This is a genomic window from Limosilactobacillus sp., assembly GCF_051873075.1.
Classification (GTDB): domain Bacteria; phylum Bacillota; class Bacilli; order Lactobacillales; family Lactobacillaceae; genus Limosilactobacillus.
The window spans coordinates 1-49569 of sequence record NZ_JBJEEM010000038.1 but is presented as its reverse complement, the minus strand read 5'-3'; the positions used below and the strand labels follow the sequence as shown (position 1 = coordinate 49569).

Annotated in this window: 52 protein-coding genes; 15 read left to right on the top strand and 37 right to left on the bottom strand. The window is 49.6% G+C overall.

Features of this window, described 5'->3' with window-relative positions:
- Positions 1-76 precede the first annotated feature (76 nt).
- The 3 genes from ACI31J_RS05265 (at position 77) to ACI31J_RS05255 (ending at position 2467) form a co-directional block, all read left to right on the top strand.
- Positions 77-742 (top strand): LexA family protein, encoded by a 666-nt coding sequence (locus tag ACI31J_RS05265; protein ID WP_439773388.1) that lies wholly within the window; start codon positions 77-79, stop codon positions 740-742.
- Between the two features lie 58 nt (positions 743-800).
- Positions 801-1250, top strand: a complete 450-nt coding sequence (locus tag ACI31J_RS05260) for a hypothetical protein (protein ID WP_439773387.1) — start codon at positions 801-803, stop codon at positions 1248-1250.
- Positions 1251-1342: 92 nt separating this feature from the next.
- A complete protein-coding gene (locus ACI31J_RS05255; RefSeq protein WP_439773386.1) occupies positions 1343-2467 on the top strand; it encodes a hypothetical protein in 1125 nt (374 codons plus the stop codon).
- 357 nt (positions 2468-2824) lie between these two features.
- Here the strand turns inward: ACI31J_RS05255 and lepA are convergent, their stop codons facing one another.
- From lepA to hrcA, 7 genes are all read right to left on the bottom strand, one after another.
- Positions 2825-4660: a translation elongation factor 4 gene (gene lepA / locus ACI31J_RS05250; RefSeq protein WP_439773391.1), complete on the bottom strand. Its 1836-nt coding sequence runs from the start codon at positions 4658-4660 to the stop codon at positions 2825-2827.
- A 157-nt stretch (positions 4661-4817) separates the two neighbouring features.
- Positions 4818-5711 (bottom strand): Sir2 silent information regulator family NAD-dependent deacetylase, encoded by an 894-nt coding sequence (locus ACI31J_RS05245; RefSeq protein WP_439773385.1) that lies wholly within the window; start codon positions 5709-5711, stop codon positions 4818-4820.
- Positions 5665-6429, bottom strand: a complete 765-nt coding sequence (locus ACI31J_RS05240) for a protein-ADP-ribose hydrolase (RefSeq protein WP_439773384.1) — start codon at positions 6427-6429, stop codon at positions 5665-5667. The genes ACI31J_RS05245 and ACI31J_RS05240 overlap by 47 nt, the downstream gene beginning before the upstream one ends.
- Before the next feature lie 233 nt (positions 6430-6662).
- Positions 6663-7820: a molecular chaperone DnaJ gene (gene dnaJ / locus ACI31J_RS05235; RefSeq protein WP_439773383.1), complete on the bottom strand. Its 1158-nt coding sequence runs from the start codon at positions 7818-7820 to the stop codon at positions 6663-6665.
- Between the two features lie 119 nt (positions 7821-7939).
- Positions 7940-9817 (bottom strand): molecular chaperone DnaK, encoded by a 1878-nt coding sequence (gene dnaK, locus ACI31J_RS05230; protein WP_439773382.1) that lies wholly within the window; start codon positions 9815-9817, stop codon positions 7940-7942.
- Positions 9818-9848: 31 nt separating this feature from the next.
- Positions 9849-10424, bottom strand: a complete 576-nt coding sequence (grpE, locus tag ACI31J_RS05225; protein ID WP_439773381.1) for a nucleotide exchange factor GrpE — start codon at positions 10422-10424, stop codon at positions 9849-9851.
- 12 nt (positions 10425-10436) lie between these two features.
- Positions 10437-11486: a heat-inducible transcriptional repressor HrcA gene (hrcA, locus tag ACI31J_RS05220; protein ID WP_439773380.1), complete on the bottom strand. Its 1050-nt coding sequence runs from the start codon at positions 11484-11486 to the stop codon at positions 10437-10439.
- Between the two features lie 134 nt (positions 11487-11620).
- On the opposite strand from hrcA, the gene ACI31J_RS05215 reads away from it, so the two are divergent.
- Positions 11621-11992 (top strand): hypothetical protein, encoded by a 372-nt coding sequence (locus ACI31J_RS05215; protein ID WP_439773379.1) that lies wholly within the window; start codon positions 11621-11623, stop codon positions 11990-11992.
- A gap of 103 nt (positions 11993-12095) precedes the next feature.
- Here the strand turns inward: ACI31J_RS05215 and ACI31J_RS05210 are convergent, their stop codons facing one another.
- Positions 12096-12581, bottom strand: coding sequence for a MarR family transcriptional regulator (locus ACI31J_RS05210; protein WP_439773378.1), 486 nt, complete (start codon positions 12579-12581; stop codon positions 12096-12098).
- 35 nt (positions 12582-12616) lie between these two features.
- The gene (locus tag ACI31J_RS05205; RefSeq protein ID WP_439773377.1) at positions 12617-13303 is read right to left on the bottom strand and encodes an FMN-dependent NADH-azoreductase; all 687 of its coding nucleotides are present in this window, start codon (positions 13301-13303) and stop codon (positions 12617-12619) included.
- A gap of 219 nt (positions 13304-13522) precedes the next feature.
- Here ACI31J_RS05205 and ACI31J_RS05200 point away from each other — a divergent pair, with 219 nt between their 5' ends.
- The 3 genes from ACI31J_RS05200 to ACI31J_RS05190 all read left to right on the top strand — a co-directional run bounded on the left by ACI31J_RS05200 (position 13523) and on the right by ACI31J_RS05190 (position 15278).
- On the top strand, positions 13523-14200 hold the full coding sequence (locus tag ACI31J_RS05200) for a dihydrofolate reductase family protein (RefSeq protein ID WP_439773376.1): 678 nt from the start codon (positions 13523-13525) through the stop codon (positions 14198-14200).
- Positions 14201-14370: 170 nt separating this feature from the next.
- On the top strand, positions 14371-14934 hold the full coding sequence (locus ACI31J_RS05195; RefSeq protein WP_439773375.1) for a cadmium resistance transporter: 564 nt from the start codon (positions 14371-14373) through the stop codon (positions 14932-14934).
- A 14-nt stretch (positions 14935-14948) separates the two neighbouring features.
- On the top strand, positions 14949-15278 hold the full coding sequence (locus tag ACI31J_RS05190; RefSeq protein WP_439773374.1) for an ArsR/SmtB family transcription factor: 330 nt from the start codon (positions 14949-14951) through the stop codon (positions 15276-15278).
- Positions 15279-15380: 102 nt separating this feature from the next.
- On the opposite strand, the gene ACI31J_RS05185 is transcribed toward ACI31J_RS05190, so the two are convergent.
- The 3 genes from ACI31J_RS05185 to ACI31J_RS05175 all read right to left on the bottom strand — a co-directional run bounded on the left by ACI31J_RS05185 (position 15381) and on the right by ACI31J_RS05175 (position 16953).
- A complete protein-coding gene (locus ACI31J_RS05185) occupies positions 15381-15704 on the bottom strand; it encodes a DMT family transporter (protein WP_439773373.1) in 324 nt (107 codons plus the stop codon).
- A gap of 61 nt (positions 15705-15765) precedes the next feature.
- Complete coding sequence (locus ACI31J_RS05180) at positions 15766-16704, bottom strand: amidohydrolase family protein (RefSeq protein ID WP_439773372.1); 939 nt, start codon at positions 16702-16704, stop codon at positions 15766-15768.
- Positions 16705-16725: 21 nt separating this feature from the next.
- Positions 16726-16953 (bottom strand): hypothetical protein, encoded by a 228-nt coding sequence (locus ACI31J_RS05175; protein WP_439773371.1) that lies wholly within the window; start codon positions 16951-16953, stop codon positions 16726-16728.
- 114 nt (positions 16954-17067) lie between these two features.
- On the opposite strand from ACI31J_RS05175, the gene ACI31J_RS05170 reads away from it, so the two are divergent.
- From ACI31J_RS05170 to ACI31J_RS05145, 6 genes are all read left to right on the top strand, one after another.
- On the top strand, positions 17068-17808 hold the full coding sequence (locus ACI31J_RS05170; RefSeq protein WP_439773370.1) for an SDR family NAD(P)-dependent oxidoreductase: 741 nt from the start codon (positions 17068-17070) through the stop codon (positions 17806-17808).
- Between the two features lie 39 nt (positions 17809-17847).
- A complete protein-coding gene (locus tag ACI31J_RS05165; protein WP_439773369.1) occupies positions 17848-18474 on the top strand; it encodes a GyrI-like domain-containing protein in 627 nt (208 codons plus the stop codon).
- Between the two features lie 283 nt (positions 18475-18757).
- Positions 18758-19501 (top strand): ABC transporter ATP-binding protein, encoded by a 744-nt coding sequence (locus ACI31J_RS05160; protein ID WP_439773368.1) that lies wholly within the window; start codon positions 18758-18760, stop codon positions 19499-19501.
- On the top strand, positions 19479-20594 hold the full coding sequence (locus ACI31J_RS05155) for an ABC transporter permease (RefSeq protein WP_439773367.1): 1116 nt from the start codon (positions 19479-19481) through the stop codon (positions 20592-20594). The genes ACI31J_RS05160 and ACI31J_RS05155 overlap by 23 nt, the downstream gene beginning before the upstream one ends.
- A gap of 21 nt (positions 20595-20615) precedes the next feature.
- On the top strand, positions 20616-21242 hold the full coding sequence (locus ACI31J_RS05150; protein ID WP_439773366.1) for a TetR/AcrR family transcriptional regulator: 627 nt from the start codon (positions 20616-20618) through the stop codon (positions 21240-21242).
- 124 nt (positions 21243-21366) lie between these two features.
- Positions 21367-22578, top strand: a complete 1212-nt coding sequence (locus ACI31J_RS05145; RefSeq protein WP_439773365.1) for a chloride channel protein — start codon at positions 21367-21369, stop codon at positions 22576-22578.
- A gap of 33 nt (positions 22579-22611) precedes the next feature.
- Here ACI31J_RS05145 and ACI31J_RS05140 read toward each other — a convergent pair whose 3' ends face one another.
- The 8 genes from ACI31J_RS05140 to ACI31J_RS05105 all read right to left on the bottom strand — a co-directional run bounded on the left by ACI31J_RS05140 (position 22612) and on the right by ACI31J_RS05105 (position 28601).
- On the bottom strand, positions 22612-23199 hold the full coding sequence (locus ACI31J_RS05140) for a DUF7679 family protein (protein ID WP_439773364.1): 588 nt from the start codon (positions 23197-23199) through the stop codon (positions 22612-22614).
- A gap of 92 nt (positions 23200-23291) precedes the next feature.
- Positions 23292-24143, bottom strand: a complete 852-nt coding sequence (locus ACI31J_RS05135; RefSeq protein ID WP_439773363.1) for an alpha/beta hydrolase — start codon at positions 24141-24143, stop codon at positions 23292-23294.
- Positions 24127-25428 (bottom strand): PTS transporter subunit EIIC, encoded by a 1302-nt coding sequence (locus ACI31J_RS05130; RefSeq protein WP_439773362.1) that lies wholly within the window; start codon positions 25426-25428, stop codon positions 24127-24129. Before ACI31J_RS05130 ends, ACI31J_RS05135 begins: the two co-directional genes overlap by 17 nt.
- Positions 25429-25490: 62 nt before the next feature.
- A complete protein-coding gene (locus tag ACI31J_RS05125; RefSeq protein WP_439773361.1) occupies positions 25491-26528 on the bottom strand; it encodes a zinc-dependent alcohol dehydrogenase family protein in 1038 nt (345 codons plus the stop codon).
- Positions 26529-26706: 178 nt separating this feature from the next.
- On the bottom strand, positions 26707-27132 hold the full coding sequence (locus ACI31J_RS05120; protein WP_439773360.1) for a MerR family transcriptional regulator: 426 nt from the start codon (positions 27130-27132) through the stop codon (positions 26707-26709).
- A 37-nt stretch (positions 27133-27169) separates the two neighbouring features.
- Complete coding sequence (locus tag ACI31J_RS05115; RefSeq protein WP_439773359.1) at positions 27170-27517, bottom strand: MerR family transcriptional regulator; 348 nt, start codon at positions 27515-27517, stop codon at positions 27170-27172.
- A gap of 13 nt (positions 27518-27530) precedes the next feature.
- Positions 27531-27983, bottom strand: a complete 453-nt coding sequence (locus ACI31J_RS05110; protein ID WP_439773358.1) for a flavodoxin — start codon at positions 27981-27983, stop codon at positions 27531-27533.
- A gap of 66 nt (positions 27984-28049) precedes the next feature.
- The gene (locus ACI31J_RS05105) at positions 28050-28601 is read right to left on the bottom strand and encodes a flavodoxin (RefSeq protein ID WP_439773357.1); all 552 of its coding nucleotides are present in this window, start codon (positions 28599-28601) and stop codon (positions 28050-28052) included.
- A gap of 784 nt (positions 28602-29385) precedes the next feature.
- Between ACI31J_RS05105 and ACI31J_RS05100 the strand changes: the two genes are divergently transcribed.
- Positions 29386-31749, top strand: coding sequence for a glycoside hydrolase family 68 protein (locus tag ACI31J_RS05100; RefSeq protein ID WP_439773390.1), 2364 nt, complete (start codon positions 29386-29388; stop codon positions 31747-31749).
- A gap of 185 nt (positions 31750-31934) precedes the next feature.
- On the opposite strand, the gene ACI31J_RS05095 is transcribed toward ACI31J_RS05100, so the two are convergent.
- Positions 31935-33260: a dihydrolipoyl dehydrogenase family protein gene (locus tag ACI31J_RS05095; protein WP_439773356.1), complete on the bottom strand. Its 1326-nt coding sequence runs from the start codon at positions 33258-33260 to the stop codon at positions 31935-31937.
- Between the two features lie 152 nt (positions 33261-33412).
- Here ACI31J_RS05095 and ACI31J_RS05090 point away from each other — a divergent pair, with 152 nt between their 5' ends.
- Positions 33413-33955, top strand: coding sequence for a hydrophobic protein (locus ACI31J_RS05090; RefSeq protein WP_439773355.1), 543 nt, complete (start codon positions 33413-33415; stop codon positions 33953-33955).
- Positions 33956-34047: 92 nt separating this feature from the next.
- Here ACI31J_RS05090 and ACI31J_RS05085 read toward each other — a convergent pair whose 3' ends face one another.
- The 16 genes from ACI31J_RS05085 to rimP form a co-directional block, all read right to left on the bottom strand.
- Positions 34048-35037 (bottom strand): aldo/keto reductase, encoded by a 990-nt coding sequence (locus tag ACI31J_RS05085; protein ID WP_439773354.1) that lies wholly within the window; start codon positions 35035-35037, stop codon positions 34048-34050.
- Positions 35038-35491: 454 nt separating this feature from the next.
- Complete coding sequence (locus ACI31J_RS05080; RefSeq protein ID WP_439773353.1) at positions 35492-36160, bottom strand: NAD(P)H-binding protein; 669 nt, start codon at positions 36158-36160, stop codon at positions 35492-35494.
- A gap of 24 nt (positions 36161-36184) precedes the next feature.
- Positions 36185-36976: an aldo/keto reductase gene (locus tag ACI31J_RS05075; protein WP_439773352.1), complete on the bottom strand. Its 792-nt coding sequence runs from the start codon at positions 36974-36976 to the stop codon at positions 36185-36187.
- 848 nt (positions 36977-37824) lie between these two features.
- Positions 37825-38010, bottom strand: coding sequence for a hypothetical protein (locus ACI31J_RS05070; protein ID WP_439773351.1), 186 nt, complete (start codon positions 38008-38010; stop codon positions 37825-37827).
- A gap of 17 nt (positions 38011-38027) precedes the next feature.
- Complete coding sequence (locus tag ACI31J_RS05065) at positions 38028-38678, bottom strand: nitronate monooxygenase (RefSeq protein ID WP_439773350.1); 651 nt, start codon at positions 38676-38678, stop codon at positions 38028-38030.
- 208 nt (positions 38679-38886) lie between these two features.
- Positions 38887-39186 carry a TetR-like C-terminal domain-containing protein gene (locus ACI31J_RS05060; protein WP_439773349.1) on the bottom strand — a complete coding sequence of 100 codons (300 nt, stop codon included), beginning with the start codon at positions 39184-39186 and terminating at the stop codon, positions 38887-38889.
- Between the two features lie 358 nt (positions 39187-39544).
- A complete protein-coding gene (preA, locus tag ACI31J_RS05055) occupies positions 39545-40837 on the bottom strand; it encodes an NAD-dependent dihydropyrimidine dehydrogenase subunit PreA (RefSeq protein WP_439773348.1) in 1293 nt (430 codons plus the stop codon).
- Positions 40830-42071 carry an FAD-dependent oxidoreductase gene (locus ACI31J_RS05050; RefSeq protein WP_439773347.1) on the bottom strand — a complete coding sequence of 414 codons (1242 nt, stop codon included), beginning with the start codon at positions 42069-42071 and terminating at the stop codon, positions 40830-40832. The genes preA and ACI31J_RS05050 overlap by 8 nt, the downstream gene beginning before the upstream one ends.
- A 270-nt stretch (positions 42072-42341) precedes the next feature.
- A complete protein-coding gene (ribF, locus tag ACI31J_RS05045; protein ID WP_439773346.1) occupies positions 42342-43313 on the bottom strand; it encodes a riboflavin biosynthesis protein RibF in 972 nt (323 codons plus the stop codon).
- 12 nt (positions 43314-43325) lie between these two features.
- Complete coding sequence (gene truB / locus ACI31J_RS05040; RefSeq protein ID WP_439773345.1) at positions 43326-44231, bottom strand: tRNA pseudouridine(55) synthase TruB; 906 nt, start codon at positions 44229-44231, stop codon at positions 43326-43328.
- 44 nt (positions 44232-44275) lie between these two features.
- A complete protein-coding gene (gene rbfA / locus ACI31J_RS05035) occupies positions 44276-44635 on the bottom strand; it encodes a 30S ribosome-binding factor RbfA (protein WP_320610313.1) in 360 nt (119 codons plus the stop codon).
- A gap of 17 nt (positions 44636-44652) precedes the next feature.
- Positions 44653-46932, bottom strand: coding sequence for a translation initiation factor IF-2 (gene infB, locus ACI31J_RS05030; RefSeq protein WP_439773344.1), 2280 nt, complete (start codon positions 46930-46932; stop codon positions 44653-44655).
- A gap of 13 nt (positions 46933-46945) precedes the next feature.
- Complete coding sequence (locus ACI31J_RS05025) at positions 46946-47260, bottom strand: L7Ae/L30e/S12e/Gadd45 family ribosomal protein (protein WP_439773389.1); 315 nt, start codon at positions 47258-47260, stop codon at positions 46946-46948.
- Entirely contained in the window at positions 47247-47552 is a 306-nt protein-coding gene (gene rnpM / locus ACI31J_RS05020) for an RNase P modulator RnpM (protein ID WP_439773343.1), read from the bottom strand. The genes ACI31J_RS05025 and rnpM overlap by 14 nt, the downstream gene beginning before the upstream one ends.
- A gap of 22 nt (positions 47553-47574) precedes the next feature.
- Positions 47575-48807, bottom strand: coding sequence for a transcription termination factor NusA (gene nusA / locus ACI31J_RS05015; protein ID WP_439773342.1), 1233 nt, complete (start codon positions 48805-48807; stop codon positions 47575-47577).
- 17 nt (positions 48808-48824) lie between these two features.
- Positions 48825-49298 carry a ribosome maturation factor RimP gene (gene rimP, locus ACI31J_RS05010; protein ID WP_439773341.1) on the bottom strand — a complete coding sequence of 158 codons (474 nt, stop codon included), beginning with the start codon at positions 49296-49298 and terminating at the stop codon, positions 48825-48827.
- Between the last annotated feature and the right edge of the window lie 271 nt (positions 49299-49569).

Below are 49569 nucleotides of genomic sequence, written 5' to 3'. Positions count from 1 at the left end.
TTTTTATATTTTATTATAATGCTTCGTTTATTTGAATAACCTAAAGTTATATAATAGATTAAAGGGGTGAAGCTATATGGTTGAAAATACAATATCCTCTCAATTAAAAAGTCTTAGGAAAAATAAAGGTTGGACACAAGCACAATTAGCAGATAAATTATCTGTTTCTAAGCAAACTATCTCTAACTGGGAAACCGGTTTGAAGACCCCACGGATGGGGTCACTACAAAACTTAGCCGATCTCTTCCATGTAAAAATAGGAGAAATAACCAACGCTTCAATTGCTAAAAAAAAGACAGATAGTAAATTACCAACTAATATAATTTTCCCACTAATAAGCGATCAATTTGAGCATATCAGCATTCCACTCATAGGCAAGCTCAACCATAAGGACTCAATCACTGCTAAAGAAAATATTGAAGGCTATGTTGAGGAAATTTTTGAGAAACCTGTTCCCACAGGTACTCTTTTTGCTCTGTGCTGTAAAGGAAAGAGTATGGAGCCAACCATTCATGATGGCTCCATCGTAACTATTCGAGAACAATCGTCAGCGAAAGATAACGAAATTGCAGCAATTCTTATTGACGGTGAAAACAAGATAACTCTAAAGCGTATCAAACATCAGGGGAGCTTGATTATACTAATGTCTGATAATAACGAATTCGATCCGATCATTTTAGACAAAGACACCCCGGGTCAAATTGTTGGAAAAGCTGTTCACGTTTCATGGAATATTAAATAGTAATATTACGTCCAATAAGCTGATTGACGTTAAAAGCTGAATTTGGAGGAATTTATTTATGAATAAAGGTTTTAAGATTATGTTGGCAGTGGGCCTTGCTGGAGTTTCCCTCGCTACCACAACAGTTGTTACTAACACAAATAGCAGCAATACCACAGTAGTTCAAGCATCAAAACGTTCTAGAATCAGAGCTGCAGTAGCGGATATGCAAGATCACTTTGGCGATGAAGCTGATGTTTATTACGACAAAGAGAACGATGTCATTGCTATCAAACCTACTAGTCAAGAATTTGAAGATGAAACAATTGCTGTTCTTGATGGCGAGGAATCCGAGAGTGATTGGAATGATATGACCAGCGCACTCGATGACTTATCAGAATCTCTTCATGATAATCTTCGTATCAAGACACCCCTTGCAATTGTCAATCCCGAAAACACCGACAAAGTGTTGTACATGACTTACAATGGCGAAACGCTCTACGATGTAATGAATGATGATAATGACTAAATAAAAAACATCCCCTGCCGCCACAAGGGATGTAAAATCTTTGAATAAAATATATCGAATTAATTATATCAGATTTTAGGGAGTTCTAAATAATGAAAAAAATAGGTTTAATCTGTACTGCTCTGTTAGCGTGTGGGAGCCTAGCAGGATGCGCTAAGAAAATTAACAACGTTAAAGCATATAGTACTGAAGTCTCAAGCAAAGTAACCCCTGCTAATGGAAGTAAAGACTATCAACATGGCTTAATGAAAATCAAAGGCACCTCTTCGGCTCCTGATGGCTACCAGGTCATGGCCATTAACAGCGATAATAAAGATAATCTTGTCAGTGGAAATAATTCGATGGCCGGCCATGCCGTTGTTAAGAATGGCAAATTCACCGGATATATTGATCCCTTGAAGGCTAATAAGAATGCCAAAAAAGGTACCCAGTTAAAATATCATTTTATTGCTGTCAAAGATCCAGAAAACTTAGGTCAAAAGGACAAGACTGCTTTTAAGCAACAAGTAAATAAGAAGTTCAAACCTACCACCATTAAATTGTCTTTCGATCCAACGACTTCTTACGTTCAAACCAAGGTTCAAAGCACATTAGGTAAAGGAGCTTTAGTTGCTAAGAAGTCTAAGACTGTCTACACTATTACGCCGAAGAAGAACAGTGACTTTGAGGATGAGATATCACAGGCAATGTACGGTGATAAGGATCAGTGGCCAAATATTAGCAAACAGATCAATAAACTCTCGGCTAAGATCAAAACACCTTCCGGCAGAGTAGCGCTTGTGCTAATGAACCCTGAAAATCATAAGAAGTTCCTCTTCGTTTCAATCGGTGGCAAAACAAAGTTCGATGCAATCACTAGTGGAACAGTTAACAGTGATGCCACAAAGACTTCAAACATCAAATCAGCTAATACTTCTTCTAATGTTGCCACTAACAACGATAATGATGGTGGCGGTTCCGATAGCGATGGTGACGATTTTGAGCTTGGGGTGATTCTTGGCTGGCTGATCGCCTATGATGAAGAATATGGCTACGATGATGATGAAGACACAGACACTAATTCAGATTCAAGCAGTGCTGACTATAATGACAACGATAGTGGTGATTATAGTTACGATGATTCGGATGACGATGATAGCTCAAGTGAGGATCAAGACAGTCAAAGTATCCCCGCCGACCAGCCTGAAGATGATTTCGACGATAGTTTTGCATACTAAAATTGATATGAATAATAAACGCAGCTTGTTTAACAAAAGTATTGAAACCTTTCTAATAAGTTTAGCAGATCGCAATAAATAAAAAAGACGTAGGAATGTTCAGCTATTGGCCTACTCCATTTAGGTTAACTTGATATTAAATTAAAACAAAGCCGACTCAACCAGAACAGCCAAAAAAGCAGCCTGTAAAAAGGCTGCTTTTTGTATTGTACGATGCTAAATGACGACAAATTAGTTTCTATAGCAATTAGGTTTCTTATTAAATTTCTATTTACTAAGACTCACTAGAGGAAAGCAAGCATTAAACTGGTCTACTTTGTGAATTCTAGCAAGCACCAAACGCCGTCATCTCAACGATCACTTATCATCCAATTGCTCATCGGTCTTCAAAACGGCCATGAAGGCTTCCTGCGGAATATCAACCTTACCGACGGCCTTCATCCGCTTCTTACCACGCTTCTGCTTCTCCAGCAGCTTGGCACGACGGTCCGGGTCCCCAGTGTGGATCCGGGCGGTAACGTCCTTCCGGTAGGCCTTGATGTTGGTCCGGGCAATGATCTTGGAACCAATGGCGGCCTGGATTGGAATCTCGAAGTTCTGCCGGGGAATAATCTTCTTCAACTTGGAAGTGATGTCGCGACCACGTTCAGCGGCAAAGTCCTTGTGGGCAATGAAGCTGAGCGCATCGACCTTGTCCCCGTTCAACAGGATATCGATCTTAACCAGATTGCTTGGCTTGTAATCATCAATTTCATAATCAAGCGAAGCATATCCGCGGGTCGAACTCTTCAGTTTATCGAAGAAGTCGAAGATAATTTCCGACAATGGAATATGGTAAATCACGTTGACCCGGGTATCACTGAGGTACTCCATCGTATCGAAGATCCCCCGCTTCCGCTGGCAGAGCTCCATGACCGGGCCGACGTAATCATTTGGCACCATGATTGAAGCCCGGACATACGGTTCCTTAATGTCCTTGATCGAAGAGGCGTCCGGCATTTCAGCCGGGTTTTCGACCTCCTTCATCGACCCGTCCGCCAGGTCAACGTGGTAGGTAACGGATGGCGCCGTGGTGATCAAATCGAGGTTAAATTCCCGCTCCAGGCGTTCCTGAACCACGTCCATGTGCAAAAGGCCCAGGAAGCCACACCGGAATCCGAAGCCCAGGGCCTGGGATGATTCCGGCTCGAAGGTCAGCGCCGCATCATTCAACTGGAGCTTCTCCAAGGCGTCCCGCAGGTCATTGAATTTGGCATTGTCAGTCGGGTAAAGCCCCGCGTAGACCATCGGCGTCATCTGCCGGTAACCCTCCAGTGGCTTCTCCGTTGGCCGGTCGGCGTTGGTCACCGTATCCCCGACCCGGGTATCCTTAATGTCCTTGATAGCTGCGGTGATGTAACCAACATCCCCCGCCATCAAGACGTCCCGTGCCAGGGGCTTTGGCGAGTTGATCCCGACCTCGGCCACTTCGTACTCGGTCCCGCTGTTCATCAGGCGGATCTTATCCCCCTTCTTGACGGTCCCCTCAAAGACCCGCACACTGAGGACCACCCCGCGGTAGTCATCGTACTTGGAATCAAAGATCAAGGCCTTCAGCGGTGCCGTCAAGTCACCAGTCGGCGCCGGCACATCCTTGACGATCTTCTCTAAGACCTTGTCGACGCCCAGGCCCGTCTTGGCACTGACGTCAACGGCTTCGTCGGTATCCAGTCCGATTTCGTCTTCGATCTGCTTCTTGGTGCCCTCCGGATCGGCGGACGGCAGATCGATCTTGTTGATCACCGGCAGGATCTCCAGGTCGTTGTCCAGGGCTAGGTAAACATTGGCCAGCGTCTGGGCCTCAACTCCCTGCGTTGCGTCAACCACCAGGATGGCACCCTCACAGGCAGCCAGCGAACGTGAAACCTCGTAGGAGAAGTCGACGTGACCCGGGGTGTCAATCAAGTGAAAGATGTAGTCCTGGCCGTCCTTGGCATGGTAGGTCAGGGCCACGGCGTTCAGCTTGATGGTGATTCCCCGCTCCCGCTCTAGGGGCATATCATCCAGGATCTGGTTCTTCATCTCCCGCTTACTGATCGAGTCGGTCATCTCCAGAATCCGGTCAGCCAGCGTGGACTTCCCATGGTCGATATGGGCCACAATTGAAAAGTTCCGAATGCGCTTCTGGCGCGCCTTCATTTCATCTAGACTCATTGTCATTCTTACGTCACTCTTTCTGTGAAAATACTATTTCTAGTATAACAAACTCCCCGCGGTGATGAAAAGCCAAAAGGGGCGATGATGTTGGCCCCATCGATAAATGAAGGCGGCTGATTTTATTAGCCGCAGCTAGCTATTGAGGGCGTCTGCATTAATTTGCTGTCAAAGAATCGATAAACTGATTAATGTCCATTCTTAAACCGATGGCTTGCTGATCAAGCTCTGCCGGAAACGAAGCGTCCATTGCGTTAACGGTGACCAGCCTTGCCTGCGGGTTATTAAAGGTCCACTGCCAGAATGGATACTTGATGATCCCTGGGGTGTTGTGCCCCACACCTAATTCAAGAAAAACGATTTTGCTGTTGCCATAGTGCTCAACGAAATGGTTAAACCGACCAGCAGCGTTATGCCATCCCGAATCTTCAACAAAACTACCATCCACCCGCAAGTTAAGCTGGTACTGGTCCGCCTGTTCAATTAACGCCGGATCAATATCCATTGACAGCTGGGCTGGTTTTTGCAATTCCCCGTTATCGCCAATTTTAAAGCCCTGGGCGCGAATCATCTTCTCAATCAAGGGTCGATTATCAAAGGTCTGCTTGGTCGTGGCCTGCTGAAACAGGCCATAGTCCCCCTGGGTATAAAAGAGCCGGCGTTTATCGAACCCGGCCTGCTGAAACTGGTGATCGACATTGGTTGTCAGCACAAAGTAATTCTGCCCATGGATTAAACTATAAAGGCGCCGGTAGGTATCCCGCGGCGCTGGCTGATAACGGTTAAGCCAAATCACCCGGCTCCACCAACTCCAGTATGTTTGGCGATTAGGGAAGGAATAGAAGCCGCCGCTGTACATGTCGGTCAGGCCGAACTTCGTGATAAAGTCAGCGAAGTAATTTGTAAAACGGTCCCCGTTAAGGGTAAAACCAGCGGCTAGGGAAAGGCCCGCCCCGGCGCCGATAACAAGTGCCTCCGCATCATCAATAACTTGCCTGATCTGGCTAAAGCAGTTCCTGATAGATTGCCCGGTCGTAGTCTTTGAACACATTAAAAATCACCTTCTGAATAATAGAATTATGTTGTAAAAATCTTTGGACTTCCGTCACCGCAATCCGAGCGGCCAGTGAATTAGGAAAGTGAAAGACACCGGTGGAGATACACGGGAACGCAATGCTGGTCAAGCCATTTGCTGCCGCTAGCTGCAAAGCGTTGCGATACGAGGATTTGAGCTGTTGGATTTCACGATTAGTTGGCACCGCCGTCTTCACAATTGGCCCGACCGTATGGATGATATACTTACTCGGCAAATTATATGCGGGAGTTATCTTGGCACGGCCTGTTTCTTCGGGGTGCCCCTGTCCCTGCATTATTTCAGCACATTTATTTCGTAACTCAATTCCCGCAAAGGTATGGATTGCGTTATCGATACACGAATGATTGGGAACATAGCACCCGGTCATGCCGCTATTGGCAGCATTAACAATCGCATCGGTTCCAAGGCGGGTAATGTCGCCCTGCCAAACGCTAATTCCAGCGGGAAATTGTACCGCTGAGACACTCCCTTTTGCCAACGCGTCTTCTTTCAGGTAAGAATCTTGAACCCGTTGGAACTGCGCACTAATTGCCCTGGGCGCCCGAACGTTCATCAGCGCACGCAAAAGTAATTTTTGCTGGGCAGGGTCTGGCGGTATTTGAATCGTATCATATTCTGCCTTTTCGGCAATTAACGCCCGAATTAGGTATAAACGTTTTGCATTATGGTCCATTCGTTGCCTCCTAAAAAGCCTTTCAAGCTGGCAAACCAGCGGCCCGCTTCGTAACGGTCATGTTTTCGCATCTCCACGGCCGCCACTTAAGTGCAGTACCAGTCTTTGTCGACATGTAATTTTAACATTTACAAGTATTATATTAGCACCTGTGTTTTTATTGTCAACAAGAATTCAAAAAGAAAATCCATTCGAAAAATTTATCGAATGGATTTTTATTTCTTATTTACATCTTAACGGTCTTCAAAGGCGTCCCGAAGCTTATCCAAGACCGACTTCTTGACTCCCTTGACATCCTCGCCGCTAGCGGCGGCAAAGGCCAGCATGGCTTCCCGCTGCCGCTTGTTCATGCTCTTTGGCGTCCGAACGTGAACGGTAACGTGCTCGTCACCGTTGCCACTACCATTGAGGTGCGGAACTCCCTTGCCGCGCAGGCGGAAGTTAGTCTCCGATTGGGTACCAGCCGGGATCTTCAGGTCAACGTCACCATGAACGGTCTTGACCTTGACCTCGTCACCCAAAGCAGCTTGGGCAAAGGAAATATCGCGGTCCACGTAGATCGTCGAACCATCACGACGGAAGTCCCGACTAGGCGTTACCCGAAAGACGATGTAAAGGTCACCGGCAGGGCCGCCATTAGTCCCGGCATCCCCTTGACCCTGGAGCCGCATTTGCTGACCATCATCAACACCGGCAGGAACCTTAACTTCCAGCTCGTGCTTTTCGTGAACATGACCAGTACCGTGGCAGGTTTCACAACGATCTTCCGGCTTAATCACCTTACCAGTCCCGTGACATTCAGGACAAGTCGTCTGCGTCTGCATGTTCCCCAGCGGCGTCCGCTGAACGGAAACGATAAAGCCTTGACCACCACAGCGTTGACAGGTCGTGGCAGACTTACCCGGCTTGGCACCGGTACCGTGGCAGGTCTTGCACTGCTCATCACGGTCATACTTGATGGTCGTCGTCTTACCGAAAACCGCATCCATGAACTTCAGGGTCATCGCATACTGCAGGTCACGACCCGGTCGCGGCGCCGTTGGGTCCTGTCGAGACCGGCCGCCACCGCCGAAGAACTGGCTAAAGATGTCGTCAAAGCCGCCAGCGCCAAAGCCCTGGCTGTAACCGCCCTGGCCACCGCCAAAGCCGCCGAAACCACCAGCACCGGCCTGGGGACCAGCGGATCCATACTGGTCGTACTGAGCCCGCTTTTGCTGGTCACTCAAGACATCGTAGGCTTCGTTGATCTTCTTGAACTTCTCCTCAGCACCAGGCTCGTGGTTGACATCCGGGTGGTACTTCGCAGCCAAACGCCGATATGCGTGCTTGATATCCGCCTCAGACGCATCCTTAGAGACCCCTAAAATGTCGTAGTAATCTTTTTCTGCCATATATAATCCCTCACAAGTTGATTTGGTTTAGTTATACCACAATTGACAAATGAAAGTAAAAGCCAAAGTCCTCAAACGATGGCCTTTGGCTTTTACATTACTTTTGTCAACAGTTGAGATTACTTCTTGTCGTCAGGCGTTACATCCTTGAAGTCACCGTCAACGGTGTCACCATTGTTGCCATTTTGGTTGTTGTTACCGTTGTTGGCACCGCCATTGTTCGGGTTAGCACCGCCCTGAGCGCCGCCTTGTGCTCCTTGGGCCTGCTTGTAGAGCTTGACACTGAGGTCTTGGATAACCTTGTTCAAGGCATCCTTCTTGGCCTTCATGTCATCGAGGTTGCCGCTTTCCTTGGCCTTCTTCAGGTCATCACGGGCACTTTCGGCCTTCTTGATGTCTTCTTCAGGAACCTTGCCCTTGACTTCCTTCAAGGTCTTGTCGACTTGGAAGAGTTCTTGGTCGACTTCGTTCTTCAGGTCAACCTCTTCCTTCTTCTTCTTGTCGGCTTCGGCGTGTTCCTCGGCATCCTTCTTCATCCGTTCGATTTCTTCATCAGACAGACCGGAGTTGGACTTGATCACGATCTTTTGTTCCTTGCCAGTTCCCATGTCCTTGGCAGAAACGTTAACGATCCCGTTCTTGTCAATGTCGAAGGTAACCTTGATCTGTGGAACACCACGAGGGGCAGCCGGAATGTCCGTCAGTTGGAAGTTCCCTAAGGTCTTGTTGTCAGCTGCCATTGGCCGTTCACCCTGCAGAACGTGGATGTCAACGGCTGATTGGTTATCAGCGGCAGTTGAGAAGATTTGACTCTTGGAAGTTGGGATGGTCGTGTTCCGGTCAATCAACTTAGTGAAGACACCACCCATGGTTTCAATACCCAATGACAGTGGGGTAACATCAAGCAGAACAACGTCCTTAACATCACCGGTCAGAACCCCACCCTGGATAGCAGCACCGAGGGCAACGGCTTCATCAGGGTTGATGGAGTGGTTAGGTTCCTTGCCAGTCAATTCCTTAACCATTTCTTGAACGGCTGGGATCCGAGTTGAACCACCGTTTAAGATAACTTCGTCAATGTCATCGAATGACAGGTCGGCATCCTTCAAGGCGTTCAGCACTGGTTGCTTCGTCCGTTCAACCAGGTCATTAGTCAGTTGGTTGAATTGAGCCCGAGTTAAAGTCTTTTCCAAGTGCAGTGGGCCGTTTTCACCAGCGGAGATGAATGGCAGACTGATTTGGGCTTCTTGAACACCAGAAAGGTCCTTCTTGGCCTTTTCAGCAGCATCCTTCAACCGTTGCAGAGCCATCTTATCCTTGGAAAGGTCAACGCCATTTTCTTCCTTGAAGCCGTCGATCAACCAGTCCATGATCTTTTGGTCGAAGTCGTCACCACCAAGGTGGGTATCACCGTTCGTGGAGAGAACTTGGAAGACCCCGTCACCTAATTCCAGGATGGAAACATCGAAGGTCCCACCACCAAGGTCGTAAACCAGGATCTTTTCATCCTTGTCCTTCTTGTCCAGACCGTAAGCCAGGGAAGAAGCAGTTGGTTCGTTGATGATCCGCTTAACATCCAGACCCGCGATCTTACCGGCATCCTTAGTGGCTTGCCGTTGAGCATCGTTGAAGTAGGCTGGCACCGTGATAACGGCCTTGTCAACCGTGTCACCAATGTAATCTTCGGCGTACTTCTTCAGGTACTGAAGAATCATTGCGGAAATTTCTTGTGGAGTATACTTCTTGCCGTCCACTTCAACCGTGTAGCCGGCTTCACCCATGTGACTCTTAATAGAAGAAATCGTGTTAGGGTTCGTAATTGCTTGCCGCTTTGCGACTTCACCAACTTGAGTTTCACCGTTCTTGAATGAAACAACGGATGGCGTTGTCCGGCTCCCTTCTGGGTTAGTGATAATCTTTGGTTCGTTACCTTCCATAACGGCAACGGCGGAGTTAGTAGTACCTAAGTCAATACCAATAATCTTATTGCTTGCCATAGTTTATTTCCCTCTTTTTTATAAAATTAAATTACTGTGCCACAACAACCATTGCTGGCCGTAAGACACGGTCCTTAAGCTGGTAACCAGCCTGCAAAACCTGAACAACAGTGTCAGCCTCCTGGCCATCCTTAACCGGAACGGTTTGGACTGCCTGGTGCAGGGTAGGATCAAACGGCTTGCCCTCAGCCTCAATCTCGGTAATACCGTGATCGGTCAGAGCATTGATCAGGTGGTCGTGAACCATCTGAATACCCTTCTTCAGCTGCTTGCCATTCTCGTCGGTAACCTCAATGGTCAAGGCCCGCTTGAGATTGTCCAAGACTGGCAATACTGACTTGGCCAAGTCCTGACCGTCATACTTCAGGAGTTGGGCCTGTTCCTTCTTGAACCGGGTCGTCATGTTTTGAATCTCGGCCTCGGCCCGCAGGTACTTGTCATCCTTTTCATCCAGTTGCTGCTTAAGGTCCTTGATTTGCGCTTTTAATTCATCAACCTGACTGGTTGCTGATTCTTTTTTATTTTTATCATCTTTAGGTGCCTGCTTAGCAGTTGCCTTTGTTTCCTCAGACTGCTGAGCCTGCTGATCATTTTTCTTTTCTGCCAATTAACTCGCCTCCTATGAATCATAGTAATGCCGATAAAAGTCCAAGAGGCGCTTGGCCAGTTCCTGACGAAAGGCGTTTACCAGGCCAATCGTCCGGGAGTATGGCATCCTGGTTGGCCCGAGCACGGCAATGATTCCCTTGCCATACTGGTCAACATCATAGGTTGCCGTAATCAGACTATAATTATCAAGCACTTTGTCTTTTGAAATCTCAGATCCGATGCGAACGTTGACCCCATCACCGGACTTGCCAGTGTCGAGAAGGTGTGAAAGTTCATCATCATGATCCAACAGACGATACATGGTCTGCAACGCTTGCGGATCCCGTGTATTCGAGAAATCCAAAAGGTTTAATCGGCCGCCGATAAAGAACTGCTCACGGGCAGCCTTTGATACGACGTTGTCAAAGAGATCCAAGAAGCCATCCGCACTGTGCATATAATGCATGACCCGGATTGGAATATCATCATTCAATCGTCTCATCACATCGGTCAGCGGCAACCCCACTAACTGATCATTGATCATCCGGATAACGGCCTGCAGGGCATCCAGGTCGAGGTTGCGTGGCAGAGTAAATGCCTGACTCTCGACGTCCCCACTATCCGTCACCAAGATAGCAATAACTTTGTGGTTGCCAAGCGGCACGAGGCGAAAACCGCTGAGCCGAACATCAGCCTGCTCGGGCTTCAAGGTAAACGCCGTGTATGAGGTAAGATTTGACAAAATATCAGCCGAGTGCGAGATGATCTCATCAATCTTTTGAAAACTAGTGCCCAATGAGTTTTGAATAACCACAAGGTCGTTGTCCGTCACCGCCTGGGGGTCCAGGAGGTGGTCAACATAGTAACGATACCCCTTCTTGGAGGGAAGACGACCTGATGAGGAGTGCTCCTTCAAAATCAGGCCAGCCTTCTCCAAGACAGCCATCTCGTTACGCACCGTTGCAGAGCTCACCTTAAACGGTAAGGCCTCTGCCAGGTGCCGTGACCCCACCGGTTGACCAGTCGACGTGTATTGACGTACAATCGCTTGCAGGATCTTGTTTTGACGCTGTGTTAGCATTTTTATCACTTCCCCTTTTAGCACTCTTTAGGGTCAAGTGCTAAACACACTGTATAATATACCAATCAGGACCTTAAAAGTCAAGAAATGTCAAAATAATTATTAAAATAAATTTAGAAGGAGATCTATATCAAATGAGTAGCGACGATCACCGTTATGTTCAGCCCCACAACGCCAAGGAGGCCATGGAGCTGATCCAAAGCCTCTTCAATAAATACCGCAACGCTCCCCTGACCAGCGAGCTGCTTGCCTACCACAATAACTTGGTTTACCGGTTGCAGTCAGACATCAAAGAGGCAGCCCAGCAGGAGGGCGACCCCGACCGGCTTAAAGAGCTTGACCAGATGACCGACATCATGCGTTCCTGGACCAACCTCAGGCTCACGGGGCACCCATTCAAGGGTAAGATGCGCCACTTCAGGTTGGTAACGGATGACGGACCTAAGTTCAAACGCCGGGTCCACAAAATTCACCAAGGCGGCAGTCACCGCGCAAGCCGCCACTAATTGCTGCCGTGGTCCACGGCGTATCATTCTAATAAGTCAGTAAGAATAACGCCCGACGAAGCTCCATCAGCTCGCCGGGCGTTATTTTTACCCTGTGGACGTTTTAGAAATCCTGTTCTAGCCGGTATAAGTCATTGAGAAAGGCTGCCACCACCTGAAGCTGATCCGGTGAATATTTTACTGTCAGTTTGTTAACCAGCCGTTTCTTGATCAGCTCATGCAGCTGGTCGTGTACTTTCGCCACCGTCTGACCGTCCGCAGTCAGGGAATAATAAATTTTTTTCTTATCATCGGGATGCTTTTCCGCATTAATCAGGTTGTATTGAAGAAGTTTCTTGGCCGCCCGGGTAACCCCGCCCCGGGTAACGTTGATCTTATCGGCAATCTCGATCCCCGTTTGCGCCCCCGCTTCCAGGGTGGATAGGATGTGGAAGGCCACGATCGACAGCTTAAGGACAATTTCTCCCAGACGGTCATCAGTCAGGTGGGCCTGGATCCACTGCTGTTCCTTTGAGCCGTGGGCATTACCGTGCTGGGTCCGCAACCGTTCGATTGTTTGCCGGATATCGGTTATCGCATCTGTATTCATTTTTAACCTCGCCCCTAATTTTTAAGACTATTATATCAGAATGTCTTCGCCATGGTCTTGGCCGCCGTCAGCGCATTGTCAAGGATTGCCTGCCGCTGGTCACGATGGGCGTCGGCACCCTCAATGAACAGCTTCTCAACGTCGGTCACCCCGTAAAACTTCAGCATGTTGGTCAGGTACAAGTCACCGAGGTCCATCAGGGCCGAGCTTTGCTTGCTCTTGATACCAAAGGCCTTCTTAATCAGGAACTTGATGGTTCCCCACTTGCCACCCTTGTGGTACTCGCTGCCGGCAGCCTGAATGTGAATGGCCTTCTTGCCCGTTAGCAAACCTACGGAACCATTCGACGTGTACTTAAAGGTCTTGTGAGCAACCGCCGTCAGGTCAAGGTATTGTTTCATCTCGGCCGGGAGGAAATGGTTATACATTGGGTTAATGAAGACATACTTGTCGGCGGCAATGAATTCGTCTAGCCATTCCGCGTGTCGCTTCAGCAGTGCCTGCTCCTCCATGCTCAGCTCCTCACCGAACTTTTGCTTGCGCCAGGCCTCCATCGTCTGGTCGTTCAGCGGTGGTACGCCCCCTGCTGCATATAGGTCGCGGATGAGGACCTTATCGTCGGGATGAGTTGCCTGATACGTGTCGACAAACTGCTTTCCCACGGTCAACGAGAGGCTTTGGGCAGTATGTGGATGGGCTTGAATTACTAATAATGTAGTCATAAAATCATTTCCTTTTTTGTTGTCAAGCAACATTATTTATGAAACATTTTACTCCATTTATGTTGCTTGTCAACAATAATTAGAAAAATATTTTGTCTGCTCGCTGCCTTGTCGGCAATGCCATGTAATTATTGAATTATAGGCTAACAATAATAGGTATTTCAAATAGTCCTCCCCTTGCACTATCATTTAGTTAACGACAACAAGGAGGGATTAATAATGAATAAGCCATATATCATTTGCCACATGATGACTTCCGTCGATGGTCGCATCGACTGTGCAATGACTGCCCAGCTGGCGGGCGAGCCAGAATACTATTCCACCCTGGATGCACTGGACGCCCCAACCCGGATCAGCGGTCGGGTAACGGCAGCGACGGAACTGACCGGCGGCGGTAAATTTGTTCCGCAGAACACCACCCAACTCAACAAGACCGCCTTTGCTAAGAATACCGCTGCTACCAGCTATAACATCGTCGTCGATACCAAGGGAACCCTGCATTGGCACAAGGAAACAGGCAATCGTTTCCCCCACCTGATCATCACCAGCGAACAGGTAACCACAGAATATCTTGATTACCTCAATGAACAGGGTATCTCATGGATTGCAACGGGCGCCCAGCAAGTCGACCTCCCGCGCGCGATGGACATTCTGGCAACCGAATTTAACGTTGCGCGTCTGGCAATCGTCGGTGGCGGACGCATCAACGGCGGCTTTCTCGATGCCGGCCTAATCGACGAGATCAGCATCTTGATCGGGGCCGGTGCCGATGGTCGAATCAACCAGCCGAGCCTATTCGACGGCCGGCCGGAAAATCGACAGCCAATTGCCCTTAAGCTAAAGGACGTCAAGAGCTACGATGACGGCGCGATTTGGTTGCGCTACCTGGTTAAATAAAATTTAATGTCATCACACAAGAACCCGCAGTAACTATGAAAATTACCGTGGGCTTTTGTATTTTTGCCTAACTCCCTTAGTTCATCACCGAAAATTATTTCATTTCCCATTTACATATATCAAATTTGGTATATAATGCATATCGAATTTGATATATTGGAGGCACTCATATGAATTGGTGGATTATCTTGGCAACCTTTATCGCGGTTAACCTGGACTTTTTCTTCATCCTGTTGCTATTGCTAAGGAGGTTTAAGCTGCGCGATGTTATCCTCGGCTACCTGGCTGGCGTTCTGATCCTCGTGGCAGCTAGCTACTTTGCCGGACAAATCTTGGCAATGTTTCTCCCCGAATGGCTGCTGGGAATTCTTGGGATCTTGCCCATCTGGATGGCCCTGCACGATAACGACGAAGACCCCAGCAGTGAGGAACACCACAACCCGGTCATAACGGTCCTGGTAACATACCTGTCCGTGTGTGCCGGTTGCAACCTATCCATCTTTTTGCCGATCTTAACCGGCGTCAGCCTGGCCCATTTTCTGGAGGTATTGCTCTTTGTCGGCATTTTTACGATAATAATCGTATGCTTATTAAAGCTGATTGGTGAGATTCCAGTTGTCAGCCACTTCATGACAAAGTACAGCGAAATCCTGATGAAGGTCGTCTACATCGGCGTCGGCCTTTACGTGTTTTGGGACAGCGGCCTGATCACTCACCTAATCAAACTGATATAGGAGCGTGCGCATAATTGGAAATAAGTGATGACCTAATCAACGAAGCTGCCAAGATCTATAAGGTACTGAGCAACGGTACCCGGATCAAGATCTTATATTTTCTTCGCTACCAGGATAACAACGTTTCAGTCAACGAGATTGTTCAGGCGCTGGGGATTGCCCAACCCATCGTCTCCAAACAACTGGGAATTCTGCGACGCTACCAGCTGGTCCGTAACCACAAAGAAGGGACCAAGGTATTCTATGTCTTGGACGACCCGCACGTTGTCGAAATGGTCGACGACATGCTAAATCACGTCCGCCACGAAATTAAGGGACTACCGCATCCCAAAAACATGTATTAGTCTTTTTACCGTTGATGAGCAAGATTTATTTTCAAAAGAATTACACCCGTCCGAATGGAAAAAGGATCCAAACAGTAATCTGAATTACCGTCTGGATCCTTTTTAATGGGCGCCGGAAAAGAAGTTGCATAGTACCACCCCGGCGATGATCATGACAATTCCCAAGAGTTCCGGCAAAGAAATTGCTTCATGCCAAACCGTGACGGCCACAATCGCGGTCAGGATGATTCCCAACCCGCCCCAGGTCGCGTAGGCCACACTGAGGTTAACCGTCTTTAAAGACTGCGCGAAGCAATAGAAGCAGGCGATGTAGGCAACAATCGTTACCATGGTCGGTACTAACTTGGTGAAGCCCGCGGACGCCTTCATAAAGTTGGTACCAATCACCTCACCGATAATTGCCAACGCCAATTCTAAGTATCCCATCAATACAATCGCCTCCCCTTATATCAATAGAGATAATTATATCGGTGAGATCCGTCGATTTTTAGTCTTGAATTTCTGCTTTTTCTTGCGAGGTTGGGAAATGAAAAAGCCGAGCAAAGTTCTGGTAAAAAATCTTTTTCCGCGCCGCCGGTGACAATTCGGCCTGGTCAAGTGCGGCAATGATCTCCTTGGTCGCCCCCGCCGGTGCAATTCCCAACGGCGCATCGGTCCCAAACAAGACATGGTCAGCGCCAAAGTAATCGACCGTCAACTCCAGAGCCGCCGGGTTCCCCAGGATTGCCGTGTCGACATAGAAGCGGTGAAAGGCCGCCGCCTGTTCTTCCGGCAGGATGTGCTTGATTCGCCCAGCAAAGAATGGCACCATTCCCCCGGCATGGTGAACGATCACCTTCAAATCAGGGTAGTTGGTAAAGATCCCGGCCTGTACCAGCTGAAGCATCGCGTTGCTCAACTCGTATTCCCAGCTGAAGACAATGTTATTCTCCCGTTTTTGCGAATCAAAGACGGGATGCAGCAGGAGCAAAACATCATTAGCGGCCGCGGTGGCAAACACGGGCGCATACTCAGGAGCAGCAATGCTCTTGCCAAGGGCGCGGGTAAAGATCTGCGCGCCCAGCAAGGATGGAGCGTTCTTAATCTCTTCAATGATCTTGACGGCGGCGGGAATATTATTCATCGGCAGCATGGCAATGCCACCAATGAACTTGGGGTTATCCTCGACAATTTCTTCAATCTCCTGGTTGGCTGCTTGACATAGCGCCGCGGCTTGCCGCCCAGCCACGTAGTCCTCTGGATTGACGTTTACCGCCGAGACAACCTGAAAGCTATCCGACGGCAGGTAACTGTTCCGTAGGGCGGGGTTAGTCAGCATCGGATGCTTGATAAACGGGGCCCGCGTGGGAATCTGCGGATCAATGGCCAGCATCTTTTGATAGAAGGCCGGCGGTAAAACATGGGCAAAGACATCAATGGTTTTCACTTTAATTCCTCCTCACTTTGGTTATGACTGGGCATTCAGATAGTGGCGAATATTGCGGATACACTTGTTAAACTCGACCCACTCGTTGAAGTTCATGTCAACATTCTTAACCTGGTAGCGGTCCGGCGGCGTGATCACCGCGCGTTCCTGTCCTCGGTACTTAAGGAGCAGGCTTGCCCCCGCCTGCTCCAGGGTATAATTACGGCCGTGCAGCCAATCCTGCAGGGCTTTCATTGTTTCTGGCTTCATCTTGTTCACTTCCTTTGTATCTTCTTCATTATAAAGAATTCACCGACCAATAGCCAAGCACATCCAAAGGTGGCATAATCAATCATAGAAAGACTAGAAAGGGGCAGATTAAAAATGCAAACAGTTGTTATTACCGGCGGCACCTCCGGAATTGGACTGGCCACCGCTGAAATTTTCCTTAAGCATGATTGGAATGCCGTTCTGATCGGTCGTGATGCCAAGAAAGGGGCAGCCGTAGCGGACCAGCTCGGCCAAAAATATTCCCCATCCCGGGTTATCTTTGTTCAGGCCGACATCAGCCATCCCGCTGACGTTGAAAATGCCAAGCAAACGATCCTCAACCGGTTCACGGCCATCGACGCCCTCGTCAACAACGCCGGAATTGTGATCCATGGCAAACTTCACGAAACCAGCGAAGAAGATTGGGACCGAATCTTTGCCGTCGACGTCAAGGGAACCTACCTGGTCAGCAAGGCCTTCCTGCCGACAATGATCAACCAGCAACGCGGCAGCATCGTTAATATCTCCTCCGTTTCCGGCCTGGCTGGTGACCGGGCCATGGTCGCCTACAACGCCGCCAAGGGGGCCATCATCAACATGACCCGGGCCATGGCAATCGACTACGGGGAGAACCATATCCGGGTAAACGTGGTGGCGCCCGGGCCGACCAACACGCCACTCTTCCACCAGGACAAGCAAAAGTTTGCCAAGAACAGTCCATTAAACCGCATCGTCGAACCGGCAGAAGTGGCGGCCGCCATCTACTTTGTTGCCAGTCCGGCCGCGAGTGCGATTACGGGGGAAACCATTCCCGTGACCGCCGGCTTTGAAATTTCAACCGGCCAGCCAATGTAGGCTAATCCCCTACATGATTCTGATTAAGGAGGGACCAACGTGGCTTATGATTTCAAAAAAGAGCAGAAGAAACTATACGTACCGGGAAAGCGGCCGCAATTGATCGACGTTCCTTCGCTGAACTACCTCGCTGTCCGCGGCCACGGTGATCCCAACGATGCCCACGGGGAATATCAACAGGCAATCAGCCAGCTTTATGCGGTTGCTTACACGATCAAGATGAGCAAGAAGGGTCCCCACCACATTGATAATTACTTTGACTTTGTCGTTCCGCCGCTAGAGGGTTTGTGGTGGCAAGACGGCATTAAGGGGGTCGACTACACCCATAAAGAGCAGTTTCGCTTTATCGCGCTGATCCGCTTGCCAGACTTTGTTACCCGCGCCGTCTTCAACTGGGCAGTTCAGGAGGCGGCCACCAAGAAGGCGCGGGCCTTCGATAACGTTGAATTTCTCACCCTCCACGAAGGCCGGTGCGTCCAGGCCCTGCACGTCGGGCCATACGACGCGGAACCGGCCACCGTTGCCAAGCTGCACGAATTCATCGCCGCCAAGGGTCTCCAGGTCAACATCAACGACCACCGGCACCACCATGAGATCTACCTGTCTGACCCCCGCCGCACCAAAGCGGCCAACCTGAAGACGGTAATCCGGCTCCCCGTTAAATAAGGCAACTGTTCCCCCAGTCTGGACATTACAGTCCCAACCCGCTAGATTACTGACGCTAACTCCGCTAGTTTTAGCTGATCCCTGTTAACTTTTACCAACCATCTCCATAAACTAGGCCATCCCATCCCGTTCACCGCCAAGGCAATCATCAACCTATGTCAACATGCCATCACCTAACAACAATAGTGGTGGCATCATTTTTAACTTGCAAGGTGAGTAAATACTCACTATAATATGCTTTGCAAGGTAAGTGTTTACTCACCAATAGAAAAGAGGTATCAATATGGATAACCTAATCCAGCTCCACCACCTAGAAAAACAGTTTAATAACAGCACCGTTCTTCGCGATGTCAATTTAACGGTTCACCCTGGTGAGATCGTCGGCCTAATCGGCCCCTCCGGCTCGGGTAAAACAACGGCCATCAAAGCAATGCTCGGCATGGAAAAGCCCACCAGCGGCACCGCCCTCGTCTTGGGAGAGACTATGCCCAACCGGCTGGTTCTCAGTAAAATTGGCTACATGGCGCAATCGGATGCCCTGTATGAGAGCCTCTCCGCCAAAGAAAACCTCGTCTTCTTTGGTAAGATGAAGGGGGTCACGGGCCGGCAGCTTGCTCAAGAAATCAGTCACGTCAGTGCAGTGGTTGGCCTTACCGATTACCTCGACCAGCGCGTCAAGGACTACTCCGGGGGAATGAAGCGCCGCCTCTCCTTAGCCATTGCCCTCCTCGGCCAGCCAGAACTGCTGATTCTCGACGAACCAACCGTCGGGATCGACCCGGCCCTACGACGGCAAATCTGGCAAGAACTCCGGGGTCTGCGTGGTCGAGGACAGAGTGTCCTGATCACGACCCACGTCATGGACGAGGCCGAGCAAACCGACCGGGTCGCCCTCCTTTTGCACGGGGACGTGATCGCCTTTGCCGCCCCCAAGCAGCTTGAGCAGCAGTACCAGGTTACCACCATTGAAGAAGTTTTCCTAAAAGCAGAAAGGGAGGATCAAGATGCGAATACTAGCGATCACTAAACGGGTCTTAATGGAGCTCTTCCGCGATAAACGGACCCTGGCCCTGATGTTTTTGGCCCCGATCCTAATCATGTGGCTGATGAACGTCATGTTTTCGGCCAACTCCAACACGACGGCCACCATTGCGACAGTTAACGTCAGTCAGTCAATGCAGACCAACCTTAAAAAGGTCGACGGGGTAAGTGTAACCCCCACTTCCGCACGACAGGCCCAAAGGAAATTAAAGAATAATTCGACCGATGCCATCATCAAGTACGACCAAAAACAAAATCGGTACAATGTGACCTATGCCAACACGGATTCGAGCAAGACCGTCCTCACCAAGCAGGCCCTCAAGGCGGCCATTACTGCGTCGACAATCGGGACGCTTTCCCATGGGGTTCACCAGCTGCAAAGCGTCGTCAGGGTCACGAACCCGAATATCCCCCTGCCCAAGCAAAACGGTCACGCTCCCACAATCAGCAACCATTACCAATACGGTGATGGGGACACCGGCTTCTTCGCCAAGATTGTCCCCATTCTGATGGGTTTCTTCGTCTTCTTCTTTGTTTTTCTGATCTCCGGGATGGCCCTCCTGCGGGAACGAACCTCCGGAACCCTCGACCGCCTACTGGCCACCCCCGTCAAGCGGAGTGAGATCGTTTTTGGCTACATGCTAGGCTACGGTTTTATCTCAATCATCCAGTCCACCGTCATTGTCCTCGCCACCGTCTGGCTATTGAAGGTTGAGGTCGTCGGCAGTGTGATCAACATCATCCTGATCAGTTTCCTGCTCGCGCTGGTCGCCCTGGCCTTCGGGATCCTCATGTCAACGCTGGCTAACTCCGAGTTTCAGATGATGCAGTTCATCCCCCTGGTCATCGTCCCCCAGGTCTTCTTCTCCGGGATCATCCCCTTAGACTCGATGGCACCGTGGGTTCAATACATTGGTAAGATTCTGCCACTGACCTACACCGGGGATGCCATGACGCAAATTGTCATGTACGGGAAGGGGCTTACCAGCCTCGGCGGCGACATCTTAGCCCTGCTGATCTTCCTCGTCGTCCTGCTCTGGCTGAATATTGTTGGCCTCAAGCGTTACCGTAAAGTATAATTTGGGTAGGGGGTGAAACCAATGGCCCAAGTTTTAGCAAACTACGAAGCCCAGCTGGCCGCTGCCAAGATGCCGGCCGGCAAGAAAAAGGTCCTGACAACGGCACTGAAGCTCTTTGCCAGCAACGGCTTTCATGCGACCACAACCGCCAAGATTGCCAAGCAGGCGGGCGTCAGCGAAGGGACCATCTATAAATACTTTTCTTCAAAGGATGACCTGCTGGTTAAACTCCTGCAGCCGATCCTGATGGAGATCAAACAGAACTTCTTCAGTAACCTTGATGATCAAAAAGACTTGCCCACCCTTGTCGAATTCATCGTGACCGACCGGATCAAGTTCATTGAGGTCAACTTTGACTTTATCCGGGTGATCCTGCAAGAGATCCTGACGGGGCACCTCGTCGATGATCATTCCTACCGCGAATTCTTTCATGGTGACGATGGGATCCTTAAGAAACTGCAAAAGTTGCCGACGGATTTCCCAGAAATCAATCAAGAACTAACGCCGCCCCAGCTTGCCCGGATCTTCGTGGGTCCAATTCTCGTCTACGTCCTGCAGAACAAGTTGCTGGGCCTGGCTGGCAGCAAGGAGGACCTCGAACTAATTCAAAAGCAGATTTTAGTTAACCTAACTTTAAAAGGAGACTAGGAAAGACCTTCCTAATCTCCTTTTTTGCTTAACGTCCGTTACTCGCCAAATTCTCACTTCACTTGTTCTCATCAGGCAGCTTCGCTAGAATAAGGGACAGATTAATTAATGAGGAGCCATTTTCATGAAACGCTATCGCTTGCTTGCCACGCTATACCTGCTTGTCGCCGCCATCATCATCGGTGTGCTGACCGGGCTCTACCTGAATACAATCAACTTTGTTATTCACCTAATCTGGCATCCCCTTCCCGCCGAGCTCCACCTCCCCAGCCGGTGGCAGATTCCGGTCATCTGCCTGTCCTTCAGCCTGATCATCGGCTTGATTCAAAAGTACGTTGGACCCTACCCGTTGACCATTGCCAAGATCTTGGATGAGGTTAAGGTCAACGGGTACTTTTCCTATCGCAACTGGTGGAAGATCCTGCTCGCCGGCCTCCTGATCTTGGGAGCCGGGGCCAGCGTCGGGCCCGAAGCCAGCGCCAGCGGTCTGGTGGCGGGAATGGTCTACTGGTTTGGCTGCCGCTACAAGCTGATCCATGACCAGGCGATTGATTATCACACCAAGCCTCTGGGTTCCCAATTGCGGGCAATCACCCGCACCCGCTTTCACCCGGGGGATCATCCGCGTGCATTCAAGGACTACTTCCCCAGTAAACGACGCCGGCAAATCTTCACCTGGGGCTGGACCCTCGTCGGCCTGGTAGGTTTCTTTGGCTACTTTCACTTCTTCCCCCAGGAAGGCGTGATCGGTTTTCACCACCCCACCATTGACTGGCGATGGCAGGGAATCCTCGTGGTTATCCCGGCCCTGGTCGTCGGCTGGTGTTTCGGCTACTTCTTCGTCAGGGTCAGCCGGCTGAGTGAACACTGGCTGAGTTCCCCCCGCTGGCCGATCGTTAAAGCATTTGCGGGGGGAGCACTCCTGACAATTGCCGCCCGTTTCAGCCACGACGTCCTCTTTTCTGGCGAATTCAGCATTGTCCCCTTCGCCCACCGCTCACTGGCGTTGAGCCCCCTGTTCTTAATTCTGCTGGCCGTGATCAAGACGGTCGTTACCAACGCCGGGTTTGCCCTGGGCTGGCGCGGCGGAACCATCTTCCCCGCCATCTTCAGCAGCCTGGCTGTCGGTGCCGCCCTGGCCCAGGCTTTTCCCTGGATGCCGCGGCTGACGGCCAGCCTGGTCGTGGCCGCCGCGATCACCGTCATCCTGGAAAAGCCCCTGATTAGTGCAATCATCCTGATCCTTCTGCTGCCCATCCAGTTCAGCGGCTTTGTCCTGCTTGCCTGTCTGCTCACCAGTTACCTGTTAAAGCGTTATCCCAAAATCAAGCCTTAAAAGGGACGGAGAACCTTCTCCGTCCCTTATTAATTAAAGCCATAGTAGTAAACCGCCAACGGCTACAGCCACGACCGTCAGACCGGCACGGTGCCAGAACTGCTGGCGGACCCGGTGGACCCGGTGCTGCCGATATTGGTCGATGATTGCCTTAATCCGTTGCTGGTTTGCCGGGCTAAAATCGTGGGTCAAAAAATTCTTCTCCCGTTCCATTCGTGCCCGATTAAAGAGCCAGGCGCCCCAGGAATAGTCCGGCTTGACAAACTGGCTGCGGGTGATCCAGCGGGGATTGTGGGCACCAACCGGCAAAATCAAAATCTCCCGCACGATTGCTGGACAGATTTTGGCCCGCCCGTTTTGATACTTCGTCGTTGGGACATTGATCAATGCCCCCAGCAGAACGCTTTTCCAGTCGCGGTGCTCCTTACGATATTGGTCCAGCGGCCCCTGCAGGTCCTTAGGCAACTGATAATTAGCAATCCGGCCATTGGTAAACTGGACATGGACCCAGTAATATTCTCGCTGATGATGCGTTTTCTTCTTTTTGGGCTTTGATTGTGACTTCAGCTCGTACAGGGCCCGTTTGGTAAACGACCAGCCACGCGTATCCGTATTGGTCATGGTGATTATCCTCTCATTGCAATTCTTATTAAATTTTAAAAGATGATCCGAAAATGTCAAAAAGACTTTGCCATTCGGATCATCTTTTTTTATTAGTTATTCGGCTGTCCTCCTGCTGGGTGCTGGTTATCCAGGATATAGCGCTGAATTAGACTAAGAACCTCATTGTTCTGCGGTAATGCCGAGTGCTGAGCCAACTTCCCGGTAACGGTAATCTGAGTATAGTGTTTCACCGCCCCCTGGTAAATGTACTTGCCCGCGAGCACACTGCTGAGCGGCACCAGGCCGTCCTCAACGTAGTTCTCGGATCCCGCAATTGAATACATGGTCAGGTTGTCCGGCAATTTATTCCGGTTCTTGATGAAGTCACTAAGCATCTGGGTCCGCCGGCTGGTGGGCTCGGCAAAGTTGTATGGCGTCCCGATGGTCATCAGCCGCTTAAGCCGGATCTGGCGTTCATTAAAGTAGTGTTCCAAAAAGTAGGTATAGATCAGTCCCCCGTTGGAGTGGCCGATCCCCTTGAAGTTGTTGAAGTTATACTGTTCCTTCAGCTGATTGAAGGCCGTGTTAAACATCCGGGCCTGTTTTTTGATGTTGCCATAACCATCATGATTATTCTCAAAGCCAACCACGATGAAGGGCTCATCGTCCCCCTGCCTAACCTGGCCGGTATAGGTGATCTTGCCGCTGTTATAGACCTTCACCTTCAGCAGGCTGTGGTTTTGGTGATCCTGCCGATTGATTTTGGCCACCAGGGTATCAAAACGGTTAACCGAGGCACTGCTCCCCGGGATCATGATCACCGGCGACATCCGCGATTTCTGCCGCTTTTGGAGGGTTGCAATGCTTTGCCGTGACCAGCAATAGGAAGCTAGCGTCAGGATGGCCAGAATAATAACGGCCGAAATAACGATGATCTTGTGCCGCTTACTTAATGCTTTCATTTTGTTTATCCCCCTCTCCTGCCAGCTGTTCCTCGACCGCCAAGGCCAGTTTAATGAATGGAATATAGGCAATGATGTCAATGATCACCAATAAAATTGACAACAACAGCGCACGCCAATCCCCACCGGTGCCAATAAACGGCACCAGGATTCCCGGCGTCCCCGTCGGCACCGGATAGACAATCGGCGGCAAGGCGTGAATAAAGATGAACACACTCGCGATCAGCATGTTAATAATCGGCAAGAGCACGAACGGCACGAGGTAGATCGGGTTGAGGAAAACGCAGGAGCCAAACAAAATCGGCAGGCCGTTATTGAAGATCGCCGGGAAGACGCTCAGCTTGGCAACCGTCTGCTGATTTCGATTACGGCCAACCCACAGAATCCCGATCACTAAGGCCAGGGTGACCCCGGTGCCGCCAAAGTTGGCAAAGCCGTTATAGAGGGCCGAGGGTGTAAACGGGTACGGCACCGCAAACGAACTGTGGGTCAAAGCGTAGATCAGGTTGCTCCTGATTTCGTTGCCATAGGCACTGCTCGTCAGGTTGAGGGGTTCCGCAAAGCCGAGCCAGACGGCAAGGGTGTTGAATAAGGACAGGGTAATATTAAGGAGGTAGTTGCTGTGGCGGCCAATCGCGGAAGAAAGCGCTTGGGTCGTAATGGTGTCGAGGTTGAAGACCCGCCAAACCGCATATAGCATATGCAGGATGAAGGCCCCGCTCAATACCAGCGTAAAGGGCCTGAGGTTTTTCAAAATTCTCGCCAGCAGGCGTTGACTGCCGCCGTGCACATCACTCAGTGTAAACGGGTAACCCCATTTGACAAACAGCATCCCCACCAGGTAGCCAACCGAGATCCCGATGATCAGCCAGCCAACACTAAAATAGCGCAGCTCCACGGCCTGGCTGCCGCGGATCGTGTGATAGAAGATCAGCACATAACTAATCATGGCACAGACTCCCGCAATCAGGTTGCCACTGCGGTAACGCCGGGTGGTCATAATGGCACTGACGAAGGCCGCATAAGAAGCCAGCCAGCCAACAGTAATGGTAGTTGCGTCACCAAACAGCGCCCGAAAAAACTGCCGTTGCGGTAGCCACTGCCGAACCCGCAGGATGTTTGCCAAGAAACCATTGGGGGCCAGCAGATTATCACCAATAATCCAGACAATCGACCCCACCAGCGCAACCGGAAACAGCATGATTAACGTTTCCCGCAGGATTTGGACAAAGGCGTGCTGGTTGAAGCGCACCGCCCACGTTACCAGTCTTTGTTTTCTGCCCATCTAGCTCTCCCTCTCTCTAAACCACAAAAAGCCTGGGCCGCTTACGGTCCCAGGCTTGCTTATTATTCACTTACAATTACTAACGACTTGATGGCTTCACGCTTGTCCATTGCCTCATATGCCTTTTGAATATCATCAAGGTCAAAGCGCTTCGTGAAGACCTTTCCGGGGTGGATTTCACCCTTTAAGACGGCATCCAAGAGGACATTCCGGTCGTAGGTCGTCACGGAAGCAATGCCCCCACGGAGACCAATGTTCTTCCAGAAGAGGTTGTTGGATGATGGTTCCGTTTGTGGAACCCCAACCCGGCCAACGATTGCACCAGGACGAGCCAGCTTACCGGCTTGTTCAATTGCTGATACGGCCCCGACACATTCAAGAACGGCGTCAACACCATTACCATCGGTCAGTTCAAGCACCTTCTTAACGGCGTCATCGCCACGTTCGGCAACGATGTCGGTCGCCCCGAATTCCTTAGCAAGCTTGGCCCGGTCTTCGTGGTGGCTCAGTGAGATGATCCGCTTAGCACCACGCAGCTTGGCACCGATCACCCCACAAAGACCAACCGCTCCGTTACCGATAACGGCAACCGTGTCGCCTTCCTTGACCTCAGCACTAGCGGCGGCATGGTAACCAGTTGCCATCACATCGGCCAGGGTTAAGAGGTCGTTTAACTGCTCATCAGTGTAGTCTGCTGGTTGGCCAGGAATTTTGACCAGGGCCCAGTTAGCGTTGGTGAACCGCAGGTATTCCCCTTGGTAACCACCGTTGCCGCCAGCCTCCTGATTCATGCAGTTACCATCAAAGCCCGCCAGGCAGGCAGCACAGTGGCCGCAACCGTGGGTGAATGGGGCAATTACAAAGTCGCCGGGCTTGACGTCCTTAACATCGGCGCCGACTTCTTCAACAATTCCAATGGCCTCGTGACCAACCAATGAACCGTGTTCCCGCTTGGCAATGCCCCGGTACCACCAGAGGTCAGATCCACACACACAGGCCCGGACGATCTTCAAAATCGCGTCGGTCGGCTTTTGAATCTTCGGCTTCTCAACTTCATGAACTTCCATCTTGCCTGGTTCCATAAATACGGCTGCTTTCATCTATATCCGCTCCTTTTCTTATATATCATATCTATCAACATTATTTAATATAAACCTTAGAGTCGACTAGAAGGCAAGGCCTTTTTAACAGGAATTTTATAAAATCAGCTCTGCCATAATCAAAAATGGCTGACGAAGAGCTCATCTAACTTCATCAGCCATTTTACCTTGTAATCTTCTATTTGTCTTCCTCTTTTGGCTTAAGCATGTCTTTCTTCCTGAGTTCATAGTAATCTTCTTCTTCGATAAAGGGCATCACATGGTCCTCAAAGTGGTCCAGCTTGTAGGCCAAGTAGTTAAGGGTCTTGTCCAGTTCGTTTCTCTTTGCTAAAAGGATGTCATACTGCTCCTTGACGATTGACCGCTGGGCTTCTCGGCTATCCTTATGCGCATTATACAGGTCAACAAATTCGATTAATGATTCGACAGACATGCCTGCGTTACGCATTGCCTTGATGAAAAGAGCCCACTTGATTTCGTTTTCGGTATAATCACGGTAACCGCTGCTGTTACGCGGAACTTCTGGAATCAGGCCGTTATTTTCCCAGTAACGTAACGTCTCCTTCGGAATACCTAAGCGCTCACTTGCTTCTTTAATATTCATTTAATTCCCTCCTGTAATCTTCCCTTTATTTTAACACTCAAGCGAGCTCTTCTCGCTCAATCGTCTTTTCCATGTCGGTAAGCTGGTCCACTAGGCACCGGTGGTCGTCGTTGAGCTGGCCCAGCTGTTCATTGAGAAGGCTCTGGCGGGCTGGGGCAGCATTCTTACCCAGCATCGCTAATTTTACATATTCAATTTGGAAATCAGGAGAAATATTCATCATATTGAGCAGCTTGGCATATTTTACCCATCGAATATCAGCCTTGGTAAAGTTTCTTAAACCATCCTTATTTCGCGTAACCGGTGGAATCATTCCGAGACGTTCCCAGCGACGAATCATATCAGTAGAAATGGATAGCTTCTCCGCTACTTGTTGAATATTCATTAATTGTCTCCTTTTAGTTCAGTTCCTTAAGCCATTTTGCTAAGTCATTTGAACCCTCGTGGCCCGGCAATACGTTTAAGTTCCCGGCCCACTGTTTGAAGGTGTCCTCAAAGCCGTTGGCCGACCCGGCGTCAGTATAAAATGGGGCGACCTTGCCAGAGAATCCCTGAATCGATTCAAGGAAGGTGTGCACTGGAGTTGCCGGTGCGCCCCGCCAGACCGGGCTGCCGACTAAAATTAGGTCGTATTGACTCACCTCGGGAACCGGGGTCGTCAATGCCGGATAGCGGTTATTCTTGATCTGGTCGGTGGCAATGGCATCGGTTTTGAACATATCGCTGTCAAACGTGTCAGCGGCCACAGCGATCTCATACGTCTCCGCACCATCCAACAGCTGAGCGAGTTTTTTGGCGACCTTGGCCGTTTGTCCTGACCAGGAATAGGTTGCAATTAATATTTTTGACATTTTGATTGTCCCCCTTACATGAATTTATCATTACTATAAACCTTGCAGTTCACTTCAAGGCAAGCCTTAGCCTAAATTTTTAAGCCAGCGTTCGATCTGGTAATCAGCCCGGTCAACCTTATTGCCATCCACGACTAACGGACGCCGGTACAGGTCTGCCGAAACCCCCTGCTGGCGGAGAAGCTGGGCAATCTTCTGCACACTGCTTCCCTGACCATAGCCGCCCTCTGACATGAAAGGAACCAGCTGCTTATGACTCAGTGCTGCCCCGTACTCAAGCAAAAAGCTGCTCATCGGGTGAGCCAGCGTCATTGCCCAAATCGGGAATCCCAGGTAGACTCGCCGATATTGACTGAGGTCCGGTAGTGACATCCTCAGTTCTGGATAATCGGCATTTAGCCGCTCGTTATTTGCCCGTGACAGCGTCCGGTGGTAGTTTCCTGAATAAGGCTTATCGACCACAATTTCCAGGATATCAGCACCAGTCAGCTTAGCTAGTTTAGCAGCCAGCAATTCCGTACTGCCGGAACGGGAAAAGTAAATGATGATTTCTTTTGCATCCCTGGTCAGCTGACGGGTTGGTTTGTTTTGACTGTTGGTATCCTGACCATCAGACACTACACCATAACCATTGCGTCACTGCACCGCCGGCATCCCTAACTGTGGGGCCACAATTGGTTGCCCGGCAATCTTATCTTTAATTTCAGCCTTGCGTTTAAATCCCATTATTATTACCTCCTAACGACCTTTAGGGGTGGTCAGCGTTACCAAAAGCAGGAGCGTCAACACAATCAGACCAATTAATTGATTTACTAACATTTTCTTCTCCTCCTTCACTTCTACTGTTCCGATATGATGTATGTACTATAAACCTTATAGTCTGCTTTAAGGCAAGCAATTTCTTTCTAAAAGAAGAACCATCTGAAACTCTCAACGAAATTTCAAACGGTTCTTTTTTGGCCGGTTAATCCTTCCAAACATCCTTGGCAAGGTTAAAGGAGACCAGGCCACCCAACTACCGAATTTCAAATGGGGTATCGAGCTGGCTTCCTACTCAGGATGGACGCTCCGCTCGATTAATGACAGTATAATTAGAAATGAATAGGCCTAAAATTGCCAATTGAGTATATCGCTATACTAGAATTGAATAGTAGCTACCAATCGCCTGAGTTTTTGTTTTTATATTTCCCCACACAGTTATCTTCTTCTCAATTCTGTTAGAGACGTCACTTAGAATTTTTTATTAGCATGCTTTTACCGACATGCCAAAATTTCATCCTCAAGCTGCCTAAATTCAATCTTGACATTTTCTTAAAAAATGATATTTTATTTCATGAATATTTGATAAACGTTTATCAAAAAATTAGGAGGAGTAATTTTGGAATACAAAGAGCATAAAAAAATGTACAAGGCTGGTAAGAAGTGGGCAGTTGCCGCTTTGGTCTCTGCCTCTGTTCTGATGGGTGGAGTATTGAATGCTCATGCTGACCAGGTAGACAACAAGGCTGATAATCATGAGAACGTAACTGCCGTAAGCACTGAACAGCACCAAGTCGGTACCGTTACTAGTAATGAAGTTGCTAAGAATACCCCTGCTTTGGCCACCGAAAATTCGAGTTCCACTGCCCAAGCCACTGCAACAGTGACCCCTAGCAGCCAAGGTACGAGCAGCAATGCTAACAGCAGTTCTTCTGCCAACACACCAAGCCAATCTGCAACTTTAGATAACCAGGTCAAGCAAAATAATGACCAGACACAGATCAAGCAACCAACCAATGTAGATTCTGATGCTACGCAAGCCAATCTGAAGAAACTCAACCCTGCCGCTGCGCAAGCCGTCAAAAACGCTAAAATCGACGCTAGCAGTTTAACAGATGATCAGATTAATGAATTAAACAAGATCAACTTCTCCAAGTCGGCTGAAAAGGGTACCAAATTAACGTTTAAGGATCTGCAAGGAATTGGAAACGCACTAATCAACCAGGATCCACGTTATGCGATTCCATTCTTCAACGCGAAGGAAATTAAGAACATGCCAGCTGCCTACACAGTTGATGCCCAAACCGGTAAGCCAGCACAATTAGATGTTTGGGATTCATGGCCGGTTCAAGATCCGGTTACGGGTTATGTTTCAAACTATAAGGGGTATCAATTGGTCATCGCCATGATGGGTATTCCGAACACCCCCTATGGTGACAACCACATTTATCTTTTATACAACAAGTATGGCGACAATGACTTCTCCCACTGGCGAAATGCCGGTTCCATCTTCGGGACAAATGAAAATAACGTTTTCCAAGAATGGTCCGGTTCAGCTATTACAAATAACGATGGTTCAATTCAACTGTTCTACACTCTGAATGACACTTCTGATTACAAGCTGAACGATCAAAAGCTGGCCACTGCTACACTTCATCTAAACGTAGATGATAACGGTGTATCCATTCAAAGCGTGGATAACAATCACGTTATTTTTGAGGGTGATGGCTACCACTACCAAAACTACAATCAATTTGCGGATGGCCCAAACCGGGCGGACGATGACTACTGCCTGCGGGATCCACACGTTGTTCAGTTAGAAAATGGCGACCGGTACCTGGTTTTTGAAGCCAACACTGGTAACGAAGATTACCAAAGTGATGCTCAGATTTACAATTGGGCTAACTATGGTGGCGACGACAACTTCAACATTAATAGTTTCTTCAAGCTGCTAAACAACAAGCAGGACCGGGCACTGGCTGGTGTTGCCAACGGAGCACTTGGGATTTTGAAGCTGAATAACAACCAAACTAATCCTCAAGTTGAAGACGTATACTCACCATTAGTTTCTGCACTAATGTCTAGTGACGAAGTTGAACGGCCGAACGTTGTAAAACTTGGTGATAAGTACTACTTGTTCTCCGTAACGCGGATTCGCCGGGGATCTGATACAGAGTTAACCGAACATGCTAACAAGACCGTTGGTGATAACGTTGCAATGATTGGTTATGTATCAGACAGCCTTACCGGAACATACAAGCCATTGAATGATTCAGGAGTTGTCTTAACAGCTTCTGTTCCGGCCAACTGGCGGACAGCTACCTACTCGTACTATGCCGTTCCTGTTCAGGGACATCCTGACCAAGTCTTAATTACCTCTTACATGAGTAATAAGGACTTTGCCTCTGGTGAGGGTAATTACGCAACCTGGGCACCAAGCTTCCTGGTTCAAATCAATCCAGACGATACGACCACTGTTTTAGCACGGGCAACCAACCAGGGAGATTGGATTTGGGACGATTCTAGTCGGAATGACAATATGCTTGGGGTCCTTGACAAAGATGCTGCAAACAGTGCTGCCCTTCCTGGGGAATGGGGTAAGCCAATCAACTGGAACCAAATTATCGGTGGGTACAACTTGAAGCCACATACCCCTGCAGATCCAACGCCTAATACACCTAACACACCTAACACGCCTAATACACCTAACACACCTAACACGCCTAACACGCCTAATACACCTAACACACCTAACACACCTAACACGCCTAACACGCCTAACACACCTAACACACCTAACACGCCTAACACGCCTAACACGCCTAACACGCCTAACACGCCTAACACGCCTAACACACCTAACACACCGAATACACCAAATACGCCAGGCGAAAAGCAATTACCTCAAACCGGTAATGCGGATAACAAGCTGACCGCCCTTGCCGGAATTGCTCTTAGCAGTGCTGCAATGATGTTTGGCCTTGGTATCAAGCGGCGGCGTTATTAATAAACGAGCTGACTAAAAGTCTTAAACCATTGGACAGATCCAGGCAAAGGGCCTCACAATCGTTAGATCAAGTTCTAACAATTGTAAGGCCCTTTTTATATAATCAAATGTAATAATGCTGATTTAAAAATTAAATAGCGACTCACATTCATGCAATCAGAACGCTAGTCGCTATTTCAAATCAACTATTTAAGGAGACCGGCCACCTTATCGCCGAGGGTCGGATAAATGGCGATGAGGTGTTGCCTGTACTCGGCACCGTCAATTCCTAAGCCAATCACCGGCAGGAAGTTATTGATGTCATCCGCAGCGTGGTCACCGACCTCACTTGCCCCCACCAGGCGCCGGTCCTTAAAGACCAGAGTCAGGGTGCTGACCTGATCGTTTTGCCCGGCATAAAGGCTACCGTACTTGAGCGGGATCGTTTTGACCTGATACTGCGGGTCATCGGCAACCTCATCGGCGTTGACGCCAACCCGAGCCAGCTCGGGGAAGGTAAAGGCCGCCTGTCCGATCGTTGGGTAGCTAATCTCCTGGTCAGTCTTCCCCATCAGGTAGTCAAACAGATACTGCCCTTCGAATTCGGCAACCGGGGTTAACTTAGGCTGCTGACGGCTCACCACATCCCCGATGGCGTAGACCCCCGGGACTGTGGTCATCAGGTGTCCATCAACCTTGATGCCGTGCCGGTCGTGCTCAATGCTGGTGTTCCCCAACCCCAGCCGATCAATGTTGGGGCGGCGACCCGTTGCATCAAGAACATAATCAGCCAAAATAGTTCCTTGATCGGTGACCACGTTTAGACCTGTTTGATCCTTTACGATCTGCTGCGTATCAGCGTCAAAGATAAACTTGATCCCCCGTTGCTGCATTGCCGTTACCAGAGCCTTGTCTTCCGCCCTAGTGAACTCCCGGAGTACCCGGTCTGAATGCACAATCACGGTCACCTTCGCCCCAGCGGCCGCGACCAGAGTTGCCAGTTCGAGACCAACAAAGCCAGCCCCGATGACCGCAACCCGATTGGGAAGTTTCCTCAAGGATAACAGGTCATAGCTAGTGTGGAGGTATCCTTTCCCCGGAATATCAAGGAGGTTAGGCGTCTGCCCGGTAGCGATAATGATGTGGTCCGCCTGGTACTGATGACCGTTGACACTGACGGTGTAATCATCAACAAAGCGGGCATAGCCGTCTTCAATGTCATGAGTCTTCTTGATGATCGCCCGTGTCTCTGCCGGCCACGGGTCGAAGCGGGCACGCTTGGTCTGCATGAGAGCCGCCCAGTCTAGTCTGGCCGGTTCACTGATCCCGTGTCCAAGAAGCTGCTGGGACTGCAGGACCGTTCGTACGGCCCCTTCCAAAAAGATCTTTGGCTCACAGCCATAGTTGGGGCAGGTTCCACCATATTCAAAGCCCTCAATCACCAGCACCCGGTGATCGGTCTGAGCCAGGCGGTTGGACATCGCATAGGCGGCCGGACCAGAGCCAATTAAGATTTCATCATACTTCTTCATGCTGATCCCTCCATATTCTTATTAGGTCAAGTGTAGCCTAAATGGTTTGCCGAACACAACGTTTCTGCCTCGCTTTCACGTTTGCTTGACTAATTGCCCATTGCTACAATTTGTTGCTGCTAAGCGGTCCACAAAGTAAGGCTGGTTATATAATGGATATTTTCATCGTTTTGTTAGTCTATAAGTTTATCAAAGGGACGTTTACCTATGAAAAGGTGAACCGTTTTGAATTGGTGATCATCCCGATCTATTCCGCAATCATGATGCTTCTGGGGCTCAGAAACATCCGTTCATTAGGATCAGTCGGCCTGGCCTTAATTCTTGTCCTGATCGGGATCGCAATCGGTTTTCTTCAGGCAGGCCGAACCCAGCTGCGCGACACTAATAAATTTGACGCCCACCAGCGGCCAATCCTGGAGGTCAAAAGAAACTGGCCCTACCTGCTCGGCTGGCTGGTGTCGTTTGCAATCGGCATTGGTGTCGAAGTATTCTACGGAGCCCACCTCGACGTCGCCGCAGTTTCCCATGAACTGTTCACCGAAATCCTGAAAGATCTCTCCGTAATTGCCATGCTGCGGGGACATAGCAGCTGGTATGTTTGGCTCCTCAACGTCGCCACGAGTTTCACCTATGGGGCTTGCCTGCTGATCCGCTATCCCAAGATCCGGGCCGCGATCCACCGCAAGCACCATTAAGATTGAATAATTATTAAATAAAAATGATCCGCCTCCCATTGGGAACGGATCATTCTTTGTATTAATGAACAGTTGTCATAGTCTTGTTATTCTTACTTCTTTTCAATCTTGGTCCCGCCAAAGACGTCGGACATCGGTACGGCATCTAAGGCCTGGTCAATCCGGGCCACCTCTTCTGCAGACATCTTGATCTGGGCCGCTTTCAGGTTGTCTTCGATCCGGTTAAGGTGGCGGCTGCCCGGGATCGGCACGATGTATGGCTTCTTATTGATCATCCAGGCCAGGGAGATCTGGGCCGGCGTGGCATCGTGACGCGCAGCAATTTCATCGAGCAGGTCCAGAAGTTCCTGGTTCTTCTTCAGGGCTTCCGGCGTGAATTGCGGCATCTTGTTCCGCAGGTCCTTATCGGAGAAGGTGCTCTGCTTAATTTGTCCGGTCAGTAATCCGTTGGCCAGTGGTGAGAAAGCCACTAATCCGACGTTCAGTTCCTCCAGCACTGGGAAGAGGTCTTCGTATTCCCGGTACATCATTGAATAACGGTTCTGAACGGCGGTCACCTTGCAGACCGCATTGGCCCGCCGGAGGTAATCCTCATTGGCTTCGGAGATTCCCCAATGGGTGATCTTCCCTTCATCCATCAATTCCTGCATCACCTTGGCAACCGTCTCCGGTTCCACATTCGGATCAATCCGGTGTTGGTAGTAGAGGTCGATGTGGTCAGTATTGAGCCGCTTCAATGAGCCCTCAACCGACTTCCGGATTGTTGCCGGGCTGGAGTCCACCTTCAAGCCATTGCCTTCGTGAGCCGCAATCCCGAACTTGGTAGCAATCACCACCTGGTCACGGACGTCGTGCAGGGCTTTGCCAACCAGTTCCTCGTTGTAGTTCGTGGAGCCGTCCGGGTTGGTCCCCCGGTAGATCTCGGCAGTGTCGAAGAAACGGTAGCCCATGTCGTAGGCCGCCCGAATGTTCTTGATGGCTTCGTCAACATCGGTTGGTTTGCCATAGCCGTGGGAAAATCCCATGCAGCCCAGGCCAATGGCCGTTACTTTTAAGTCTTTACCTAGGATACGTGTTTCCATATAATCATTCCTCCATTTCTCAATAATGGTATTCTAAACCTTGAAGTCGACTACAAGGCAACAACTTTATTTATGTGAACCCCGTAAAATATTAAGACCGGCAACCAGCATGACCACTGCCAAGACGACCATCCAAGCCAGCTGACTTTACGATTGGCGATCTGATGGTCGATGGTCCGCGGCTTGCCCAAAAACGTGAATAACTTATTCATCAATTGTTCCTCCCTTTCTCCCAAATTCATCACTAACGAGTATAGGCCTTCAAGTCGACTCCAAAACAAGTATAAAAATAGCAATTAATTGCAGAAATTCATCCCCCCTCAATCTAAATAGAAACCCACAATTTTCCAACCAAAAAGATGCAACCTGAGAGCTTCAGCTTTCAAGTCGCACCTTAATGATGAATATGGGAAATTTACTATATTTAGTTTACTTTAGGGAGGTGTTATCGGTCTTAGTATACCGGACGGTTGCTGCCCTGGGTGTCCGGATCGGCAATCCCTAAACTGTCCTTGCTGCCGAAGGTCGGGTCAGCCACGATCTTCAGGACAACATCGGCAATGCTCTGCCGAGAACCGGAGACACCAACGAATTCATCGTCCTTGTGGGTAATGGTGTACTTCACTTCATCACGGTCGTTGAGCCATGGCAGACGAAGAGTCGTGTAGTCCAGGCCGGATTCTGCCGCCAACCGGTCAGATACCACGGCAGCGTTATCACTACGGACGGTCCCACCGAAGCAGGTGTTCCGGTTCCACTTGCCAAACTCGCCAGGAACCTCATCATAGATCCCGAGCAGGTTCGTCAGGATCAGCCGGTTAACGCCATCTTTCTTCATGGCGTTGATGATGTTATGGGTTGGCCGGTTATGACCGGCGTCATCGTGATCAATCACCGCGTTGAAGACCATGTCTTGGCCCTTAACCGCCTTTTCAACGTCTGCCGGGTTGTTCAAGTCCCCCTCAATGATGGTAACCCGAGGATTATCGGCCAGGTCGCTGAGCCGGCCGCTGTTCCGCAAGAACAGGGTCAAATCAACGTCTTTAAACTGGTCTTCATTCAGAATCCGCTTTTCAACGATCCGGGCAATCTGTCCATTTGCTGCTAAAATTGCTAACTTCATTTTCTATTCCTCCATTATGAATAATTAATAGTAACGCTTGTTCTTGTTGATTTTGGCAATCTCGGCCATTTCTTCATCGGTCAACTTGAAGTCAAAGATATCATGATTGTCATGAATGTGGGCCGGGGTGGTGGAACCTGGAATCACGACAAAGCCCATCTGGGTGTGCCAACGCAGGATGATCTGAACATTGGACTTGCCGTACTTCTTGGCCAACTTGGTAAAGATTGGTTCATTGATCAGGGAACGATCACCGGAGCCTAGCGGGTACCAAGCCATCAGCCGGGTACCGTATGGCTTCATGATCTCCCGCGCGGCGGTTTGCGGGAAGTACGGGTGGGCCTCCGCCTGGAGAACCTGGGGTTTGATCTCCGCAAAGTCCAGTGCACTCTTCAGTAGGAAATCTTGCCGATCAAAGTTGGAGATCCCGATGGCCTTAATCTTGCCATCCTTGTAGGCCCGCTCCAGTGTCTTGTAAGCGGTCTTCCAGTCACCGGTTGGTTGGTGGAGGAAGAGCAGGTCAATGTAGTCCAGGCCTAATCGATCCAGGGCCTTGTCAACGGCATCCGGGTCATTGTATGAGGTCGTCCACAATTTTGTGCTTACAAACAGATCTTCCCGGTTAATCCCGGAATTCTTGATCCCCTTGCCAACCCCGTCTTCGTTGTAGTAGCCTTCTGCGGTATCAATCAAATGGTAGCCATCGGCCAGGGCTGCTTCCACCGCGTTCTGAGCCGCAGCCGATGACATCCGAAAGGTTCCCAAACCAACTTTGGGCATCTTGACACCATTGTTTAACGTAAATTCTTCTTCCATTATTCTCACCTCATTATTTTGATATCTTTTCAACAGTTCTTATCCTAATCCTTGAAGTGGACTATAAGGCAATCCCTTTTTACAAAATATTTTGATTGAAGTTCGGCCCGCAGCATGTCGTAACGCCGTGGCAATTGACGACCCAATAACCATTTAGAGATCTACGGCACCTACCTCGAGAGTGAACGCCGCAATATCCAGCCCCTGCTTAAGGAACTCGTCAAGCAATAGCCAAAATGACGATCAAGTTTTAGTACTCGAGTCAGTTTATTTCTTCCTTATGTCAAAAATAAGCATTATTACTAAGGCTAGCCTTAATAGTAATGCTTATTTTTGATAGGAATAATATTTCATTATCGTTTGCACCGAAGGAGGTACCCCCCTTCTATTACCAACCATTCTTAAAAAGAACCGTATTTTCTCCTTAGGGTATTTTGAAAAAGTAAATCCTTCCGAAGTATGGTATTGCCGATCACCATCAATGAGCTTTGGAAGCGATTACACTTTTGTCCAGTCGCCAGGCGTAGTTAGTAGATTTCTGGAAAGTGCGCATTGATTGAACAGACTGATGTCGTAATTATTAACGTACATCCAGTTAATTTTAATGTTTTTACAACAGGTGCCAAGTCAGGAACAAGCGATAAGGAAATTGATTTATTCATCAGTAAACTAAGAGAAGTGCTAACTCGTAAAGATACTTTCTAACGCTCTTTAGTAAGAATATCCATCAACACCTCCCACGAAAATTTGGGAGGCTTTTTGCAAACAGATAATTAATTTTTAAAATGAACAGTCCCAAAACTGCCAATTTGTTCAACAATTTTAGAGCTATTTATAGGTTAATACTTTTATTGATCAATATAGTCAGCCATCAACGACCGGATCAATTCATTAACCGGTCGAACAGCATGGATTTCAGAAATGCCGTTTCCTAGGGAAATATAGCCATCCTGCTCGCCCTTATACATTCCGGTGCGCATCTTCCCCCACATCAAGCGATCAATAGCTTTACGTGGTACAGCATCATCACTCATCTTCTTGAGCTTTTTGTTCAGCTTGATTGGCAATGAACGGTAGTAGTACGGAAGGGTCCTAAAGAGTTCCAGATCATCAGCCGTGCCATTAACGATTGCTGCTTTGACGTTTCTGCCGCCCGACTTTCTTCAGTTGCCAAAAATGCACTGCCAACATACACACCTTCCGCGCCAAGGGCAAAAGCAGCCCGGACATGGCGAATATCGGTAATCCCGCCAGCCGCAACTACTGGAATCTGAACGGCATCACTGATTGTTGGCACAATGTTAAACGTTCCGATCACCTTCTCTGGGACGGTTCCCCCTTCATCAAAACCAGTGGCAATAATGATGTCGGCGCCTGCTTGCTCAGCTTCTTTGGCTTCGCTAACGGTTGGGTTAAGCGAACGATAAATGATTTTAATATCATGCTCTTTAAGGGGCTCGATCAGCTCTTTATTTAAGACCCCCGGCACGCCATTAATCAATACCGCAGCGACATGTTCGTCAACCACAACCTTAATCAGACTCATCGTGTCCTTGGCATCCATCGTTACCACAACCACCATGCCAAAGGGTCGGTCAGTGAGTTGTTTGGCCTTAATTACTTCCTGCCGCATCCGTTTAATAATCGTTGCCGAATCCCTGGTTGGTTGCTCCTGCCCTGCATTTGGACCAAGAATTTCCAAACCACCAGCATTGGAAACAGCAGCAACGAGTTTTGCGTCCGTTAATCAGTTCATTGCCCCTTGAATAATTGGATATTTAATGTTTAAGATTTCTGCAACACGATTTTTTCATATGGATCTCCTCTTTCCAGTATTCTTTTTCCATTAACTTCTTTATTAATATAGGCAAAGAAATGCTGAAAAAGTGGCACTAAATAATGAAAAAGTTTCAACGCAACAAAATAGCCTTTAAACTTTGCGGCATCTGTTCTGCAATTTGCTTAGCCAGCTTTTGTGGTGCGGTCGTACAGTCACTTAAGGCCCACTCTTTAATTACCCCCACCATGCCAAAGCAATAAAATGTAATCGCAAATTCTTGAGTTTGACCGACAACATAGGCATGATGCTGACTAATCAAATCAGTAACATCTGTCTTGGTATATGTTATCAGGGTAGTTTCGAGAGAATTTTGCCCTCGATATTTAAGTGCATCGCAAAAAAGGTGCTTATTCTTTTCAACTTTAAGCAAGCCGTCCCTCAGCTGGTTACATACGGTTGCTCACTCTTTTGAAATATCTGCTTGCTGATGTCAGCCACAATCGAATTCAATAAATCGTATTTATCACGGTAATAACGGTAAAATGTGCTTTAGATACGTGCGCCTCCATCAATACCTGATTTAGTTGTACCTTTTCAATGTTGCCGACATTACCTAACTGATGTTTTAGTGCTATTTATAAAGAAGTTTTTATCATATTGATATTTTATAACTTTTATCAGGAAGATTGTCCACTCGCATTATTTTAGTGCCAATACTAAAAACCCCGTCAACCATTATTTCACTGGTGACGGGGTTTAGCTCATAGCTTTACATTTACTGAACTACATTATTTCTTAGCCGAACTTTCGTCATATGCCGGTAGCTGGTAAGAAGCTGAGTGGACGTCGGCTGGATCACCCTTGCGGCCCGGCTTCATCTTCTTGATACCGAGCTTGATTGCGCCTACTGGGCAAACCAGGGCACAGAGTTGACAACCGACACACTTGCTTTGGTCAAAGGTTGGCAGCCGCTTCTCATCATCCCAGCCCATGGCCTGGTGGGCACCGTCTTGACAGGAAATGAAGCAACGACCACAACCGATGCACTTGTCCCAATCAATCTTCGGGTAAACAACGTAGTCCCGATCCAGCTTGTTAGTTGGCACGATCTTTTGGTTAGCCAGCCCAACTAAGTCCGCCAGGTGATCGACCCCCTGCTCGTCCATGTAGTGCATCAGGCCATTAGTCAGATCGTCGATGATCCGATAACCGTACTGCATAATGGCAGTAGTTACTTGCAGGGTCGAAGCCCCCAGCAGGATGAATTCAGCTGCATCTTCCCAGGTCTCGATGCCCCCGATCCCGGAAACTGGCAATTGTTCCAGACCCGCGGCGGAACGAATCTGTTGCAGGAAGCGCAGGGCAATTGGCTTTACCGCTTTCCCGGACAGGCCGGAAACAGCGGACTTACCGTTGATGTTTGGCAATGCTACTTTGGTGTCAAGGTCAATATCTGTAATGGACTTAACGGTGTTGATGGAAGAAACCCCATCGGCTCCGCCTTCCAGGCAGGCCTTGACAACCGGAATCATCGTAGTAATGTTTGGCGTCATCTTAGCCAGTACCGGCAAGTCGGTCCCCTTCTTGACGGCCTCACAATTCTTCTTGCATAGCTCGGGATTGGTCCCCACATCGGAACCCATCGTGTGCGAAGTCATTTGCGGACAGGAGAAGTTTAATTCAATCATGTCTGCACCGGCCTCAGTAACTAACCGCGCCAAATCGGTCCAATCTTGTGGGGTTTCTCCCATGATCGAAGCAATCATGACCTTATCCGGGTACTCCTTCTTCAGGCGCTGGATATCCGCCAGGTCCTGGGCCAGCGGGTGCTCGGCAACTTGTTCCATGTTCTTGAAGGCGATAAAGGGAGTATCTTCCTTGGTCAATTGTGCAAAACGGGGTGAAACCTCATCGACAACAAAGTGGTCTGGCGAAAGGGTCTTGTAAACGATCCCGGCCCAGCCAGCGTCGTAAGCATTCTTACACATTTCATAGCAGTTGCCAACTGGTGAAGATGACAAGCAGAACGGGTTCTCAAAATGAACCCCTAAGAAGTCAATTGACAGATCTTTTTTAATCATTGTCTTGTCCTCCTAACACACGGTCGATTTCTTCGGCCACTTTCTTGCCCTTTTGGACAGCGTAAACCACGGTCTTATCGCCCTTAACAATGTCACCGGTAGCGAAGACCTTCGGATCCTTCGTGTGGAAACGAGCTTCCCGGAATGGTACCTCGTTGTGCTGAACATCAATGTCCAGGCCGGCCGCATTAACCTTTTGGCTGACCGCGAGAATGATCTTGTCAGCGGTAATCGTCAGCTCGCTATCGATCTTGCGGTGCTTAAAGGTAACCTTGTTTTCGTGAACGTCAGTTGGCTCGTAGCCATCCACAATGGTGACCCCTGCTTGTTGGGCCCCCGCCAGTTCCTTCTTAGAGGCCTTGAATTCGGCAAATTCTTCGTAAACCATGTCGGTCACGTGGGCCACACCCAGCTTCTTCAGGGTCGTAACAACGTCCATTGCGACGTCCCCACCACCGATAACCAAGACGTTATCTGGCAAGTCAGCCAAGTGTCCTTCACTTTCCTTGGCCCGGGCCAGGAAGGAAATCGCTGATTCAGTGCAGATGTTGTATTCAAACATCGGAATGGTCTTGGCTTCACTAGCGCCGATCGCCACGATAACGGCATTGTAGTGACTCTTCAGGTCAGCCATCGTAACATCTTTGCCGACAGTCGTGTTGTACTTAATGTTAGCGCCCAGGTTGACGATTCGTTGCACTTCGTACTCCACGATGGCTTCTGGAAGGCGGTATTCTGGGATGCCGTAAGTCAGGTAACCCCCCGCCTTCGCGTTCTTTTCGTAGATGTCGACAGCGTATCCCTTTTGCAATAAAGTCGTCGCGGCCTGGAGTCCGGCCGGGCCGCTCCCGATAATGGCAACGCTCATCCCGTTCGGCTTACCGGCATGGAGGATCTGCATGTTGTCCTTTCGTTCCATGTCGGTCACGTAACGCTGAATCCCCCCAATGTCAATCGGGTGGTCAATCTTGGCCCGGGTACAAGCGCTCTCGCAGTAACGCTCCGTCGGACAGACCCGCGCACAAATTGCACCTAGGGCGTTATTCTCACGAATGGTTTCCGCGGCCCCCTTAATATTGCGGAAGCGAACGCTCCGGATAAACTTAGCTGGGTTGGTGTGGGCCGGGCATGCCTTAGAGCATGGGGCATCTTCACATAATAGGCAGCGGGCCGCTTCTTGCATGACGGTCGTCATCGTATAGCCCTTTGCTTCTGTTTGGTATTTTGAAGTCATCGAAATTGCCTCCTCTAGGTTACAACTTCAGGATCAAGAATTCGTGAATTAAATCACTTTGTATAATACAATGATAGCGTTTTCATCTATGAAACTCAACAGTTTTTATAAATTCTTTTTTATTCTCATTTCTGCCGTGATAATATATTCTATAGAAATATTTTACTTATGCATTATTGGAATATTTAAGATTGCCAACAAAAAAACGACGCTGAATGAAATTCGCAGATTCCATTCAGCGCCGTTTACCTTTTATGAACTTTAATTATATTAATGAATTCGCTGATCGGGTAATACCGGCGGCGCCTGCACAATGATCCGAGATGCGTGTTCATCTTGCTTCATCTGGGCAACCAGTTCGTCGGCCCCGGCAAACTTCTGCTCACCGCGCAGGAACTGATACCAGCGCACCTTTACCTCTTCTCCATAGACCATTCGATCAAAGTCAAACAGGTAGATTTCAACCGTCAGCTGGTTATGGTCGCCAAAGGTAATATTATGCCCGACGCTTGCCATTCCACCGTACCAACGGTCTCCAATCATGACGTCCACCGCGTAGACCCCAATTCCCGGCAGGCGTTCCGGAGTCGGGGTTTCAACGTTGATCGTCGGGAAGCCCAGCGTCCGCCCCCGGGCCAGGCCATGAACCACCAGGCCGGTCGTTTGGTAGTAGTAACCCAGTTCTTGGTTGGCCAAGGCAACCTTTCCCTGGTCAATCAACTGACGAATCGTCCGTGAGCCAACCTTCTCCGCCGCGCCGGGCGCCACGAACTTCGGCACCGTCACAACCGCAAACCTTCCCTGGGCATAGTCCGGCAGTCGATCCATGGAGGCAATGTCGGCCGGGCCATAGGTATGGTCAAACCCAGCCACCACCACCTGGCTGTGAAAGGCAACCAGGTATTGATCGACAAAGTCCTGGGGAGCCAGGCTGGCAAAGCTGGAGGTAAAGCTGACCAAGTAGACCAGATCAACTCCTAGTTGCTCCAGCAGGTCCAGCTTGCGGCTAGTAGTGGAGAGGTACTTAAAGCCTCCCGGGTATTGACGGTAGGCAATTCCCGGGGCATGGCTATAGGTCAGAACAGCCAGCGGGAGTCCCTTTTTTTGGGCGATCCGTTTGGCTTGAAGAATGACCTCCTGATGTCCCCGGTGAACTCCGTCAAAGAAGCCCATCGCAAGGACGACTGGGCCCGCCGGAACGATCTTTTTGTCGAGCGGGTGATGAACTCTAATAACCTGCAATACGGTTGCCCCCTATTTTACTGAAAACATTTTGGTTGGTTTGTAGGCCCCTTGTTGGTCGTCAAGGTGATACAGCGCCTTTACCTGCTTATTATACTTCAACACGATCTCTTGTGCAGTAGTCGACACTTCCGTCGGCTTTAACCAGGCCCCATGCCGGACTGCCGCCCACTGGTCATCGGTCAAGTCAACTGCCGGGTAGCCCTGCAATGCATAGTCCAACGGGTAAAGGTAGTGATCGATCGTCCCCGCCGTCACGGCATCCTGGACATCGGTCAGGCTAAGGGTCTGGTCAAGAGTAAAGCCGCCACTCTTCAGCCGGGTCAGCCAACTCATGGTTCCCGGATACCCCAGCCGCTTGGCTAGTTCAACGACCAGGGTCCGGATATAGGTTCCCTTACTGCAAACCACGTTGAACCGGACCCGCTGTTGCTTGGTCGTAGGGTCATACTTACTGCTCAGCAGCTCAAATTTATCAATGGTGACGTGACGCACCGGCCGCTCCACTTCTTCACCGGCACGAGCGTATTCATAAAGCCGCTTGCCGTTCACCTTGACTGCCGAGTACATCGGCGGAATCTGGGTGATGTCGCCGGTTAGGGTGGCCATCGTCTTCTTGATCACCGCCATGGGGATCTCACTGGTAACCGGCTGCGCTGCGATCACCTCGCCATCCAGGTCCTCAGTCGTGGTGGCCTCACCGATCAGAAGTTCTCCTTGGTAGTTTTTCCCCGATTGCATCAGGTAGGGGACCACCTTGGTCGCGCTCCCCACGCAGATCGGCAGGACCCCATCCACGGACGGGTCCAAGGTGCCGGAGTGGCCGATCTTTTTAGTGTGCAAAATCCGGCGCAGGCGACTGACACAGTCGAAGCTGGTCATCCCCCGCTCCTTGTATAAGGGGATAATTCCATCCATACTAATCCCTCCAAAATAAAAGCGGGGTCCAGCCCCGCTCCTATCTACTTTTCTTGTTGATGCAGCTTGTTGATCAATTGGTCAATTCGGCTTCCATACGCGATTGACTTGTCCCGCTCAAACTTGATTGCGGGAGTCTTGAAGATGTTAAGCCGACTTCCCAATTCACTCCGGATCAGGCCGGTTGCCTTGTCCAGGCCGGCCTGAGCCTTCTCGCCATCAGATGCCAGATCAGAAAGCAAGCTGTAGTAGATCGTTGCCTGCTGCAAGTCACCAGTGACATCGACACCCGTGATGGTGATCCCTTGAACTCGTGGATCACGTACCCGTTTCAATAGGATGTCGTCAACTTCGCGCTGGATTTCCCCGGCAAGCCGGTCAACCCGAAATTGTTTACTTGGCATATTTTTCTCCTTCAGTTTTACTTAACTGGTACTTCCTTCATCCGGTAAGCTTCGATAACATCCTTTTCCTTGATGTCATTGTAGTTGGCAATCGTCAAGCCACATTCGAAGCCTGCCTTGACTTCCTTAACGTCGTCCTTGAACCGCTTCAGACTGCCAAGTTCGCCTTCGTAGACAACCACACCGTCACGAACCAACCGGACCTTGGAGTCACGGGTGATCTTACCGGAAGTGACCATCCCACCGGCAATGGTGCCGACCTTGGAGGCCTTGTAGATTTGACGAACTTCAACTTCACCAATCGTCTCTTCTTCGTAGACTGGCTCCAGCATCCCCTTCATGGCATCCTCAACCTCTTCGATGGCCTTGTAGATGACCCGGTGGAGACGAATATCAATGTTGCTGGAGTCCGCCAGTGACTTGGCAACAGGTGTTGGGCGAACGTTGAAACCAATGATAACGGCGTTAGAAGCTTCAGCCAGGGTAACATCACTCTGACTAATGGCACCAACGGCTTGGTGAATAATGTCAACTCGAACACCGTCAACCTTGATCTTTTGCAGGCTCTGGCTCAAAGCCTCAACAGAACCTTGAACATCGGCCTTGATGATGATCGGCAGAGTCTTCATCTTACCCTTCTGCATCGTAGCAAAGAGGTTATCAAGGGTAACGTGTGAAGTCTTTTGCCGTTCCTTATCTTGGGCCCGCTTAGCCCGTGCCTCACCAGCGGCCCGCGCCGTCTTTTCATCGTCAAAGACAACAAACCGGTCCCCGGCTTCTGGAACTTCATTGAGCCCCGTGATCTCGACAGGCGTTGCTGGCGTAGCAGCCTTGATCCGCCGACCGTTTTCGTTGGTCATCGTCCGGACCCGGCCATAAGTGTTGCCGACCACAATTGGATCGCCGACATGCAGGGTCCCTTGTTGGATCAGGACCGTCGCAACGGAACCCTTACCTTGGTCCAGCCGGGCTTCAACAACGGAACCAGCAGCGTTTTGGTCAGGGTTAGCCTTCAATTCCATCATTTCCGCCTGGAGCAGGATCATGTCAAGCAACTCATCCAGGTTCTTGCCGAACTTAGCTGAGATCTGAACGAAGATCGTGTCCCCACCCCAGTCTTCTGGGATCAGGTTGTACTTAGCCAGTTCTTCAGTAACCCGATCTGGGTTGGCACCCGGCTTATCGATCTTGTTGACGGCAACAATGATTGGCGTCTTAGCAGCCTGAGCGTGGTGAATGGCTTCGACCGTCTGTGGCATAACCCCATCATCAGCGGCAACCACGAGGACCGTGATATCAGTAATGTTGGCACCACGGGCCCGCATTTCAGTGAAGGCCGCGTGTCCCGGCGTATCCAAGAAGGTGATCAGGTGGTCATTGTAGTGAACCTGGTAGGCACCGATTTCCTGGGTGATCCCACCGGCTTCGTGAGCAGTAACGTGAGAGTGACGCAGTTTATCCAGCAGAGTCGTCTTACCATGGTCGACGTGCCCCATGACGGTAACAACTGGTGGCCGTGAGACAAGGTGGTTGGTGTTATTCTGCTCTTCCTCGAAGATCTTATCGATGTCGGATACATCGACTTCAACCTTTTCCTTGGCCTCAATCCCATAATCGGCAGCCAGCAATTCGATCGTGTCCTTATCCAAGGACTGGTTTTGGTTGATCATTACTCCCAGCATGAAGAGCTTCTTGATGATCTCGGCTGGTGAACGGTGCAGAAGCTTTGCCAGATCCTGGGCATTCATTCCCTCGGTGTACTCAAGCACATCCGGTAACGGCTTATCTTTGCGCTGGGTTGGTTGCTTGTGTTCAACTTCCCGCATCCGCCGGTTCTTATTGTGCTTGTTGCGCTTCTTGTTCTTCTTGTTAAAACGGTTGCCGCGCCGGTTATCGTTGGAGTTCAGGCTGCCGCCGAACCGGCCGCCGCCATTACGGTGTTGGTTGTTGTCATTGTTGTTGCGATCATTGCGGCCCTTATCCTGGTTACCACGCTGGTGATCGTGGTTGCGGTGATCCTTATGTTCGGCATGCTGGTGGTTATGATTATGCTGGTCACCGTTCTTATGTTCTTGATGGCTATTATTTGACCGGTTGTCATGTTTCTTAGAACTGGCTGCTTGATCCTTCTTGACCGCATTGCTCTTGACGATGTTCCGCAGTTGGTTAGCCTGTTCAGGGGTCACAGAAGACATGTGACTCTTAATCTCCATCCCCTGTTGCTTAGCCACTGTTACCAAGCTCTTACTTGGCATCTTGAGCTCTTTTGCTAGTTCATAAATTCGTTCCTTGGCCATACGCTCACGCTCCTTATTCCATTGTCATTAAATCCTCAAACTTTCTTGCAAATCCAGATTGCATCACACCAAAAACGGTTCTTGCCTGACCCGTTGCCTGACTGAGCTGCTTTCTAGTAAATTGCTGGCTGTAAGGGACGCGGTAGAAGCTGCACTTGTCAGTGAACTTCTTGGCAGTCGCCTTCCCAGCATCACTTGCTAAAAACACAAACTTTGCCTTGTTAGTTTGAATATTTTTTAATACGATTCCTTCACCACTGGTTAACTGACCGGCACGGCGGGCTAATCCCAGCAGGTTAAGGACTGCTTGTTGATTATTTTTGGGCATCTTTTCCAAATAATTCCTGCCGTGCTTGCAGGTGGTCCGTGTACTGGATCAGCTCATCATAGAAGGCATCATCCAGGGTAACGTGGAAGGCCTTCTCAAAGGTTTTCTCTGCCTTGGCCCTTTTAGCAATCTCAACATCGACGGCGATGTAGGCGCCCCGTCCAGCCTTCTTGCCGGTCGGATCAAGCGAAACCTCGCCTTCCTTGTTCTTGACTACCCGGATCAATTGCCGCTTGGGCATCATTTCACCAGTGACAATATCCTTACGCATCGGTACTTTTCTCTTTTTCATTACTTTCACCCCCGCTGCTTAATTATTCTGCGTCAGTTGATGATTGGTCATCGCTCATGTCGGCTGCTGCATCATCACTGGCGTCGGTCGTGTCGTCGGCTTGATTTTGCAGTTCTTCCATCTCTGACTCGGACTTGATGTCGATCTTGTACTTAGTCAACCGAGCAGCAAGCCGGGCGTTCTGGCCCCGCTTACCAATTGCCAGGGAAAGCTGGTTGTCTGGAACAACAACCGTACAGGAACGTTCAGCTTCCTTAGGTGCTGCCTCGGTTTCGGCCTCTTCATCACCATCGGCCGGAACCTCTTCAACCGGTTCTTCGGCTGGTTCATTGAAAATCACATCCAGAACATCGGCCGGGTTCAGGGCGTTAGCGATGAACTTGGCTGGGTCCTTGACGTATTCAACGATGTCCATGTTTTCACCATCCAGTTCATTGACGATGGCTTGAACACGGGAACCACGAGGACCAACACAGGTACCCACTGGATCAACGTTCGGGTCGTTGGAGTAAACAGCAACCTTAGCCCGGTCGCCAGCTTCACGGGCGATGTTTTCAATCAGCACGGTCCCATCCTTGATCTCAGGAACTTCCCGTTCGAACAGCCGCTTCAACAATTCAGGAGCCGTCCGGCTGACGTAGATCTGCGGACCGCGCCGGTCATCGTTAACCTTGGAAACGTAAACTTGAATCCGGTCATGAACCCGGTAGTGTTCATTTGGCATCTTGTCACGGTAGCCCATGGCCCCTTCGACACCATCGCCGAGGTCAACGTAGGTGAAGCGCTTGTCTTCCCGTGAAACTTCACCGGTGATGATTTCGTTTTCGTAAGTCTTGTACTTGTCGTAGATGATCTTCCGTTCTTCTTCACGCAGCCGTTGCATAACAACCTGTTTAGCCGTCTGTGCAGCGATCCGGCCGAAATTGCGTGGAGTAACTTCTTCTCTGATCTCATCACCGACATCATACCCCTGACCATGAGGGAGCTTGCGGGCATCCGCCAGGCTCATAAATTCGTTGCCGTCATTTTCAACCGCTTCTTCATCATCGGTAATCGTCTTGACGGCGTATACCTTGATGTTACCGGTCAGTGAATTAAATTCAACTTCAACGTTCTTCTCGCCGTAGTTTTGCTTATAAGCTGTCTCCAGGGCTTGTTCCAAAGCCTCGATCACAACTTCACGCTTGATTCCCTTTTCCTTTTCCAAGTAGTTGAGGGCGTCAATCATTTCCTCATTGACTCTTGATTTGCTCACTTGAGACACTCCTTTAATTAAAACTTAATTGCCAACCGGGCCTGAGCAACCTTGCTCCGGTCGATAACGACCTGACGGTGCCGGGTCTTATCCAAGTAGTCGAGGGTCATTTCCTTATCCGTTAATTTAGTTAAGGTTCCCTCGTAAACCTTCTTACCATTGATCTGTTGGTACAGGGAGACGTGGATGTAGTCATTGACGGCCCGTTGATAATCCGCTTCGTTACGCAGCGGCCGCTCTGCACCAGGAGATGAAACCTCCAGGAAATACGCCTGAGGGATCGGGTCTGGTTCGACATTGTCCAAGGCCTCACTCAACTGGTCGCTAACCGTGGCACAATCATTCAGGGTGATCCCGCCATCCTTGTCAATGTAAACGCGCAGGTACCAGCTCTTTCCTTCCTTGACAAACTCCATGTCATACAGGTAGAAGTTGTGCTCAGCTAAAATCGGCTTAACAAGCTCCGTTACCGTTTCAACAACAGTACTCAAATGTGTCACCTCCATCGTTTGCAATAAAAAGAGCGAGCATCACTGCTCACTCCCACGAGTTATTTACCATAATTTAGTTTAGCATAAAACCGCATTGATGACAAACAAAAACGAGCACGTAAACGATGGAATGTTTTTCGTCTGCGTGTTCGTCTCAATTCGTTTAGAAAAGGCTCAGCTGATTCTCATCAGGCAGACCGTCCAAAACGTGATTTACCGTTAAGAAATCGATAAGCGTCTTAGAAACCTTCCCCCGTTCGGCAAGGTCTTC

Bases quoted from the DNA above. Each gene is read 5' to 3' on its own strand.
- ACI31J_RS05265 (WP_439773388.1), top strand. From the start codon at position 77: ATGGTTGAAAATACAATATCCTCTCAATTAAAAAGTCTTAGGAAAAAT.
- ACI31J_RS05260 (WP_439773387.1), top strand. From the start codon at position 801: ATGAATAAAGGTTTTAAGATTATGTTGGCAGTGGGCCTTGCTGGAGTT.
- ACI31J_RS05255 (WP_439773386.1), top strand. From the start codon at position 1,343: ATGAAAAAAATAGGTTTAATCTGTACTGCTCTGTTAGCGTGTGGGAGC.
- lepA (WP_439773391.1), bottom strand. From the start codon at position 4,660: ATGAGTCTAGATGAAATGAAGGCGCGCCAGAAGCGCATTCGGAACTTT.
- ACI31J_RS05245 (WP_439773385.1), bottom strand. From the start codon at position 5,711: ATGTGTTCAAAGACTACGACCGGGCAATCTATCAGGAACTGCTTTAGC.
- ACI31J_RS05240 (WP_439773384.1), bottom strand. From the start codon at position 6,429: ATGGACCATAATGCAAAACGTTTATACCTAATTCGGGCGTTAATTGCC.
- dnaJ (WP_439773383.1), bottom strand. From the start codon at position 7,820: ATGGCAGAAAAAGATTACTACGACATTTTAGGGGTCTCTAAGGATGCG.
- dnaK (WP_439773382.1), bottom strand. From the start codon at position 9,817: ATGGCAAGCAATAAGATTATTGGTATTGACTTAGGTACTACTAACTCC.
- hrcA (WP_439773380.1), bottom strand. From the start codon at position 11,486: ATGCTAACACAGCGTCAAAACAAGATCCTGCAAGCGATTGTACGTCAA.
- ACI31J_RS05215 (WP_439773379.1), top strand. From the start codon at position 11,621: ATGAGTAGCGACGATCACCGTTATGTTCAGCCCCACAACGCCAAGGAG.
- ACI31J_RS05210 (WP_439773378.1), bottom strand. From the start codon at position 12,581: ATGAATACAGATGCGATAACCGATATCCGGCAAACAATCGAACGGTTG.
- ACI31J_RS05205 (WP_439773377.1), bottom strand. From the start codon at position 13,303: ATGACTACATTATTAGTAATTCAAGCCCATCCACATACTGCCCAAAGC.
- ACI31J_RS05200 (WP_439773376.1), top strand. From the start codon at position 13,523: ATGAATAAGCCATATATCATTTGCCACATGATGACTTCCGTCGATGGT.
- ACI31J_RS05195 (WP_439773375.1), top strand. From the start codon at position 14,371: ATGAATTGGTGGATTATCTTGGCAACCTTTATCGCGGTTAACCTGGAC.
- ACI31J_RS05185 (WP_439773373.1), bottom strand. From the start codon at position 15,704: ATGGGATACTTAGAATTGGCGTTGGCAATTATCGGTGAGGTGATTGGT.
- ACI31J_RS05175 (WP_439773371.1), bottom strand. From the start codon at position 16,953: ATGAAGCCAGAAACAATGAAAGCCCTGCAGGATTGGCTGCACGGCCGT.
- ACI31J_RS05170 (WP_439773370.1), top strand. From the start codon at position 17,068: ATGCAAACAGTTGTTATTACCGGCGGCACCTCCGGAATTGGACTGGCC.
- ACI31J_RS05160 (WP_439773368.1), top strand. From the start codon at position 18,758: ATGGATAACCTAATCCAGCTCCACCACCTAGAAAAACAGTTTAATAAC.
- ACI31J_RS05155 (WP_439773367.1), top strand. From the start codon at position 19,479: ATGCGAATACTAGCGATCACTAAACGGGTCTTAATGGAGCTCTTCCGC.
- ACI31J_RS05150 (WP_439773366.1), top strand. From the start codon at position 20,616: ATGGCCCAAGTTTTAGCAAACTACGAAGCCCAGCTGGCCGCTGCCAAG.
- ACI31J_RS05145 (WP_439773365.1), top strand. From the start codon at position 21,367: ATGAAACGCTATCGCTTGCTTGCCACGCTATACCTGCTTGTCGCCGCC.
- ACI31J_RS05140 (WP_439773364.1), bottom strand. From the start codon at position 23,199: ATGACCAATACGGATACGCGTGGCTGGTCGTTTACCAAACGGGCCCTG.
- ACI31J_RS05135 (WP_439773363.1), bottom strand. From the start codon at position 24,143: ATGAAAGCATTAAGTAAGCGGCACAAGATCATCGTTATTTCGGCCGTT.
- ACI31J_RS05130 (WP_439773362.1), bottom strand. From the start codon at position 25,428: ATGGGCAGAAAACAAAGACTGGTAACGTGGGCGGTGCGCTTCAACCAG.
- ACI31J_RS05125 (WP_439773361.1), bottom strand. From the start codon at position 26,528: ATGAAAGCAGCCGTATTTATGGAACCAGGCAAGATGGAAGTTCATGAA.
- ACI31J_RS05120 (WP_439773360.1), bottom strand. From the start codon at position 27,132: ATGAATATTAAAGAAGCAAGTGAGCGCTTAGGTATTCCGAAGGAGACG.
- ACI31J_RS05115 (WP_439773359.1), bottom strand. From the start codon at position 27,517: ATGAATATTCAACAAGTAGCGGAGAAGCTATCCATTTCTACTGATATG.
- ACI31J_RS05110 (WP_439773358.1), bottom strand. From the start codon at position 27,983: ATGTCAAAAATATTAATTGCAACCTATTCCTGGTCAGGACAAACGGCC.
- ACI31J_RS05100 (WP_439773390.1), top strand. From the start codon at position 29,386: ATGTACAAGGCTGGTAAGAAGTGGGCAGTTGCCGCTTTGGTCTCTGCC.
- ACI31J_RS05095 (WP_439773356.1), bottom strand. From the start codon at position 33,260: ATGAAGAAGTATGATGAAATCTTAATTGGCTCTGGTCCGGCCGCCTAT.
- ACI31J_RS05090 (WP_439773355.1), top strand. From the start codon at position 33,413: ATGGATATTTTCATCGTTTTGTTAGTCTATAAGTTTATCAAAGGGACG.
- ACI31J_RS05085 (WP_439773354.1), bottom strand. From the start codon at position 35,037: ATGGAAACACGTATCCTAGGTAAAGACTTAAAAGTAACGGCCATTGGC.
- ACI31J_RS05080 (WP_439773353.1), bottom strand. From the start codon at position 36,160: ATGAAGTTAGCAATTTTAGCAGCAAATGGACAGATTGCCCGGATCGTT.
- ACI31J_RS05075 (WP_439773352.1), bottom strand. From the start codon at position 36,976: ATGGAAGAAGAATTTACGTTAAACAATGGTGTCAAGATGCCCAAAGTT.
- ACI31J_RS05070 (WP_439773351.1), bottom strand. From the start codon at position 38,010: ATGAGTGATGATGCTGTACCACGTAAAGCTATTGATCGCTTGATGTGG.
- preA (WP_439773348.1), bottom strand. From the start codon at position 40,837: ATGATTAAAAAAGATCTGTCAATTGACTTCTTAGGGGTTCATTTTGAG.
- ACI31J_RS05050 (WP_439773347.1), bottom strand. From the start codon at position 42,071: ATGACTTCAAAATACCAAACAGAAGCAAAGGGCTATACGATGACGACC.
- truB (WP_439773345.1), bottom strand. From the start codon at position 44,231: ATGGATGGAATTATCCCCTTATACAAGGAGCGGGGGATGACCAGCTTC.
- rbfA (WP_320610313.1), bottom strand. From the start codon at position 44,635: ATGCCAAGTAAACAATTTCGGGTTGACCGGCTTGCCGGGGAAATCCAG.
- infB (WP_439773344.1), bottom strand. From the start codon at position 46,932: ATGGCCAAGGAACGAATTTATGAACTAGCAAAAGAGCTCAAGATGCCA.
- ACI31J_RS05025 (WP_439773389.1), bottom strand. From the start codon at position 47,260: ATGCCCAAAAATAATCAACAAGCAGTCCTTAACCTGCTGGGATTAGCC.
- rnpM (WP_439773343.1), bottom strand. From the start codon at position 47,552: ATGAAAAAGAGAAAAGTACCGATGCGTAAGGATATTGTCACTGGTGAA.